Origin of the sequence: Bradyrhizobium australafricanum (assembly GCF_020329495.1) — a bacterium.
Lineage (GTDB): Bacteria > Pseudomonadota > Alphaproteobacteria > Rhizobiales > Xanthobacteraceae > Bradyrhizobium > Bradyrhizobium australafricanum.
Genome location: NZ_JAGKJL010000058.1, coordinates 1 through 54,911, shown reverse-complemented (window position 1 = coordinate 54,911; position 54,911 = coordinate 1). Strand labels below are relative to the sequence as shown.

At 64.4% G+C, this 54,911-nt stretch carries 56 protein-coding genes, 1 tRNA gene, 1 pseudogene and 2 riboswitches; of the genes and pseudogenes, 24 read left to right on the top strand and 34 right to left on the bottom strand.

All coding sequences use genetic code 11. The annotated features are described in order from the left end of the window. Window positions 1–76: 76 nt before the first annotated feature. Window positions 77–1,495: a circularly permuted type 2 ATP-grasp protein gene (locus tag J6525_RS35980; protein ID WP_092089677.1), complete on the bottom strand. Its 1,419-nt coding sequence runs from the start codon at window positions 1,493–1,495 to the stop codon at window positions 77–79. 225 nt (window positions 1,496–1,720) lie between these two features. On the opposite strand from J6525_RS35980, the gene J6525_RS35975 reads away from it, so the two are divergent. The 3 genes from J6525_RS35975 (at window position 1,721) to J6525_RS35965 (ending at window position 3,784) form a co-directional block, all read left to right on the top strand. Then, entirely contained in the window at window positions 1,721–2,473 is a 753-nt protein-coding gene (locus tag J6525_RS35975; RefSeq protein ID WP_092089676.1) for a competence/damage-inducible protein A, read from the top strand. Between the two features lie 6 nt (window positions 2,474–2,479). Further along, window positions 2,480–3,007 (top strand): xanthine phosphoribosyltransferase, encoded by a 528-nt coding sequence (gene gpt / locus J6525_RS35970; protein WP_092089675.1) that lies wholly within the window; start codon window positions 2,480–2,482, stop codon window positions 3,005–3,007. A 153-nt stretch (window positions 3,008–3,160) separates the two neighbouring features. After that, window positions 3,161–3,784: a hypothetical protein gene (locus tag J6525_RS35965; RefSeq protein ID WP_225648193.1), complete on the top strand. Its 624-nt coding sequence runs from the start codon at window positions 3,161–3,163 to the stop codon at window positions 3,782–3,784. Between the two features lie 16 nt (window positions 3,785–3,800). On the opposite strand, the gene J6525_RS35960 is transcribed toward J6525_RS35965, so the two are convergent. After that, a complete protein-coding gene (locus J6525_RS35960; protein WP_038383315.1) occupies window positions 3,801–4,823 on the bottom strand; it encodes a methionine synthase in 1,023 nt (340 codons plus the stop codon). 99 nt (window positions 4,824–4,922) lie between these two features. On the opposite strand from J6525_RS35960, the gene J6525_RS35955 reads away from it, so the two are divergent. From J6525_RS35955 to J6525_RS35940, 4 genes are all read left to right on the top strand, one after another. Further along, window positions 4,923–5,627 (top strand): glutathione binding-like protein, encoded by a 705-nt coding sequence (locus tag J6525_RS35955; protein ID WP_225648192.1) that lies wholly within the window; start codon window positions 4,923–4,925, stop codon window positions 5,625–5,627. A gap of 99 nt (window positions 5,628–5,726) precedes the next feature. Then, window positions 5,727–6,338, top strand: a complete 612-nt coding sequence (locus J6525_RS35950) for a 2-hydroxychromene-2-carboxylate isomerase (protein WP_168856778.1) — start codon at window positions 5,727–5,729, stop codon at window positions 6,336–6,338. After that, a complete protein-coding gene (locus J6525_RS35945) occupies window positions 6,338–7,315 on the top strand; it encodes an NADPH:quinone oxidoreductase family protein (RefSeq protein ID WP_225648191.1) in 978 nt (325 codons plus the stop codon). Before J6525_RS35950 ends, J6525_RS35945 begins: the two co-directional genes overlap by 1 nt. Window positions 7,316–7,489: 174 nt before the next feature. After that, on the top strand, window positions 7,490–8,419 hold the full coding sequence (locus J6525_RS35940; RefSeq protein ID WP_092089692.1) for a ketopantoate reductase family protein: 930 nt from the start codon (window positions 7,490–7,492) through the stop codon (window positions 8,417–8,419). Window positions 8,420–8,497: 78 nt separating this feature from the next. Here the strand turns inward: J6525_RS35940 and J6525_RS47325 are convergent, their stop codons facing one another. The 11 genes from J6525_RS47325 to J6525_RS35890 all read right to left on the bottom strand — a co-directional run bounded on the left by J6525_RS47325 (window position 8,498) and on the right by J6525_RS35890 (window position 21,265). Beyond that, window positions 8,498–8,620: a hypothetical protein gene (locus tag J6525_RS47325; RefSeq protein WP_312010024.1), complete on the bottom strand. Its 123-nt coding sequence runs from the start codon at window positions 8,618–8,620 to the stop codon at window positions 8,498–8,500. Further along, complete coding sequence (locus J6525_RS35935; protein ID WP_312010023.1) at window positions 8,602–9,180, bottom strand: esterase/lipase family protein; 579 nt, start codon at window positions 9,178–9,180, stop codon at window positions 8,602–8,604. Before J6525_RS35935 ends, J6525_RS47325 begins: the two co-directional genes overlap by 19 nt. Next, window positions 9,177–10,067, bottom strand: coding sequence for a crotonase/enoyl-CoA hydratase family protein (locus tag J6525_RS35930; protein ID WP_018272348.1), 891 nt, complete (start codon window positions 10,065–10,067; stop codon window positions 9,177–9,179). Before J6525_RS35930 ends, J6525_RS35935 begins: the two co-directional genes overlap by 4 nt. A gap of 122 nt (window positions 10,068–10,189) precedes the next feature. Further along, window positions 10,190–11,608, bottom strand: a complete 1,419-nt coding sequence (locus J6525_RS35925) for an amidase (protein ID WP_225648190.1) — start codon at window positions 11,606–11,608, stop codon at window positions 10,190–10,192. After that, window positions 11,601–12,773 carry a M20 aminoacylase family protein gene (locus tag J6525_RS35920; RefSeq protein ID WP_028336101.1) on the bottom strand — a complete coding sequence of 391 codons (1,173 nt, stop codon included), beginning with the start codon at window positions 12,771–12,773 and terminating at the stop codon, window positions 11,601–11,603. The genes J6525_RS35925 and J6525_RS35920 overlap by 8 nt, the downstream gene beginning before the upstream one ends. 6 nt (window positions 12,774–12,779) lie before the next feature. Then, the gene (locus J6525_RS35915) at window positions 12,780–14,300 is read right to left on the bottom strand and encodes a M81 family metallopeptidase (protein WP_225648189.1); all 1,521 of its coding nucleotides are present in this window, start codon (window positions 14,298–14,300) and stop codon (window positions 12,780–12,782) included. Window positions 14,301–14,610: 310 nt separating this feature from the next. Beyond that, window positions 14,611–16,260, bottom strand: a complete 1,650-nt coding sequence (locus tag J6525_RS35910; protein WP_225648188.1) for an ABC transporter ATP-binding protein — start codon at window positions 16,258–16,260, stop codon at window positions 14,611–14,613. 141 nt (window positions 16,261–16,401) lie between these two features. After that, on the bottom strand, window positions 16,402–17,289 hold the full coding sequence (locus J6525_RS35905; RefSeq protein ID WP_225648187.1) for an ABC transporter permease: 888 nt from the start codon (window positions 17,287–17,289) through the stop codon (window positions 16,402–16,404). Between the two features lie 3 nt (window positions 17,290–17,292). Then, complete coding sequence (locus J6525_RS35900; protein WP_028336105.1) at window positions 17,293–18,234, bottom strand: ABC transporter permease; 942 nt, start codon at window positions 18,232–18,234, stop codon at window positions 17,293–17,295. 160 nt (window positions 18,235–18,394) lie between these two features. Continuing rightward, complete coding sequence (locus tag J6525_RS35895) at window positions 18,395–19,753, bottom strand: D-amino acid dehydrogenase (RefSeq protein WP_225648186.1); 1,359 nt, start codon at window positions 19,751–19,753, stop codon at window positions 18,395–18,397. Window positions 19,754–19,818: 65 nt separating this feature from the next. Further along, window positions 19,819–19,933: riboswitch (glycine riboswitch) on the bottom strand. Between the two features lie 3 nt (window positions 19,934–19,936). Then, window positions 19,937–20,043: riboswitch (glycine riboswitch) on the bottom strand. A gap of 91 nt (window positions 20,044–20,134) precedes the next feature. Continuing rightward, window positions 20,135–21,265, bottom strand: a complete 1,131-nt coding sequence (locus J6525_RS35890) for a M20/M25/M40 family metallo-hydrolase (RefSeq protein ID WP_225648185.1) — start codon at window positions 21,263–21,265, stop codon at window positions 20,135–20,137. Window positions 21,266–21,530: 265 nt separating this feature from the next. Between J6525_RS35890 and J6525_RS35885 the strand changes: the two genes are divergently transcribed. After that, a complete protein-coding gene (locus J6525_RS35885; RefSeq protein WP_225648184.1) occupies window positions 21,531–23,150 on the top strand; it encodes an ABC transporter substrate-binding protein in 1,620 nt (539 codons plus the stop codon). A 69-nt stretch (window positions 23,151–23,219) separates the two neighbouring features. Here J6525_RS35885 and J6525_RS35880 read toward each other — a convergent pair whose 3' ends face one another. Continuing rightward, the gene (locus tag J6525_RS35880) at window positions 23,220–23,369 is read right to left on the bottom strand and encodes a hypothetical protein (RefSeq protein WP_225648183.1); all 150 of its coding nucleotides are present in this window, start codon (window positions 23,367–23,369) and stop codon (window positions 23,220–23,222) included. A 66-nt stretch (window positions 23,370–23,435) separates the two neighbouring features. Between J6525_RS35880 and J6525_RS35875 the strand changes: the two genes are divergently transcribed. Continuing rightward, the gene (locus tag J6525_RS35875) at window positions 23,436–23,873 is read left to right on the top strand and encodes a hypothetical protein (RefSeq protein ID WP_225648182.1); all 438 of its coding nucleotides are present in this window, start codon (window positions 23,436–23,438) and stop codon (window positions 23,871–23,873) included. Between the two features lie 61 nt (window positions 23,874–23,934). Here J6525_RS35875 and J6525_RS35870 read toward each other — a convergent pair. Continuing rightward, window positions 23,935–24,021 (bottom strand) — tRNA-Leu (locus tag J6525_RS35870). A 224-nt stretch (window positions 24,022–24,245) separates the two neighbouring features. Here J6525_RS35870 and J6525_RS35865 point away from each other — a divergent pair. After that, window positions 24,246–24,680 (top strand): twin-arginine translocation pathway signal, encoded by a 435-nt coding sequence (locus tag J6525_RS35865; RefSeq protein ID WP_225648181.1) that lies wholly within the window; start codon window positions 24,246–24,248, stop codon window positions 24,678–24,680. Window positions 24,681–24,719: 39 nt separating this feature from the next. Here the strand turns inward: J6525_RS35865 and J6525_RS35860 are convergent, their stop codons facing one another. Together J6525_RS35860 and J6525_RS35855 are read right to left on the bottom strand one after the other, a co-directional pair. Continuing rightward, window positions 24,720–25,922 carry an FAD-dependent monooxygenase gene (locus J6525_RS35860; protein WP_225648180.1) on the bottom strand — a complete coding sequence of 401 codons (1,203 nt, stop codon included), beginning with the start codon at window positions 25,920–25,922 and terminating at the stop codon, window positions 24,720–24,722. Between the two features lie 7 nt (window positions 25,923–25,929). Beyond that, window positions 25,930–26,175, bottom strand: a complete 246-nt coding sequence (locus J6525_RS35855) for a zinc-finger domain-containing protein (protein WP_018272338.1) — start codon at window positions 26,173–26,175, stop codon at window positions 25,930–25,932. Between the two features lie 234 nt (window positions 26,176–26,409). On the opposite strand from J6525_RS35855, the gene J6525_RS35850 reads away from it, so the two are divergent. After that, the gene (locus J6525_RS35850) at window positions 26,410–27,543 is read left to right on the top strand and encodes a hypothetical protein (protein WP_225648179.1); all 1,134 of its coding nucleotides are present in this window, start codon (window positions 26,410–26,412) and stop codon (window positions 27,541–27,543) included. 57 nt (window positions 27,544–27,600) lie between these two features. Further along, window positions 27,601–28,353, top strand: a complete 753-nt coding sequence (locus J6525_RS35845; RefSeq protein WP_141341163.1) for an alpha/beta fold hydrolase — start codon at window positions 27,601–27,603, stop codon at window positions 28,351–28,353. 3 nt (window positions 28,354–28,356) lie between these two features. Here J6525_RS35845 and J6525_RS35840 read toward each other — a convergent pair. After that, window positions 28,357–29,748: pseudogene (locus J6525_RS35840) on the bottom strand (hypothetical protein); the annotation flags it as partial. 182 nt (window positions 29,749–29,930) lie between these two features. Here J6525_RS35840 and cysE point away from each other — a divergent pair. After that, window positions 29,931–30,758, top strand: a complete 828-nt coding sequence (gene cysE / locus J6525_RS35835; RefSeq protein ID WP_092089661.1) for a serine O-acetyltransferase — start codon at window positions 29,931–29,933, stop codon at window positions 30,756–30,758. A 193-nt stretch (window positions 30,759–30,951) separates the two neighbouring features. Beyond that, the gene (locus J6525_RS35830; protein WP_021077729.1) at window positions 30,952–31,164 is read left to right on the top strand and encodes a DUF3126 family protein; all 213 of its coding nucleotides are present in this window, start codon (window positions 30,952–30,954) and stop codon (window positions 31,162–31,164) included. 118 nt (window positions 31,165–31,282) lie between these two features. On the opposite strand, the gene J6525_RS35825 is transcribed toward J6525_RS35830, so the two are convergent. Next, window positions 31,283–31,993: a hypothetical protein gene (locus J6525_RS35825; RefSeq protein WP_168856765.1), complete on the bottom strand. Its 711-nt coding sequence runs from the start codon at window positions 31,991–31,993 to the stop codon at window positions 31,283–31,285. A gap of 219 nt (window positions 31,994–32,212) precedes the next feature. Here J6525_RS35825 and J6525_RS35820 point away from each other — a divergent pair, with 219 nt between their 5' ends. Both J6525_RS35820 and J6525_RS35815 read left to right on the top strand, forming a co-directional pair. Then, the gene (locus J6525_RS35820) at window positions 32,213–32,542 is read left to right on the top strand and encodes a DUF6949 family protein (protein ID WP_028336117.1); all 330 of its coding nucleotides are present in this window, start codon (window positions 32,213–32,215) and stop codon (window positions 32,540–32,542) included. Between the two features lie 192 nt (window positions 32,543–32,734). Beyond that, window positions 32,735–33,265, top strand: a complete 531-nt coding sequence (locus J6525_RS35815) for a gamma carbonic anhydrase family protein (RefSeq protein ID WP_225648178.1) — start codon at window positions 32,735–32,737, stop codon at window positions 33,263–33,265. A 4-nt stretch (window positions 33,266–33,269) separates the two neighbouring features. On the opposite strand, the gene J6525_RS35810 is transcribed toward J6525_RS35815, so the two are convergent. Continuing rightward, window positions 33,270–33,539, bottom strand: coding sequence for a hypothetical protein (locus tag J6525_RS35810; protein ID WP_225648177.1), 270 nt, complete (start codon window positions 33,537–33,539; stop codon window positions 33,270–33,272). Window positions 33,540–33,626: 87 nt separating this feature from the next. On the opposite strand from J6525_RS35810, the gene J6525_RS35805 reads away from it, so the two are divergent. The 3 genes from J6525_RS35805 (at window position 33,627) to J6525_RS35795 (ending at window position 34,949) form a co-directional block, all read left to right on the top strand. Continuing rightward, a complete protein-coding gene (locus J6525_RS35805; protein WP_225648176.1) occupies window positions 33,627–33,941 on the top strand; it encodes a hypothetical protein in 315 nt (104 codons plus the stop codon). 155 nt (window positions 33,942–34,096) lie between these two features. Then, window positions 34,097–34,597: a hypothetical protein gene (locus J6525_RS35800; protein ID WP_225648175.1), complete on the top strand. Its 501-nt coding sequence runs from the start codon at window positions 34,097–34,099 to the stop codon at window positions 34,595–34,597. A gap of 208 nt (window positions 34,598–34,805) precedes the next feature. Continuing rightward, on the top strand, window positions 34,806–34,949 hold the full coding sequence (locus J6525_RS35795; protein WP_225648174.1) for a hypothetical protein: 144 nt from the start codon (window positions 34,806–34,808) through the stop codon (window positions 34,947–34,949). A 459-nt stretch (window positions 34,950–35,408) separates the two neighbouring features. On the opposite strand, the gene J6525_RS35790 is transcribed toward J6525_RS35795, so the two are convergent. The 3 genes from J6525_RS35790 to J6525_RS35780 all read right to left on the bottom strand — a co-directional run bounded on the left by J6525_RS35790 (window position 35,409) and on the right by J6525_RS35780 (window position 37,283). Then, a complete protein-coding gene (locus J6525_RS35790; protein WP_225648173.1) occupies window positions 35,409–35,900 on the bottom strand; it encodes a hypothetical protein in 492 nt (163 codons plus the stop codon). Between the two features lie 189 nt (window positions 35,901–36,089). Beyond that, window positions 36,090–36,620, bottom strand: a complete 531-nt coding sequence (fabA, locus tag J6525_RS35785) for a bifunctional 3-hydroxydecanoyl-ACP dehydratase/trans-2-decenoyl-ACP isomerase (protein WP_225648194.1) — start codon at window positions 36,618–36,620, stop codon at window positions 36,090–36,092. A 33-nt stretch (window positions 36,621–36,653) separates the two neighbouring features. Further along, a complete protein-coding gene (locus J6525_RS35780; protein ID WP_092089655.1) occupies window positions 36,654–37,283 on the bottom strand; it encodes a TetR/AcrR family transcriptional regulator in 630 nt (209 codons plus the stop codon). 95 nt (window positions 37,284–37,378) lie between these two features. Between J6525_RS35780 and J6525_RS35775 the strand changes: the two genes are divergently transcribed. Next, on the top strand, window positions 37,379–37,789 hold the full coding sequence (locus J6525_RS35775) for a hypothetical protein (RefSeq protein WP_092089654.1): 411 nt from the start codon (window positions 37,379–37,381) through the stop codon (window positions 37,787–37,789). Window positions 37,790–38,078: 289 nt separating this feature from the next. On the opposite strand, the gene J6525_RS35770 is transcribed toward J6525_RS35775, so the two are convergent. From J6525_RS35770 to J6525_RS35750, 5 genes are all read right to left on the bottom strand, one after another. After that, the gene (locus J6525_RS35770; RefSeq protein ID WP_026192955.1) at window positions 38,079–38,693 is read right to left on the bottom strand and encodes a transglutaminase-like cysteine peptidase; all 615 of its coding nucleotides are present in this window, start codon (window positions 38,691–38,693) and stop codon (window positions 38,079–38,081) included. 333 nt (window positions 38,694–39,026) lie between these two features. Next, window positions 39,027–39,644 (bottom strand): PilZ domain-containing protein, encoded by a 618-nt coding sequence (locus J6525_RS35765; RefSeq protein ID WP_028342942.1) that lies wholly within the window; start codon window positions 39,642–39,644, stop codon window positions 39,027–39,029. Window positions 39,645–39,794: 150 nt separating this feature from the next. After that, window positions 39,795–41,348 (bottom strand): FAD-dependent monooxygenase, encoded by a 1,554-nt coding sequence (locus J6525_RS35760; RefSeq protein ID WP_225648172.1) that lies wholly within the window; start codon window positions 41,346–41,348, stop codon window positions 39,795–39,797. Between the two features lie 239 nt (window positions 41,349–41,587). Next, window positions 41,588–42,541: an acyl-CoA desaturase gene (locus J6525_RS35755; RefSeq protein ID WP_225648171.1), complete on the bottom strand. Its 954-nt coding sequence runs from the start codon at window positions 42,539–42,541 to the stop codon at window positions 41,588–41,590. Between the two features lie 161 nt (window positions 42,542–42,702). After that, window positions 42,703–43,380 carry a hypothetical protein gene (locus tag J6525_RS35750; RefSeq protein ID WP_225648170.1) on the bottom strand — a complete coding sequence of 226 codons (678 nt, stop codon included), beginning with the start codon at window positions 43,378–43,380 and terminating at the stop codon, window positions 42,703–42,705. Window positions 43,381–43,468: 88 nt separating this feature from the next. Between J6525_RS35750 and J6525_RS35745 the strand changes: the two genes are divergently transcribed. From J6525_RS35745 to plsY, 4 genes are all read left to right on the top strand, one after another. Further along, entirely contained in the window at window positions 43,469–44,620 is a 1,152-nt protein-coding gene (locus J6525_RS35745) for a zinc-binding dehydrogenase (protein WP_225648169.1), read from the top strand. Between the two features lie 167 nt (window positions 44,621–44,787). After that, window positions 44,788–46,683: a patatin-like phospholipase family protein gene (locus J6525_RS35740; RefSeq protein ID WP_225648168.1), complete on the top strand. Its 1,896-nt coding sequence runs from the start codon at window positions 44,788–44,790 to the stop codon at window positions 46,681–46,683. Window positions 46,684–46,741: 58 nt separating this feature from the next. After that, window positions 46,742–47,881, top strand: coding sequence for an amidohydrolase/deacetylase family metallohydrolase (locus tag J6525_RS35735; protein ID WP_225648167.1), 1,140 nt, complete (start codon window positions 46,742–46,744; stop codon window positions 47,879–47,881). 40 nt (window positions 47,882–47,921) lie between these two features. Beyond that, the gene (gene plsY / locus J6525_RS35730; protein ID WP_225648166.1) at window positions 47,922–48,575 is read left to right on the top strand and encodes a glycerol-3-phosphate 1-O-acyltransferase PlsY; all 654 of its coding nucleotides are present in this window, start codon (window positions 47,922–47,924) and stop codon (window positions 48,573–48,575) included. 255 nt (window positions 48,576–48,830) lie between these two features. On the opposite strand, the gene J6525_RS35725 is transcribed toward plsY, so the two are convergent. The 6 genes from J6525_RS35725 to J6525_RS35700 all read right to left on the bottom strand — a co-directional run. Next, window positions 48,831–50,051 carry an ABC transporter substrate-binding protein gene (locus tag J6525_RS35725; RefSeq protein ID WP_225648165.1) on the bottom strand — a complete coding sequence of 407 codons (1,221 nt, stop codon included), beginning with the start codon at window positions 50,049–50,051 and terminating at the stop codon, window positions 48,831–48,833. A gap of 227 nt (window positions 50,052–50,278) precedes the next feature. Beyond that, the gene (locus tag J6525_RS35720) at window positions 50,279–51,472 is read right to left on the bottom strand and encodes an aspartate kinase (RefSeq protein WP_225648164.1); all 1,194 of its coding nucleotides are present in this window, start codon (window positions 51,470–51,472) and stop codon (window positions 50,279–50,281) included. A gap of 39 nt (window positions 51,473–51,511) precedes the next feature. After that, the gene (locus J6525_RS35715) at window positions 51,512–52,867 is read right to left on the bottom strand and encodes a peptidase M15 (RefSeq protein WP_225648163.1); all 1,356 of its coding nucleotides are present in this window, start codon (window positions 52,865–52,867) and stop codon (window positions 51,512–51,514) included. A gap of 280 nt (window positions 52,868–53,147) precedes the next feature. Further along, window positions 53,148–53,594 (bottom strand): YybH family protein, encoded by a 447-nt coding sequence (locus J6525_RS35710; protein ID WP_225648162.1) that lies wholly within the window; start codon window positions 53,592–53,594, stop codon window positions 53,148–53,150. A 105-nt stretch (window positions 53,595–53,699) separates the two neighbouring features. Further along, window positions 53,700–54,392 carry a winged helix-turn-helix transcriptional regulator gene (locus J6525_RS35705; RefSeq protein ID WP_225648161.1) on the bottom strand — a complete coding sequence of 231 codons (693 nt, stop codon included), beginning with the start codon at window positions 54,390–54,392 and terminating at the stop codon, window positions 53,700–53,702. A gap of 286 nt (window positions 54,393–54,678) precedes the next feature. Then, the coding region (locus tag J6525_RS35700; protein WP_225648160.1) for a transposase at window positions 54,679–54,911 on the bottom strand (233 nt) is incomplete at its 5' end.

The following is a 54,911-nucleotide window of genomic DNA, read 5'->3' as shown; positions in this document are numbered from 1 at the left end:
GTATGCGGCCGACCCCCACCCCGACCCTCCCCCTTGCAGGGGGAGGGAGAGCTCGCGCAGCGCGTTTGGCTTCAAATCACTCACTCAGTATCCAGGTGTCTTTGGTGCCGCCGCCCTGGCTCGAATTGACGACGAGCGAGCCTTCCTTCAGCGCGACGCGGGTCAGCCCGCCGGGCACGATGGTGGTGTGGCTGGAGCCGGTCAGCACGAACGGGCGGAGGTCGACATGACGCGGCGCCAGCCCCTTGTCGGTGCAGGTCGGGCAGGTCGACAGCGCCAGCGTCGGCTGGGCGATGAAGCCCTCCGGCTCGCGCTTGAGCTTGTCGCGGAACGCCTCGATCGTCGCCTTGGTGGCGGCGGGGCCGATCAGCATGCCGTAGCCGCCCGAGCCGTGCACCTCCTTGACGACGAGGTCGGCGAGGTTGTCGAGCACATAGGACAGATCCTGCGGTTCGCGGCAGCGCCAGGTCTGCACGTTCTTCAGGATCGGCTCCTCGCTGAGATAGAATTTTACGATGTCCGGCATGTAGGAATAGATCGCCTTGTCGTCGGCGATGCCGGTGCCGACTGCATTGGCGAGCGTGATGTTGCCGGCGGCGTAGGCCGACATCAGTCCGGGGACGCCGAGCGCGGAGTCCGGCCGGAAGGTGAGGGGATCGAGGAAATCGTCGTCGACGCGGCGGTAGATCACGTCGACCCGCTTCAGCCCCTCGGTGGTGCGCATAAACACCTCATCGTTCTTGACGATGAGGTCGCGCCCCTCGACCAGCTCGATGCCGAGCTTGTCGGCGAGGAAGGAGTGCTCGTAATAGGCCGAGTTGTAGACGCCGGGCGTCATCAGCGCGACTGTCGGCTCGGCGGAGGCGCTGTGCGGCGCCACCGACCGCAGCGCCGACAGCAGCTCGTCCGGATAACGGTCCACCGGCGCGACGCGGTGCCGCGCGAACAGGTCCGGAAACAACCGCATCATGATCTCGCGGTTTTCCAGCATGTAGGACACGCCGGACGGCGTGCGCGCATTGTCCTCCAGCACGATGAAGTTGTCGGGATCGGTACGGATGATGTCGATGCCGGCGATGTGGACGTAGATGTCGTGCGGCACGTCCTGGCCGTTCATCTCCGGACGGAACACCGGGTTCTGGAAGATCAGGTCCTCGGGGATGACGTTGGCGCGCAGGATGTCGCGGCCGTGATAGATGTCTTTCAAGAACATGTTGAGCGCGAGCACGCGCTGCTTGAGGCCCTTCTCCAGCAGCATCCACTCGGTCGCCGACATGATGCGGGGGATGACGTCGAAGGGGATCAGCCGCTCCTGGGCCTCGGCATCGCCATAGACCGCGAAGGTGATGCCGATCCGGCGGAACAGCAGCTCCGCTTCCTGGCGTCGATATTCGAGCGCATCCGGCGGCGTCTCTTTGAGCCAGCGGGAGAGCTCCTGGTAGGCCGGGCGGAGATCCTCGCCGAGGCCATTCATCTCATCGAACGCGACTGCCATATAGCCCGACTGCCCTCCCAAGCCATGTGACACAGTGCATGACTTGATGGGATGGTAGCAAGGGGCGGGCCAGCGCGATATGCATTGGCTTACGGCATTTGCTATGGGTGAGGTGGAAGGCCTGCCCGAAAAACCGGCTGAGGTCTGCTTAATTCGGCGGCAAAACCCCGTGACATCAAGGCATTGGATCGGCAATGTCAGGGGATCAAGTTAGGGAATGAGACCATGAGCGAGATCGTCACGGCGGGGATATTGGTGATCGGCGACGAGATCCTGTCCGGCCGGACCAAGGACAAGAACATCGGCTTCATCGCCGAATACCTGACCAACATCGGCATCGACCTGAAGGAGGTCCGCGTCGTCGCCGATGACGAGGCCGACATCGTCTCCGCCCTTGATGCGCTGCGGCATAGGTACACCTACGTGTTCACCACCGGCGGCATCGGGCCGACCCATGACGACATCACCGCCGACAGCGTGGCGAAGGCGTTCGGGGTCGATATCCATCATCACCCCGAGGTGGTGGCGCGGTTCAGGGAGCGCTGGAGCGAGCAGGACCTCAACGACGCGCGGCTGCGCATGGCCCGGGTGCCTGACGGCGCCGAGCTGATCCAGAGCGCGACCATCCTGGCGCCGGGCTTCAAGCTCGGTAATGTCATCGTGATGGCCGGCATCCCCACCATCATGCAGGCGATGATGGACATCGTGGCGCCGACCCTGAAATCCGGCGTGCGGATGCTATCGGACTCGGTCAGGGCCGACGCGCGGGAAGGCGACATCGGCGGCCCGCTGCGGGCGATCGCGGAAGCCAATCCCGACACCATCATCGGCAGCTATCCGTTCCAGGACGAGAACCAGAAGCCGAACACCAATCTCGTGGTCCGCTCGCGCGACCCGGAAAAGCTCGCCGCGGCGATGATCGCGGTGAAGGAGATGCTGAAGCAAGTGCAGGCCGCGCAGAAGAAGCCGGCGGGTTGAGACGATATGGCTGAACGAAATTCCGAACCGAGCCCACAGGAGCGAGCCGGCAGGCCATTTCCGGTCTCGTGGGATCAATTCCATAGAGATTGCCGGGCGCTGACCTGGCGGCTCAATGAGGTCGGCCCGTTCCAAGCGGTGATCGCGATCACCCGCGGCGGGCTGGTGCCCGCGGCGATCGTGGCGCGCGAGCTCGGCTTGCGGGTGATCGACACCGTCTGCGTCGCCAGCTACGACCACGACAAGCAGGGCGATCTGAAAGTGCTCAAGGGCATTTCGGAGCAGACTGCCAAGCTCGGCGGCGGCACCGGCAAGGGGCTGTTGATCGTCGACGACCTCGTCGATACCGGCAAGACTGGCAGGCTGGTGCGCCAATTGCTGCCCGATGCGCATTTCGCGACCGTGTACGCCAAGCCGAAGGGCCGGCCGCTGGTCGACACCTACATCACCGAGGTGTCGCAGGACACCTGGATCTACTTTCCCTGGGATACCGCGCTGTCGTTCCAGCCGCCGATCCGCGACGGGGCGGCGTGAGGAGTCACCTCGCCCCGCTTGCGGGGAGAGGTCGATCGCGGAGCGATCGGGTGAGGGGGAGTCACCGCGAGTTCATCTCTCACTATCTTTGCGGACAAGCCCCTCACCCCAACCCTCTCCCCGCAAGAGCGGGGCGAGGGGGAAGTAAGAAACATGCCCCTGCAAAACCGCGTCACGCCCACCGGCGACATCGTCGCGACCGACCATCGCGGCACCTTCACCGGCAATCGCGGCATCATCCACGATCCGGCGACGCGCACGCTTCTGAACAAGCGCTGGTCGAGCCCGGCCTGGCTCACCTGCGTCTGCGAGTTCAGGGGACGGCGGCGCAAGGTGATGAGCCGTCAGAGCTGGACCGAGCTGTTCTTCCTCGATGAGGCCACCGCGTTTGCGGCCGGACACCGGCCCTGCTTCTACTGCCGCCGTGACGATGCCAAGCGGTTTCGCGGCTGCTGGGAGCAGGGCAACGACGTGAGCGATCTCAGCGCCAAGGCGATGGATGCGGTGCTGCATGCCGAGCGGCTCGACCGCGGCAAGAAGCGGCTGCATCCGCTGCCGATGCGATTGCGGGACTTGCCCGACGGGACGATGGTGCAGGCGAGCGGGGAGAGCTACCTCGTCGCCGACGGCGCCACGTTGCGCTGGTCGTTCGCCGGTTACAGCCGGGCCGACGTACCCGAGCCGGCCATGCTGCTGACGCCGCCATCGACGGTGCGCGCCTTCCAGGCCGGCTACCGGCCGGTGTTGCATCCGAGCGCGATGGCCGTTCTGGGTTGATCTGCCGGCGTCATCCTTACGCCAGCCGCTGCCGAGCCAGCTTGGCACCGGCGCCCAGCGCGATCAACTTGGCTTCCGCGATGTCCCGCCGCATCGGCGCCATGCCGCAATTGGTGGTCGCGATGATGTTGCCCTTCGGCACGTGCTTCGCGACCGCCTCGATCACCTTGACGACGTCCTCAGCGGTCTCGATCTCGTCGCTGGCGACGTCGATCACGCCGGCCTGCACGATCTTGCCGGGAAGCGCCGCGAGCAGTTCGATCGGCACCTTCGAGTTGCGGCATTCGATCGCGACCTGCTGGATCGTGCTCTTGTCGATGACGGGGAACGTCTCCTCGTATTGCCGCCACTCGCCGCCGAGCGTCTGCTTCCAGTCGGTGTTGGCCTTGATGCCGTAGCCGTAGCAGATGTGCACGGCAGTGGCGCAAGTCAGGCCTTCGGCGGCGCGCTCCAGCGCCTTGATGCCCCAGTCGCGCACTTGGTCCATGTAGACGTTGAAGGCGGGCTCGTCGAACTGGATCATGTCGACGCCGTCGGCCTGCAACGCCTTCGCCTCCTGATTCAAAAGCTCGGCGAAAGCGAAGGCCATCTTCACGCGGTCGCCGTAATACTTGTCGGCGATGGTATCGATGATCGTCATCGGGCCGGGCATGGTGAATTTCAGCCGGTTCCTGGTGTGCGCGCGGGCCGCACGGGCCTCGCTCTCGTGGACGCGTCCCTTGAGCTGCAGCGGTGCGACCACCTGCGGCACCATCGCCTTATAGCGGTCCTTGCGGATGCCCATCTCGACCTTGTGCGCGAAATCGATGCCTTCGATCCGCTCCAGGAAGCCGTGCACGAAATGCTGGCGCGCCTGCTCGCCCTCGGTGACGATGTCGACGCCGGCATCTTCCTGCAGCTTGACCGCGAGCACCGTGGCATCGCGCTTGGCGCGGGCGAGCTCGGCGCCCTCCGACTTCCAGGGTGCCCACAGCATGTTCGGCTCCGCCAGCCATTCCGGCTTCGGCAGCGAGCCTGCGATCGTGGTTGGAAACAGCATGGGTGCCTCCTGTTGGGTTCTGATTGAGCGCTTGTGTGCCATGTCCTAAGGTGGAGGTACAGAACAACAAAAGTCTTTGTGACGGGGAATAGAACGCCGATGATCGATTTGCACTACGCTCCGACGCCGAACGGCTGGAAGATCTCGATCATGCTGGAGGAACTGGGGCTGCCCTACAAGGTGATCCCGGTGAACATCCGCGCCGGTGAGCAGTTTCGGCCCGAATTCCTGGCGATCAGCCCGAACAACCGGATCCCCGCCATCGTCGACCATGCGCCTGCCGACGGCGGCGGGCCGTTCTCGGTGTTCGAGACCGGCGCGATCCTGATCTATCTCGCCGACAAGGCCGGCCGTTTCCTGTCCAGGGAGCTACGTGCGCGGTCGAACGTCATCCAATGGGTGATGTGGCAGATGGGCGGCCTCGGGCCGATGCTCGGCCAGCACGGCCATTTCGCGCTCTATGCGGCCGAGAAGATTCCCTACGCGATCGAACGTTACCGCGACGAGACCGCGCGGCTCTACGGCGTGCTCGACCGCCAGCTCGGCAGGACCGGCGCCTATATCGCCGGCGACGACTATTCGATCGCCGACATCGCCTGCTTCCCCTGGACCATGACCCACAAGGCGCAGGGTTTTACCCTCGACGATTTCCCGAACATCAAGCGCTGGTACGCCACCGTGCGCGCCCGGCCGCAGGTGCAGGCGGGGCTTGCGATCGGAAAATTCGTCAAGGAGCCGTTTGACGAGGAATCACGCAAGAACATGTTCGGCCAGCGTGCGAAGGAATTGGTCGAGAAGAAATGATGCCCGTTATTCCGCGGCGCGACACAGTCGCGAGCCCTGCGCCTTGCAGTGCATCCCGGAATGACGAGAATGAATGTGGAAAAGACAAAGGGAAACGCCATGATCGAATTCTTCTTCGACTGCTCCAGCCCGTGGACCTATCTCGCCTGGCACAACATCCAGCCGCTCGCGAAGGAGTTCGACGCTCCGATCACCTGGCGGCCGATCCTGGTCGGCGGCATCTTCAACACCGTCAACCCGTCGGTCTACGCGCAGCGCGAGAAGCCGGTGCCGCTGAAGGCGCGCTACATGAAGAAGGATCTCACCGACTGGGCGCGCTCGGCCGGCCTTGCGATCAAGATGCCGCCGACCGTGTTCCCGGTGAACAGCGTCAAGGCGATGCGCGGCTGCATCCTTCTCGGCAACGAGAAGATGGTGCCGTTCGCCCGCGCGGTGTTCGAGGCCTATTGGGGTGACGACAAGGACATTTCGCAGGATGCGGTGCTGACCGAGATCTGCACTAAACTCGGGATCGATCCGGCGCAATTCCTTGCCGGCATCGGCGACCAGGCGATCAAGGATCAACTCAAGGCCAACACCGAGGAGGTGATGGCGCGCGGCGGCTTCGGCTCGCCGACGATCTATCTCGACAAGACCGACATGTATTTCGGCAACGACCGCTTGCCGCTGATCCGCGAGGCGCTGGCACGTCTCAAGGCGCGGGCCGCCTGATGCCGAAAGCCGTCGTTTGCCGCGAGCTCGGGCCGCCCGAGCGCCTGCATCTCGAGAACTTTGCCTCGGTGCCCTTGCAGCCGGGCCAGGTGCGGGTTGCGATCCGCGCCGCCGGGATCAACTTTCCCGACATCCTGATGGCCGCGGGCGAGTACCAGCTCAAGCCGCCGCTGCCGTTCACGCCGGGTTCGGAAGCCGCCGGCGATGTCGTCGAGGTCAATGGAGCATCCGGTGTCGCCGTCGGCGACAAGGTGATCGTCAAGATGCGCTTCGGCGCCTATTGCGACGAGACGGTTGCAACGCCGTCGCAGCTCGTGCCGGTGCCGTCGACTTTCGACTACGCGGAAGGCGCGACCTTCCTGGCCGCGCATGGCACCGCCTATCACGCGCTGATCGACCGCGGGCAGATCAAGCCGGGCGAGGTGCTGCTGGTGCATGGCGCCGGCGGCGGTGTCGGGCTTGCCGCGGTCGAGATCGGCAAGCTGCTTGGCGCCACCGTGATCGCTGCGGCTTCGAGCGAGGAGAAGCTTGCGATCGCCAGGGCGCGCGGCGCGGACCACCTCGTGCTCTATACACGCGAGCCGTTCCGCGATGCGGTCAAGCGTCTCACCGACGGTCGCGGCGCCGATGTGGTGTTCGATCCTGTCGGCGGCGAGGTGTTCGAGAACTCGATGCGCTGCATCAACTGGGGCGCGCGGATTCTCGTCGTCGGCTTCACCGGCGGCATCGGTCTGGCCCGCACCAATCTGTTGATGATCAAGGGCGCGAGCGTGCTCGGCGTTCGCGCCGGCGAGGCGGTGCGCAAGGATCCCGCGCTCGGCGAGATCAGGTTCAAGGCGCTGAGCGAATGGGCCGAGGCCGGCCGGGTGCGGCCGAATATCTCGCACCGGCTGCCGCTGGAAGATTATGCGAAGGCGATGCGGCTCTTGATCGAGCGCAAGGCGATCGGGCGTGTGGCGCTGCTGACGAGGCCGTGAAGCCATGGATCCGTCGGGCAGGCGGCTTGCCAGCGTCCGCCATGCACCGATAGCAGACCAAATTCTGCAGTGCAGCCAAATGACGCGATGGGCCCGGCGTTCAAGGAATCGAACCCAGGTCCGTCGCGTGATATCCTCTGCCGGCTGAGTGTCGTTGCAGGGGTGGAGGATGACATGCGTATCGCTGTGATGGCGGCCGGTGCCCTCGGCGGTTATTTCGGAGCACGTATGGCTGCAGCAGGGCACGACGTGTTCTTTATCGCGCGCGGCTCCAACCTCGAGGCGATCAGAAAGAACGGTCTCAAGGTCGAGAGTGTGCTTGGCAATCTTCATTTGCCCGAGCCCAACGTGACCGATGATCCTGCCACGGTCGGCCCGGTCGATATCGTTCTGTTCGCGGTCAAGCTTTGGGACAGCGAGACGGCAGCCAGGTCGTCTCTCCCCCTGGTCGGACCGCGCACCCGGGTGATCCCGTTGCAAAACGGGGTCGATAGCGCGGAGAGGATCGCCCCGATTCTCGGCGCCGACAACGTGGTCGCTGGAAGTGCCTACATTGCTACGGTGCTGTCCGCGCCTGGCGTCGTCACCCACACGAGCCAGTTCGCGCGCATGGTCTGCGGCAGAACCGACGGTAGGCCCGATGACGGCCTCAAGGCCTTTGCCGACGCCGCTCAAGCGGCCGGCATCGACATCTCGGTGTCCGACGGGATTGACCGCGAGCGCTGGCAGAAATTCGTATTCCTCGTCGGACTATCAGGCGCGACCGCAACGACTCGCCAGCCGCTGGGGCCGATCCTGGCCGACCCGGATACGCGAGCGTTCTTTTACAGCCTGATGAGCGAGGTGGTGGCGGTCGGCCGTGCCAGGGGCGTTCCCATTCCGGAGAATTTTGCCGAGGACCGAATGAAATTCGCGGAAGCCTCGCCGCCCACCTTCAAGGCTTCCATGCTGCACGATCTCGAACGCGGCAACCGGCTCGAACTCGACTGGCTCGCCGGAAAGGTGGTGGAGTTCGCCCGCCCGCTTGGCATTCCGACACCAGCCAACAATGCGGTCTATGCCATGCTCAAGCTGCACAGGGTGGGTAACGCCCACGCCAACTGAGCGAAGCAGAACACTTCGACATGCTCGCCGCGGGTCGTTCCCGACCGGGTTTGGCTGCGTGCCAATGAGTCCGCGCTCTTAGTCCACCCGACGATTTGTGCTGAATTTCCCCTCTTGCAAGAACGCGATGGTCTGCGCGATCGCTTCGGCGTTGCGCACCAGCCAAGGATGCGAGGTGCGGATCACGATGTGATCGGCCATACCCTCGAGCCTGGTGTTGGCGACCGACACCCGGCCGTCATGCGGCCGCGGCAGGGCCATGGAGGTGATCGGATAGACCGAACGGTTGCCGGCAATGATGCCGGCGGAATAATCGATCGGCGGCAGCAGCGCGCTGGTCGCGGCATCGCGGCGGGTGACGAGCTGCTGCCCGGACCGAAATAGGCGCGATAAGCCGCGAGGTTCTTCAGGCGGTCGGCGATCTCGCTGCCGCCGTTCGGCGTGCCCAGCATCACGACGCGGCCGAGCCGCGCCGGGCGATGCCTTGCCAGATAGACGCGCGCCAGAAGCCCGCCCATGGAATGGCAGACGAAGTTCACGGAGCCGTCGAGGCTCTCTGCGAACCGATCGAGCGAGGGGCGGATGTCCTCGGTCAACACGTCGAGTGGCTTGCGCCGGCTATCATAGTCGAGATTGAGGGTGGCAAAGCCGGCAGCCTTCAGTGCCAGCTCCATCCTGCGAAACGAGCGCGCCGTCCTGCTGATGCCGTGCAACAGGACGACGCCGTCAAGTGTGGACGCCGCTTGACGCCGTTCGCTCACTTATAGTCGCGCTCTTGCCACCACGGGAAATAGTCGGGCATGTCCGACGACACCTTGTTCTTGAACTGCGCGGGGCGCTTTTCCAGGAACGACACCACGCCTTCCTTGACGTCGTCGGAGCGGCCGCGGGCATAGATGCCGCGGCTGTCGACCTTGTGCGCCTCCATCGGATCGTCGGCGCCCATCATGCGCCACATCATCTGGCGGATCAGCGCCACCGACACCGGCGCGGTCTTGGCCGCGAACTCCTTGGCGAGCGCACGCGCGGTGGGCAACAGATCGTCCGGCGGCACCACCTTGCTGACGAGCCGCCCCGCAAGCGCTTCCTGCGCCGGGAAGACACGGCCGGAATAGCACCATTCCAGCGCCTGCGAGATTCCGACGATGCGCGGCAGGAACCAGCTCGATGCGGCTTCCGGCACGATGCCGCGCTGGGAGAACACGAAGCCGAAGCGCGCGGCGTCGGAGGCGATGCGGATATCCATCGCAAGCTGCATGGTGACGCCGATGCCGACCGCCGGGCCGTTCACTGCAGCGATCACCGGCTTCAGGCACTTGAAGATGCGCAGCGTCACTTGCCCGCCGCCGTCGCGCACCTGCGGATCGCTGTAGTCGACGCTGCCGTCGGCATTGCGCTTGACCGGACCGCGCCGCGCATCGCGGTCGAAGGTGTTGGCGCCGGATGAAAGATCGGCGCCGGCGCAGAAGCCGCGGCCCGCACCGGTCACGATAATGGCCCTGACGTCGTCGTCCTTGTCGGCTTTGTCGAACGCGTCGATCAGCTCCTGCTGCATCGTGGCGTTGAAGGCGTTGAGCTTGTCGGGCCGGTTCAGCGTGATGGTCAGGATCTGCTCGGCGACCTCGTACTTGATCGTCTCATACGCCATGGGGATGATTTCCTTCCTTTTATTTGTCATTGCCGGGCTCGACCCGGCAATCCATCTCTTCTTTATGAAGAAGATGGATGCGCGGGTCGAGCCCGCGCATGACAATTTGGAAGGCCGAGGCGCTACTTCTTCGGCGGCGTGGGCCACGGCTTCTGCGGGCCGCGCAGGCCTTCGAACGCCTTGCCCATGCCGAGCACGCCGATGTCGTCGAAGCGGCGGCCGATGATCTGGACGCCGATCGGAAAGCCCTTCTTGTCGTAGCCGCCGTTGATCGACAGCGCGGGGTTCTCCGACATATTCCACGGCACGGTAAAGCAGATGTGCTCGAACGGCTTTGCGGGGTCGTTGAGCGGCGCTGCGAACTCGGCCGGGAAGTTCACCACCGGCGACACCGGCGAGATCACGTAGTCGACCTCGCAGAACAATTTCGCGGCGGCGGCGCGGATCGCCATCGTCATGTTGAAGCCGCGCACCACATCGACTCCGGAGAGCTTTGCACCGGCCTCGGCCCAGTTGAGGATGTAGGGCAGGGTCTTGCCGCGGTCGGCCTGCGACAGTTTCGACAGCTCATCCCAGGTCCTAGCGCGCCAGAAATTGTCGAGCCCTTCGAGCATCTCGGGCGTCAGGATGCCGTCGATCTCGGTGATAACGGCGCCGGCGGATTCGAACGCCTTCGCAGCCTTCACGACGACCTCGCGAACCTCCTTCTCGACCTTCTGGCCGGATCCGGCGTCGAGCATCAGCCCGATGCGCAGCTTGCGCGGCGACTTTTCCAGCGCCTTCCAGTTCACCTCGAGCGCCGGCAGGCTCATGCCGTCGCGGCGATCGGGACGCGACAATACGCTCATCATCAGCGCGGCGTCGTCGACGGTGCGGGTCATCGGACCGGCGACGCGGCCGACATAGGGCGGGTCGATCGGCACGCGGCCGAGGCTCGGCTTCAATGCGACGAGGCCGCACCAGTTGGCCGGCAGCCGCACCGAGCCGCCGATATCGGTGCCGAGATGCAAGGGACCATAGCCGGCAGCACCTGCCGCGCCCGCGCCGGCGCTCGAGCCGCCGGGGTTCTTGCTGACATCCCAGGGATTGCGGGTCAGGGGATGGAACGAGGACAGGCCCGACGACAGCATGCCGTAGTCCGGCATCGTGGTCTTGGAGAAGATCACGCAGCCGGCCTCGCGCAGCCGCGCCGCGGGCGGTGCATCCTTCTCCGCGGGCGCCAGCTTGACGCTCGCCGCGCCCAGCGGCACCGGCTGCCCCTTGGTCGCGACATTGTCCTTGATGGTGGCGGGAACGCCATCGAGCGTGCCGGCCGGCTCGGCTTGCTGCCAGCGCTCGGTCGAGGTCTTGGCGACCTTCCGCGCCCCTTCCGGGTCGTACAAATACAGCGCCTTGATGTGCGGCTCCCAGGTCGCGACCTGGGAGATGATTTCCTCCAGCACCTCGGACGGCGAGAACTGCTTGGCACGATAGCCGGCGAGCAGGTCGACGGCGGAGAGATCGTGCAGCGACGTGATGGCGTCCCCTTTGGGCTTATGCATGCGCACCTGCCGGCATGCGTTTCTCGATGATGCGGGCGAACATGCTGGCGCCGATCGGCAGGATCTTGTCGTCGAGAACGTAACCGGGATTGTGAACGGGCACGGAGCCGTCATGGCCGACCCAGAAATACGCGCCGGGAATGGCCTGCATCATGTCGGCGAAATCCTCGCTGCCCATCTTGGGCGTCGAGCGGGTGATCACCTTGGCGGGGTCGACGACGGTGCGCGCGACTTCCTCGACGACGCGGGACTGCTCTTCCTGATTCACCAGCACGCTGAAGCCGTCGCGGATCTCGACCGAGATTTCGGCATCATATGCCGCCGCAAAGCCGGCGGAGATTTCGCGCATGCGCTTGCGGATCAGCTCACGGATCTCGTCGGAGAAGCAGCGCACCGTGCCGCACATCCAGGCTTCGCCGGGAATGACGTTGTACGCCGACCCGGAATGGATCTGCGTGATCGACAGCACCGCAGCCTGCAGCGGATCGACGTTACGGCTGACGATCGACTGCAACGCTTGTCCGAGCGTCATTGCGATCACGACCGCGTCCTTGGAACGCTCCGGCATCGCGCCATGGGCGCCGTAGCCCTGGATCCTGATGTCGAAGAAGTCGGCTGCGGCCATTGCCGGGCCCGGCAGGATCGCGATCTCGCCATGGTTGAGGTCGGGCGCGTTGTGCAGGCCATAGACCTCGTCGCAGGGGAACTGCTTGAACAGGCCGTCCTTGATCATGGCGCGCGCGCCGCCGAGACCTTCCTCGGCCGGCTGGAAGATGAAATGCACGGTGCCGTCGAAATTGCGGGTCTCGGCGAGATAGCGCGCCGAGCCGAGCAGCATCGTGGTGTGGCCGTCATGGCCGCAGCCGTGGAAGCGGCCGGGAATGGTCGAACGCCACTTCAGATTGGTGTTCTCCTCCATCGGCAGCGCGTCCATGTCGGCGCGCAGGCCGATCTTCTTGGTGCCGTTACCCTTGCCCTTGAGCACACCGACCACGCCGGTGCCGCCGAGGCCGCGATGCACCTCGATGCCCCAGCTCGTCAGCTTGTCGGCGACGATGCCCGAGGTGCGGACCTCCTCGAAGCCGATCTCGGGATGCGCATGCAGATCCCGTCTGATGGCGGTGAGTTCGTCGGCAAAACTGTCGATGCGCTCAATGGTCGGCATGGCTCTCTATCCGTTTGTGCGTGATGGGGAGGTGGGTGTGAAAGTAGGGCCGTTCGGCTTGATCCGAATGCCGGGACGCAAATGTTTCCACGGCAGCGTGGCGGTATCGGCGGGCATCGCGCCGGGGGCGGCGCAGATCAAGAGCTTCTCGGCGATCGGCTCGAAATCGGCGCGGAAGTGCACCGAGCTCTTGTTGACCAAAATCTTCTGTGCCGTCGGCTCGATGCCGACATAGCGGTACATCGCCTGGTCGGCAAGCTGGGCCTTGTAGGAGCCGACCACGACGCGGACGTCGCCGACCCGCAGGCAGGCCGAGGGGCCCATGTCCATGTCGCGGCCGCCGAAATAGGGACCGGGAGCCACGAATTTTCCATCCGAGAGCTGCTCGACGACAAAAGTCTCCCGGTATGGCGCGTCGCCGGGAATGCCGGACTTGCCGCCGAGCTCGAGCGTGACTGATGCCCCGACACCGGCGGTGTGCGCGGCCTTCGCGGATTGCGGGTCGTAGATCACGCCGGTTGCGGCACTCGCCTTGTTGCGCACCAGCGCGCGCAGCATGCCGGTGGTGTCGGAATCGCCGCCGGCGCCGGGATTGTCCTGGGTGTCGGCGATGATGATCGGCCGGCTGGCCGATTTCGCCAGTTCCATCGCCAGCCGCACGCCTTCGTCGGGCGAATAGATCCGGCCGTCGAAATCGTCCTCATGGCTCTCGACCAGGGCGACGACCTTGTCGGCGGCGGCATCCGCATCGGCCTGGGTCCGGCCGTAAGCGAATACGCTCGGCCCGCAATCCCTGAAATCGGCGGCCGGGAAGCCCGGCGCAAACGACAGCGTCGGCACCGCGTCGCTCTCGAGCGCGGCGAGCTTCTGATAGATGCCCTTGGTCGGCTGGTCGTTGGTGCATTGCCAGCTGATCGGGATCAGGAACGGCAGTTGCCGGAATGCCTTTGCGAAGCGCTGCCTCGACTTGAGCATCAGCGCCAGATGCCGGGCGCAGGCGCGGCCGGTTTCGGCCATGTCGACATGCGGATAGGTGCGGTAGGCAATCAGCGCATCGGCATGCTCGATCATCTTTGGCGAGACGTTCGCATGCAGATCGAGGCTCGCCAGCAGCGGCAGGTCGTTGCCGATCGCCTTGCGTACGCGGGCCAGGGTTTCGCCTTCACCGTCGTCATAATGCTCGGTGACCATGGCGCCGTGCAGGTCGAGATAGACGGCATCGATCGGTCCGGCCGCGGCGATGCCGTCGACCATTTCCGTCACGATCCGCTCGAACGCATCCTTGCTGACATGCGCCGACGGGCTCGCCGCGGCGAAGATCGTCGGCACCAGCTCCCAGCCATTGGCTTCCGCCGCCTCGACAAAGCCGGCGAGGCCGACATTGATCTTGCGCATGACCTTGAGCACGTCGGCGCCATGCGTCATCGACGGCCAGCCGCCGCCATGCACGAAATCGTCATAGGTTGCCTTCGTCGGTGCGAAGGTATTGGTCTCGTGCAGGAAGCCGCCAACGGCAATGCGGGTCATCAAGTCGGTCTCGATACGTTTCTTCGATCATGATGCGATCATAACGACGCGCGTCATGATCTCATCTCGTTGGTTGGAGCGTGATCTCCGGGGGAAGACCGGTGTCCGCCTTCAGGGCCACGCTCTAGCGCGCGACGTTAAGCGTGTCGTCGCGCCCAGCGCAAGCCGGGGAGCACCAGCGGATTTGCATGCCCTCAGCGCAGTCCGCGGAGGGCCCATGTAGCCCGGATGGAGCGAAGCGCAATCCGGGGTGTTTCGGGCGGCTGAGATTCCCCCGGATTTGGCTTCGCTGCATCCGGGCTACGGATTGCTAGGCCGTCGCCACAATGGCTTCCGAAACGGGGCGGAAGTTGGCGAAGTCCCAGCCGCGACCGGGCGCCGCATCGAGCAGCGCGCGGGTATAGGCCTGCTGCGGATTGGTCAGCACCTCGGCGGCCGGTCCCTGTTCCACGACGCGGCCATGCTGCATCACGGCGACGTCGTCGCAGATCTGTGCGGCGACGCGCAAATCATGCGTGATGAACAGCAGCGCGATGCCCAGCCGCCGCTGGATTTCGTCGAGCAGATCCAGCACCTGCGCCTGCACCGAGACGTCGAGCGCGGACACCGCCTCATCCGCGACGAGCACGTCGGGATCGAGCGCCAGCGCGCGCGCGATCGCGATGCGCTGGCGCTGGCCGCCGGAGAACTGGTGCGGATAGCGCGAGATCGCGTCGGGCGGCAGATGGACGAGCTCGAGCAGCTCGCGCGCCCGCGCCAGCGCGTCCTTGCGCGGCATGCCGTAATTGATCGGGCCTTCCGCGATGCTCTCGCCGACGGTGACGCGCGGATTGAGCGAGCGGTAGGGATCCTGGAAGATGATCTGGATCTTCTGGCGATGCGGCTGCAACAGCCGGCGCGACAGGTCGGAGATCTCGCGGCCGGCGAGGCGCACCCCGCCCGAGGTCGGATCGATCAGGCGGACGATGCAGCGCGCGACCGTCGACTTGCCGGAACCGCTTTCGCCGACGATGCCGAGCGTGCGGCCCTTGCGCAGAGTGAGCGTGACGTTGCTGGCGGCGGCGACCTCGCGGGCTTTGCCGTACAGCGACCGCTCCCGGTAGACCTTGCTGAGCTCGTTGGCTTCCAGCACCACCGGCTCGGTGGTCTCCGGGCGCGGCGCGCGCGGCACCAGGCTCGGCACCGAGGACAAGAGGTTGCGGGTGTACTCCATCTTCGGATTGCGCAGCACGTCCTGCAGCGGGCCGGTTTCGACCAGGCGGCCGTGTCGCATCACCGCGACGCGGTCGGCGATCTCGGCCACCACGCCCATGTCGTGGGTGATGAACAGAACCGCGGTGCCGTGATCGCGTTGCAGGTCGCGGATCAAGGTGAGGATCTGCTTCTGGGTGGTGACGTCGAGCGCGGTGGTCGGCTCGTCGGCGATCAGGAGCTTCGGCTCCAGCACCAGCGCCATCGCGATCATGATGCGCTGGCGCTGGCCGCCCGACAGGCGGTGCGGGTAGGAGGAGAAGATGCGCTCCACGTCCGGCAGCCGCACATGCTCCATCATCGCCAAAATCTTCTGGCGCCGTGCGCGGGCATCGAGATCGGTGTGGGCGCGCAGCACCTCGTCGATCTGGCGGCCGACCGGCACGACGGGATTGAGCGCGGTCATCGGCTCCTGGAAGATCATCGCCATCCGCGTGGCGCGGAGCTGGCGCAGCCGCCGGTCGCTGGCGGTGAGCAGTTCCTCGCCGACCAGTTTGACGCTGCCGCCGGACGGCACCAGCGTGCCCTTCTGCTGCAGGCCCATCACGGTGAGCGATGTCACCGACTTGCCCGAGCCGCTTTCGCCGACCAGGCACAGCGTCTCGCCTTCACGTACCTGCAGCGAGAGGTCGTCGATGATGCGATGCGCATCCGCCTTGCGGCCGAGGCCGACGACGAGATTGCTGATGTCGAGGACGACGTTGGTCATGTCAGGGTCTCTTGGAGCTGCGAAGGAATTTACCCACTGTCATTCCGAGATGGTGCGCCAGCACCAGACCCGGAATCTCGAGATTCCGGGTTCGATGCTTCGCATCGCCCCGGAATGACGGCTTCAGAAGGGCTGAAGCCGTCACTTGCCCTCACGCTGCTTCATGCGTGGATCGAGCGCGTCGCGCGCGGCGTCGCCGATCAGGTTGACGCTGAGAATGGCGATCGAGAGCAACAGCCCCGGCCAGAAGATCAGCGACGGCTTGACCTGGAAGTAGGCGCGGCCCTCGGCCATGATGTTGCCCCAGGTCGGCGTTTCCGGCGAGATGCCGGCGCCGAGGAACGACAGGATCGCCTCGGTCAGGATCGCGGACGCGCAGACATAGGTGCCTTGCACGATCAGCGGCGCGATCGTGTTCGGCATCAAATGCCGCCACATGATCTTCGGCAGGCTGGTGCCGAGCGAGATCGCGGCCTCGACATAGGGTTCCTCGCGTGCGGTCAGCACCACCGAGCGCACCAGTCGCGCCACGCGCGGGATCTCGGGGATGGTGATCGCGACCATCACGGTCCAGATGCTGGCACCCGACAGCGACACCACGGCGATCGCGAGCAGGATGGCGGGGATCGCCATCAAGCCGTCCATCACGCGCATCAGCACCGCATCGACCCAGCGGAAGAAGCCGGCGACGAGGCCGATCAGAAGGCCGATGGCGATCGAGCAGACGGCGGCGCCGAGCCCGATCACCAGCGAGATCCGTGCGCCAAAGATGATGCGCGACAACAGGTCGCGGCCATAGGCGTCGGTGCCGAGCAGATATTGCGCGCTCGACGGCTTCAGCCGCTGCGACGGCGTCAGCAGCAGAGGATCGTGCGGCGCAAGCAGCGGCGCGAAGATCGCCATCAGGATGATGAGGGCGAGGCTGATCGTCGCAACCGCGATGATCGGCGTCGACGTCAGGAAGCCGAACTTGACGCGGAACGGCCGGGTGACGGGAAGCGTGGATTCGGGAAGGGTTTCGATCGCCATTGCTCAGTACCGGATACGAGGATCGAGCAGGGTGTAGGCGAGGTCGATCAACAGATTGACCGCGACGTAGATACCCGACGTCAACAGGATCATCGCCTGGATCACCGGATAGTCGCGCGCCAGCACCGCATCGACGGTGAGGCGGCCGATGCCGGGCAGGTTGAACACGCTTTCGGTGACGACGACGCCGGAGATCAGCAGCGCGAAGCCGGAGCCGATCACCGTGATGACCGGCACGGCCGCGTTGCGCAGCGCATGGCGCAGCAGCACGCCGGTCTCGCCGATGCCCTTGGCCCGCGCCGTGCGCACGTAATCCTCGCCGAGCACATCGAGCATCGAGGCCCGCGTCATGCGTGCGATCAGCGCGACATAGATGAAGGAGAGCGTGCAGGTCGGCAGGATGAGGCGCTGGAAGAACGGACCGAAGCCGGCCGAGATGCTCTTGAAGCCCTGTACCGGAACCCAGCGCAGATCAATCGCAAAGATCTGGATCAGCACGTAGCCGATCACGAACACCGGCACCGAGAAGCCGAGCACCGAGAGCCCCATCACGAAGCGGTCGATCCAGGTGCCGTGCTTCCACGCCGCGATCACGCCGAGCGGCACCGCCACCAGGATCGAGAGGATGATGGTAGCTAGCGCGACCGAGATCGAGGGCTCGAGGCGCGGGACGATCATTTCGAGGATCGGCTTGTTCGAGATCAGGGAAACGCCGAGGTCGCCGTGCAGCAGCTTGGCGATCCAGGTGTAGAACTGGATGTAGATCGGCTCGTTCAGACCAAGCGAGGTCCGAATGCGTTCGAGCTGTTCGGGCGTCGCGTTGTCGCCGGCGAGGATGGCGGCCGGGTCGCCCGGCGTCAGCCGCAGCAACAGGAACACGAACAGAGCCACCACGCCCATCACGGGAATGGCGGCGAGGATGCGGCGAAGCAGATATCCGAGCAAATTTGATCCGTTGGGTTGTGGTCGATGAAGTCCCCAGCGGGACCGTTGCACACCAGACCGTAGCACAGATGGTAGCAGACTCACGGTAGAACTTGAGCAAGTCCCATGCCATCGGTGCTGCGGATTTTGCGGTGCAGCTAATCAGTCCTGTTGGCCGCGATTATTCCTCCGGTGAAGTTCGAAGCAGTCCACTGGAAGGTGGATTGATTTCAGCTTTGCGCGCGTTGGCAGGCACGTCGAGCCCGGCACCGAACGACGGCGCCATCGGCGGCGTATCGAGGTCGCGCCAATCGTCGATCGCCTGGGCCACCATCTGCGCCGTCGCCGCCGACAGCGTCCAGCCGAGATGACCGTGGCCCGTGTTGTAGAACACGCCCGGAATCCGTCCGGCGCGAACCACCGGCATCATGTTCGGCATCATCGGGCGCAAGCCCGCCCATGGCACGACTTTCGACGTATCGATCTCCGGGAAATGATGCCGCACCCAGTCCACCAGCGGTTGAATGCGATCGGCGCGAATGTCGCGGTTGAAGCCGTTGAACTCGGCAGTGCCGGCGACGCGGAAGCGGTCGGCGCCAAGCCGGCTGGTGACGATCTTCGCAGCTTCATCGAGCAGGCTGACGGTTGGGGCGGCATTCCGGCTTTGCGGCGCATCGAGCTGCACCGTGATCGAATAGCCCTTCACCGGATAGACATTGACGCGATCGTTGAGCAGGCTGGCGAAGTGGCGGCTCGCCACGCCGGCGCAAATCACGATCCCGTCCGCCTGCAGCTGCTGGCGTGTCGGGACCGCAGCATCATGTGAAGCAGCTTCGTTCCAGCCGATGCGGAAGCCGTCATCGCCGCGTGCGATGGTGTCGACGTCGGCTTCATGGACGAAGCTCGCGCCACGGCGGATGCAGGCGTCGGCAAGCCCACGCGTGAATTTGTGGATATCGCCGGTCGCGTCCGACGGCGTGAAGAAGCCGCCATAGCAGGTTGTCTGCAGCGCGGGTTCGATGACGCGGATTTCGTCCGGGGTCACCGGCCGGCGGTCGAGCCCGCCTTGCTGCAGCAGCGTGTTGACCTTGAGGCCGGCTTCGAAGCCGGCCCTGTCGTGATAGACGTGCAGGATGCCGCGGCGTTCGAGATCGAAGGCGATGTTCTCGCGCTCTGCGATCGAGAACAGATGCTTGCGCGCTTCGATGGCGAGCTTCGTGGTCTCGATGGTGTTGCCGCGATAGCGCGTGATGTGGCCTACGAACTCGCCGATCCAGGAATATTTGTGCCAGCTCGGCTTCGGGTTCATCAGCAGCGGCGCGTCGCTTCTCAGCATCCAGCGCAGCCCCTTGAGGATGGTCGCGGCGCTGTTCCACACCTCGGCATTGCTGGCGGAGAGTTGTCCGCCATTGGCGAACGAGGTTTCCATCGCGGCGTAGCGATGCCTGTCGAGGACAGTCACCTTGTAGCCGCGTTCAAGCAGGGCATAGGCCGTCGTTACGCCGGTGATGCCGGCGCCGATGATCGCGATGTGTGGCATGATAGTTGTCAGGCTCCCGTGGGTTAGAGTCGCCGAACCACCGGTGAAACCGGCATCGGCGCCCCATCTGTCACGGTACCTGAGAGCTTGATCCGCATCGGGCCGGGGCCTGAAGCGAACTATCCCCTTCGGTGGACGTCATGGCCCTCGATGTGCGGCCATGTTCGTCTCTCTCCAGATCGTCCTGACGATACAGTCCTTTTGCCTGAGAGTTTCCGGGGCGGTTGCTCCGTCGGCGCCGAAGGCAACAACACGATTGTTGTCGCTTCGATCTCTCCCGCATCGTCGCGTTGGACGGCCGGACCGTAGGCGAAGCCTCAAAAATGGACAAGGCTAAATTTCGATCCGGCAGTGCCAACGTGTTGTGCAGTGCAATCGATGTCAGTCCAGCGTCGCCAGCAGTGCCGCCATCAGGCGGCCGCGCTCGGCGAGGCTGTCGACCTCGATGTGCTCGTTGAGCGTATGTGCATCGGCGCCGCGAACGCCGAGGCCGTCGAGCGTGGGGATGCCCATCGCGCCGGTGAAGTTGCCGTCCGAGCCGCCGCCGGCGCTGCCGTGCGGCAGATCGAGACCCATCGCTGCCGCAAGGCCTTTTGCCTTTTCATACAGCGCCATGGTGCCCGCATCCGGCTCCCACACCGGGCGCGTAACGCCGCGCGTCACCTTGAAGGTCACGTCGTTGGTGGTGCCCGACAATGCCAGCATGCGCTCGACGCCACGGTCGAGATCGGCCTGGCGCTTGGCCATGCTGAGCGCTTCGCCGGTGCAGGTCGTCGCGACGCAATTGACCCACTGGCCGCCATGCACGATGCCGACCGAGAAGGTGCAGTCCTCGGTGGTCATGCCGTCGATGGCGATGATCTGCCGCGCCATCTCGCGGATCGCGGAGCGGCCGGAAGACAGCGTTGCGCCGGCGTGGCTGGGCTTGCCGGTGGCTTCCAGATTGAAGCGCGCGATCGCGTAGCGGCCGGTGACGACGCCGTTGTTCGGACGGCCGGGCTCCGGCACCAGCACATATTTGTTGCGCGCGGCTTCCGCCTCGATGATGTCGCGCGTCGACGGCGTGCCGACCTCTTCGTCGGGGGTGAACAGCACGGTGATCGGCAGCGGAGTCGTAAAGGAGGCGCGCGCCAATTGCCTGATCGCCTCGATCGACAAATAGTTGCCGCCCTTCATGTCGAAGATGCCCGGCCCGAAGCACTTGTTGCCTTCGCGCCGCCACTTCAGCTTCTCGATGGTGCCGACGGGGTGAACGGTGTCCAGATGGCCGGCGATCAGGATGCCGGGCTGGCCTTGTTTCGGATGGGGAAAACGGGCGCGGACGCAGCCCGCGAAGCCCTGGCGTCCGGCGATGCGCTCGATCGTCGCACCCATGATCGCCATCTCGCGGGCGGCGAGATCGAGCATGCGTTCGACCGCGGCGGCGTCCCAGGTCGGGCTTTCGCATTCCACCCAGCTGCGCAGGCCCTGCAGCATCGTTTCGGAATCAAAGGGGAGATTGGCGGGGTTCATCGTTGTTCTCTCTTGTTGTTCTGACGGCGCCGGCATCGCGCGCGCGTTACGAAAATCTCAGCCGACGATTTTGTAAAGCCAAAATCTGGCGCGCGGCCTCATTCGTTTGTGTACGTCCGATGCGACCTGAAACCGATTGACGCGCTTGGCGCTTGGTGCAAGTCTCGATTTCACAAGCCATACAGCATGTTAGTTCGCCTAAATAACGAACCGCATGCATAACGAATAAGCCGGCTTTGACCAGTTACACGTCAGGAGAGATTGCATGTTCCCTATCTCGCGTTGGAAGCGCCGCACGCTAGCGGCTGCGTTGACGGCGCTCGCGCTGTCGTTCGCACCGCAGGAATTGTCTTTCGCACCGCAGGCGATGGCCGCGGGCAAGACCATCACCGCGGTGATGCACTCGGATCTGCGCGTCATCGATCCGATCATGACCACGGCCTACATCACCCGCGATCATGGCTACATGATCTATGACACGCTGCTGGCGACGGATTCCAATTTCAAGATCCAGCCGCAGATGGCGGACTGGAAGGTTTCCGACGACAAGCTGACCTACACGTTCACGCTGCGCGACGGTCTGAAGTGGCACGACGGCGCGCCGGTCACCGCGGAAGACTGCGTCGCCTCGCTGCAGCGTTGGGGCAAGGTCGACGGCATGGGCCAGAAGCTGATGGACTTCGTCGCGAGCCTGGAGGCGACCGACGCCAAGACCATCACGCTGAAGCTGAAGGAACCCTACGGCCTCGTGCTGGAATCGATCGGCAAGCCGTCGTCGCGCGTGCCGTTCATGATGCCGAAGCGTCTTGCCGAGACGCCGCCGGACAAACCGATCCCGGAACAGATCGGCTCCGGACCGTTCAAATTCGTGCAGGCGGAATTCCAGCCGGGCGTGAAGGCGGTCTATGAGAAGAACAAGGACTACGTGCCGCGCAAGGAGCCGGCGAGCTGGACCGCGGGCGGCAAGGTCGTCAAGGTCGACCGCGTCGAGTGGGTCACGATGGCCGATGCGCAGACCGCGGTGAACGCGTTGCAATCCGGCGACATCGATTTCATGGAGAACCTTCCGTTCGACATGCTGCCGGTGCTCGAAGCCAATCCGGATCTCAAGATCGACGTCCTGAACAAGTTCGGCTTCCAGACCCTCGGACGCATGAACTTCCTCTATCCGCCGTTCGACAATCCGAAGGTGCGCCGGGCTGCGTTCCTGGCGATGAACCAGAAGGACGTGCTCGACGCGCTGGTCGGCAACGCCAAGTACCAGAGGATCTGCGGCGCCTTCTTCGTCTGCGGCACGCCGCTCGAGACCGACGTCGGGGCCGAAACGCTGGTGAAGGGCAACGGCCTGGCGGAAGCCAAGAAGGCGCTTGCCGCATCCGGCTATGACGGCACCCCCGTGGTGATCATGGCGCCGGGCGACGTCACGACGTTGAAGGCCCAGCCGGTCGTGGCTGCGCAGCAGTTGCGCGAGGCCGGCTTCAAGGTCGACCTGCAGGCCACCGACTGGCAGACCGTCGTGACCCGCCGCGCCAGCCAGAAGCCGCCCAAGGAAGGCGGCTGGAACATGTTCTTCACCAACTGGGTCGCGGCCGACGTCTCCGATCCGATCGTCAACGCGTCGATCACCGGTCGCGGCAAGAATGGCGGCTGGTTCGGCTGGGCCGAAGACCCGAAGATCGAGGAGCTGCGTGACAAGTTCGCACGCGCCGGCTCGGCTGAGGAAAAGAAGAAGATCGCCACGGAAATCCAGACCGAGGCCTACGATCAGGTGATCTACGTTCCGCTCGGCCAGTACACCATCCCGAGCGCGTGGCGGAAGTCGCTGACCGGCGTGCTCGACGGCCCGGCAACGCCGATCTTCTGGAACATCGACAAGTCCGAGTAAGCTTGCGGCTTGACGCAAAACAAATGGCCGGGACTTGTCCCGGCCATTTTCTTTTCGCGCTGTCGCTTGTCAGGTGTGGCTGTCGCGGAGCTGCTCCAGTCCGTCGCTGAGCGGTGGCCCGCCTTGTGGTGCGTCCTGCGGCGGGGAGGGGCGCTCCTTGCGCTGATCGGGTTGGTCGGTTGCGCGCTGCGCGGATGGATCGTCGTTCGGCATCGTCATGCTCCAATTGCGGCATGACAACGAATACGCAGTGCACGGGTTCCGAACCGGCGACCGCTAATCGCCGTGGCCTGGTCTCATGCTGCTCGGGTTCGACAGGCTCGTGAGCTGTGTCGGTCCGATGCCGGTTCTGTTGATCCAGACCACCGCTCCGGCGGCAAACGCGAGCAGTCCGTACATCATGATCGCGCCGCGGATCCATCGCCGGTAGATCGCGCGGTCGTCGGGCGCAGCGTTGCGGAAATTCTGTGCATTGAGCCCGTTGCTGCAATGAGCCGCATCGTCGCCATGCTCGAGAGTAAAGGCACCATGATCGCGCGCCGTTTCGCTAGCAATCCGATTGCTCTTCGCAATCCGATTGCAGTTTGCAATCCGATTGCGCTTCGCAATCTCCATCGCCGATCTCCGACCAAAATTGATTTCGAAATGCAACAGCCGCGAAAATGCGCGGCCGGAATTTCCAATGCGGGCAAGACTACGACAGTCAGCGATCGCGGCGTGTGAACCACGCCACAGCCGGAAAACACGACGCTGGGCCGCTCGGGTGCGCGTGGCATGCGAAGGTTGGTGCGGGCGGTGGGACTCGAACCCACACGACGTTGCCATCGAGGGATTTTAAGTCCCTTGCGTCTACCAGTTCCGCCACGTCCGCGTTGCGCCAGGCGCGCCGATTTCTAGCGCGTTTGGGCGCGGAGTGGAATTGTCATTATCCGGTGCTAACAGGTGAGCTTTCAAAGGCTTAAGCGGCGGCCCGCAATTCCATTTGCCTCGGCGGCCGGGCATTGGGATAAGCAGCGCGCCGCCGCGATTGAGCCTCAATCCGGACACCGGTGGCTGCTTTAGGCAATCTCAACACTGTCCGGTTAAGAAAGCTGAATGTCCGTTCGTTTCCCACGCCGCCTGAAGCTGTCGCGCGCGGCGGCCGTCATCGCGCTGCTCGCCTCGGCCGCGGGCGTTTCCGGCTGCGCGCAGATCGGCGACACCGTACCGTCGGCATTCGCCGATCCCGCCAAGTACGAGCTTTATGATTGCAAGCAGCTCGAGAACGAGCGCAGCAATCTCAAGACCCGCGCGGCGGATCAGGAAAAATTGATGGCCAAGGCGGAGACCGGCTTCGGCGGTACTGTCGTCTCCGAGATGGTCTATCGCAACGAGCTGATCTCGATCCACTCCCAGCAGAAGCTGGCGGATGAGGCCTGGCGCAAAGGCAGGTGCCATGAAAGCACGCCGGACACGCCTGCGGCCGCGGCCCCCGCGGCTCCCACGCCGGCGGCGAAGGGCCCGCGCGCACCGCGAGGCCTCGTCCACTAAGCTTGCGTTTCCGGACGAGCCGGTCGTGATCGGCCGAGCTCAGGCGCGCCAGTCGTAAATCCAGTCCTGCCGCGCCAGCATGCGCTCCGGACCGATGGCGCGGATCGCCAGATCGCGCGCGATCGCCGCCGGCCCGCGCAAATGATAGATACGGCCCTGCTGCCGCGCCAGGCGCTGCACTTTCAGCACGCGCCCGCGCCGCACCCGTGCGTAGCGCGTCAACGCGGCGGGAATGCCCGCGGTGTTTTCCCCGGTGCTGTCGCTCAAGGCCTTGGCGAGCACGGCCGCATCCTCGATCGCCATGCCGGCGCCTTGTGCGGCGAACGGCAGCATCGCATGCGCGGCATCGCCGAGCAGCGTCACCGCGCCTTCGCTCCAGCGGCCGATGTCGGGCAGGGTGAACAGCGCCCATTTGCGCCAGCCGTCGACCGCGCCGATCAGCATCCGCGCTGTAGTGGGCCAGCGCGCGGTGGCGAATGCAGCCTTGATCTCGTCGATGTCGCCGGGCTCGCTCCAGCCCGGCCGGTTCCAGGTGCCCGATACGATCGCGACCACGTTGATCTGGCGTCCGGCCGAGATGGGATAGGCGACGAGATGCGCGTCCGGTCCCATCCAGAGCTGCACGCGCGGTGCGGTGTATTCACGCGGCAGGGCGGTGGCGTCCAGCGTGCCGCGCCAGGCGATCAGGCCGGAGAATTGCGGCTGCACATCCGGAAACAAATGCCCGCGCACCGACGACCAGATGCCGTCGGCGCCGATCAGCGCGACGGCCAATTCCTCCTGCCGTGAATTGCCGCGGCGTTGGACGACGGTGAGGCCTCGCGCATGCTTGGTCACATCCTCGAACTGGCAGCCGAGCCGCAGATCGATATCGGGATGGTCGCTCGCGGCGGCCTGCAGCGCGGCCTGCAAGTCGGCGCGGTGGATTACCCAATAGGGTGCGCCGGCGCGGAACTCGGCGGCCTGGCCAAGCGGCATCCGTGCGATCTCGCCACCGGCTCGCGCGCTCAGGATGTTGACGGATTCAGGCGTGACCGCGCGCCGCGCAAGCGGTTCCTTGAGCCCGAGCTCGACCAGGATGCGGCTGGCATTGGGAGAGAGCTGGATGCCGGCGCCGGCTTCCTCGAGCCGTTCGGCCTTCTCCAGCACGACGACGCGAAAGCCCTGTGCCGCCAGTGTCAGCGACGCCGTCAGTCCTCCGATCCCGGCGCCTGCAACGATGACGGTTCGCGTCAGCGCCACGGAGCGGTCAGGCGACCTTGTCTTTCAGCACGCATTCCGGCGGCCGCGCTTCGCCGGCCGCGAGGTCGGATGCGAAGCGATAAAGCGTCGAGCAGTACGGGCAGATAATCTCGTTGTCATTGCCGAGGTCGAGGAACACGTGCGGATGGTCGAACGGCGGGTTGGCGCCGACGCACATGAACTCCTGCGATCCGATTTCGATCACCGAGACACCGGCATCGTTATGGAAGTGCGGGACGACGTGGTCGGACATATTCTCACCTTGATGGCAACGATGGGCAGACGCAATCAACAGCATGCGGCATCGCGAAATGCCGCGCACCATACTGGCGGGAACAGTTGATTCCTAGAGCCCCGATGGCTCATTTGCTCATGCAAATTCGACACAATCTTGTCGTCCCAGAGAAGCCCTCCTTTGGTCGGAGCCGTTGTGTCGCAAAAACGGCACACTATCTCCAAGGCGAATAAAACTAGAGGTTTTATCGGGATGAATCGGGTGCGCGTCAGCTTGGCGGTGGTCGGCGTGGCAGCAAGTGCTGCCGTGGGCGCGGCTATTTGGCCGCACGCCCGTGATGCCGGCACCGTGCTGGCGGCGCGGGACGATCCCGCTGCGCTCGCCGACATCAGGCTCAATTCCGTGCTGCGCAACAACCCGGCGTTGATCGCGGACAATATCGAGGCGGCACTGGCTTCCGGCGATGCCGACCTTGCGGCCAGCTTTGTCGAACTCGCCGGCGAGAAGAGCATCGCACTTAGTGACGATCTCACCAAGCGCGTCGATGACGCGCGCGCCGAGCAATCATCCAGCATGCATTACGCCAAGGGGTTCGCCACCGGCCTGGTGACCGGCAATGCCGACGATGTCGCAAGCCTGTCCGGCACGGTCGCCGGCGACCTGTTCGTATTCGGTGATGTCCGGGACGTCGTGCGCGAGGGCAAGCACCTCGTGATGGGCGAGGACACCGACCAGCTGGTGCTCGGCCTCGCGGCCGCCGGGCTCGCGGTGACCGCGGCCACCTATGTGTCGGTCGGCGGCGCCGGGCCGCTGCGCGCCGGGCTGACGCTGGTCAAGGATACGCGCAAGGCCGGACGGCTGAGCGAGGGGATGATCGAATGGGCCGGACGCTCGACCCGCGAGGTCGTCAATCAGCCGGCGCTGCGCGAGGCGGTCGTATCCGGCTCGGTGCTGCGGCCGGTGGAAACCGCAACCGCGATCCGCGCGGCCTTCCGCGCCGAGAAGGCCGGCGCGCTGGTGCGCGTCGCCAAGGACGTCGGGCGCATCGGCGAGGCGGCCGGGGTTCGCGCTGCGCGGGATACGCTGAAGGTCGCCGAGAATCCGAAGGAGATCGCGCGGGCGGCGCGGATCGCCGAGGTGAAGGGCGGCCAGACCCGCGCGATCCTGAAGCTGCTCGGCCGCGGCGCGCTGCTGCTGGCGGCCGGCGCATTCAATCTCACCATGTGGCTGTTCGGAGCGCTGCTGGCGCTGTTCGGCTTCCTGTCGTCGATCAAGGCCACCACCGAACGGGCCACCGCCTGGTGGCTCAGACGAAGCAAGGCGCTGCGCCTGAAGCGGCAGATGGCCGCTCAGGCTACCTTGGCGAGTATGCCCGCCCAGGGTTAGGCTTGCGGTCGCCTGTCGATCGCCAATCGCAAATCCCAAGAACAAACGGAATGGATGATGCCGAGTTTCCATCACGGCGATGTTGAAATTGCCTTTATCGACGAAGGCGCGGGCGAACCGATCGTGCTGGTGCACGGCTTTGCCTCGAGCAAGAACGTCAACTGGATCTACCCGACCTGGGTGTCCGATCTCGTCAAGGCCGGCCGTCGGGTGATCGCGCTCGACAATCGTGGCCACGGCGAATCCGCCAAGCTCTACGATGCCGCGCAGTACGAGATCGCGACCATGGCCGGCGACGTGATCGCGCTGATGGACCATCTCGGAATCGCGCGCGCCGACATCATGGGCTATTCGCTGGGCTCGCGGATGACCGCGATCCTGGCGCGAGAGAATTCCGATCGGGTGCGCTCGGCGATCCTTGGCGGGATCGGCATCGGGCTGATCGAGGGCGGCGGCCCCGGCGAGGCGGTCGCGCTGGCGCTGGAGGCGCCGTCGCTCGACGATGTCACCGACCCGGTCGGCCGTACCTTCCGCGCCTTTGCCGATCAGACCCGCTCCGACCGCCGCGCGCTCGCCGCCTGCCTGCGCGGCTCGCGCCGCCTGATGACGCGCGAGGAGGCGGCCGGCATCCGCGTGCCGGTTCTGATTGCGGTCGGCAGCAAGGACGAGATCGCGGGCTCGGCGTCAGCGCTCGGCCGGATCATTCCGGGTTCGGAGGTGCTCGACATTCCGAACCGCGATCACATGCGGGCGGTCGGCGACAAGGTCTACAAGACCGGGGTCATCGACTTCCTGTCGCGGCGAAAATAGATCGTCGGCTTCATCCCTGGCGAAGGCGCGCGCGGCCGCGATCAGCACCACGAAGGTCGCGACCCACACCATGCGCGCGCCGTAGCGGTCGTGCGGTCCCGAGATCACGCCGCAGACAAAGGCATTGCCGAGCAAGGCGAGCGTGACCGTGCCCGCCAGCAACGTCAGATCGTCGAGCCGCCGCTGCCACAGTCCGCGGCCGAACAGGATGACGACCAAGAGCATCGAGCCCAGCGCGACCGGCACGTGGATGCGGTTGATCGCGGTGAAGTCGAGGTGCCAGCGTTGCTGCCGCGCCGCGCGCATCGGCCGGACCTGTTTGGGAATGTAGCGCTCGATGATCCCGTAGGTATGCGGGATCCAGCCATTAGCGCCTTCGCCTGTCGCGACATGCATGAGCTGGTCGGCGGTTGCCGTTAGCGCCGCCTTTGCCTGCCATTCCGGATATTCGGCCAGCGAGCGCAGCACGATGTAGCCCATCTCGTCATTCAGTCCCTTGAAGCGGCCGAGCGTGTTGAACATGCTGTGGCCCCACAGGAAGTCGTCGGCGGTCGGCGGCAACTCGTTGCGATAGGGGCACAGCTTCAGCTTCTCCGTCGCGCAATGATCGTGCAGATATTGCGCGACGATGCCATCCTGGAGCATGCGGCCGAAGGCGACGCCATAGCCGCCGGGCGTCCAGGCCAGCTGTCCGGACAGCGCAAAGTTCGCCGCCAGCAGCATCGCCGCGCCGGCGACGGTGGTCAGGCTGCCTTGCACGAGGCCCGCGACCGGAATGTGGCGGCCGAGCCCCGGACGCAGCATCCAGCCGACGCAGCACAGGCCGAGCAGCACCGCCAGCGTCGCGCTGTGCGTGGCGGCCGAGAACGCGATGAACCCGAACAGCACCGCCTTCTCCAGCGTCGAGATCCGTTCGCCGTGCAGGACGAGGATGAAGAGCGCGAGCACCGAAAGGCCGGCGAAGATGTCGGTCAGCAGCATGCTGTCCAGCCAGGGCAGGGCGGTGGTTGCGATCAGCGCGAGGCTGATCGCGATCAGCCGGACCGGCCGGGCGAGGCCGAGCACGCGCAGCGTCAGCTGCAGGATCCAAAGCGTCGCCAGGGTCTGGATGCCGAGGTTGAGCCAGAAATCCGATGTCTCGCCGACATGGAGGTAGATGCCGAATACCGTGGACCGGCTCGGCACCAGATAGCCCTCATACCAGCGCGCCAGATAGCCGCCGGTATCCCATTGGAGCAGCGGATAGCCGTTCCAGAAGGCAGGGGCGAGCAGCAGGAGGGGGATGGCAATGGTCGCGATCCAGACCGACCGCGCGTCGGTCAGGCGGGCACCTAAACTCCGGGTATTGATGATGTTTCCCCCTTTTATTGGGGCCGACCATGCCCAAAACCACACGGCGGACGAAATCCGCCAATAGTTGCAGAAGCACGGCTTGATTTCGGCAAAATCCCGACCAATTCCCCTAGACGCCGGCCCGGGGGTGTTCGGCTGGGGTTTACCGTACTGAGCCATCCCGGGACGCGCTGGGTCCATCGTGCTATAACGCACATCAGAACAACCGAATTGCGAGAGCAGCTATGGCAGTTCATCAGGTCAATCCGCAGGGAGGCAAGCTTGCGGCGCTCGATCCGATCTGGGATCGAATCCGCGGCGAGGCGGAGGACATCCTGCGGCGCGAGCCGGAACTCGCATCCTTCATCTATGCGACCGTGCTGCATCATGAGCGGCTGGAAGATTCGGTAGTCCATCGCATTGCCGAGCGGCTCGATCACGCCGCGCTGTCGGGCGATTTGATCCGCCAGACCTATGGCGAGGCACTGCGCGACGAGCCCGATATCGGCAACGCGTTCCGCGCCGACCTCGTCGCCGTCTATGACCGCGATCCGGCGACCTCGCGCTTCATCGATCCCTTGCTCTACTTCAAGGGCTTTCACGCGCTGCAGACCCATCGTCTCGCGCACTGGCTCTATCAGAAGGGCCGCAAGGATTTTGCCTTCTACCTGCAGAGCCGCTCGTCGGCCGTGTTCCAGACCGACATCAACCCGGCCGCCAGGATCGGCCGCGGCATCTTCCTAGATCATGCCACCGGTTTCGTCTGCGGCGAGACGGCGGTCATCGAGGACGATGTCTCGATCCTGCATGGCGTCACGCTCGGCGGCACCGGCAAGGAGAACGAGGATCGCCATCCGAAGATCCGCCACGGCGTGCTGATTGGCGCCGGCGCCAAGATCCTCGGCAATATCGAGATCGGTCATTGCGCGCGCATCGCGGCCGGCTCGGTCGTGGTCAAGCCGGTGCCGCACAACGTCACGGTCGCGGGCGTGCCGGCGAAAATCGTCGGCGAGGCCGGCTGTGCCGAGCCGTCGCGCACCATGGACCAGATGCTCAGCGCGATCGGGCTTTGATTTCACTCGCTTTCTGATCGCCGCGCGTTCCTGAGCGAAGTGGGCGCCGGTTCGCGTGAAGAAAACGCCACAAAGCACAAAACAAGAGTCGTGTGCGCAACATCACGTCGCCAAAGCCTGAAAAGGCTCTAGCGATCTTTGCCGTCTCGTCCTAAAACTCCCCGGAAAATCATCGACCCGATTGGAGACGGCCGTGGACGTTCAGGAAGTCAGGAAGCTCGACGCGTATCTCAAACGCGTGTTCAGCAATCCCAAGATCCGCGTGGTGCCGCGGCCCAAGAAGGACGACTCGGCCGAGGTCTATATCGGCGAGGAGTTCATCGGCGTGCTGTTCGTCGACGACGAGGACGATGATCGCTCGTTCCAGTTCCAGATGGCGATCCTGGAAGAGGATCTGGCCGAGTAAGGCGGAACAGCCTCGCCTTCACACGTCGTTACGACGAACTCGCGACAAAATTGCAGAGCGATTTTGCGCTGGAGCGACTGTCCTTCGCGGACACGTCGCTCCGCTTGCAATGACAGTGTCATCCCTTCGCGCTGTGCATCTGCGCGGAGAGACGGTTCATCGCGGTGGCGATGTCGCGCCACTGCGCGAGCCAGCTGCGCGGAAAGCGAAAGATCAGGTCGGCGCCGTCGATGCGCCGCTCACTCAGGCACATGCCGGGCGTCGAGGTGTCGCGCGTGCAGCGCGCGGTCAGCTGCGGCTCGCTCGCGGTGAACAGGTCCTCGCCGCCATAGGGCGTGCCGTCGCGGAACGCGCGCGCCGTCAGGCCGTCATCAATGTTTGCGCGCTCGTCGAGATAGCGCGGATAGATCGTGCGCAGGCGCATGTCCGGCGCGAGTGAATCGTGGTGCGCCGCGATCGATACGAAGATCCTGTCGATCGGCTGCACCTTGTCATCGACCGTATCGGCGCTGTAGTGCTTCGGCGCGGCGGGCGCGTCCAGCGACGGATAGAGGAAGCTCAAATCGACGCGCTCCTGCGGCCCGGAGTGGCGCTGGATCTTCATGCGCACCGCCATCGTCGGCACGTTGAACAGCGTGCCGCCGACGCTCACCGGCAGCCGCGACGGATCGCTCGGCGGGATGGTCGTGTAGGTCGGCCACAGCAGATAGGCGACAAGCGCGACCGCGCCCGCCGCGATCACCGCCGAGGCGATGATCGGAACGAGATGCGCGCGCGGGTTGCGGCGGGTGTCGCGGGCGAGATGCTGGGCGGTCGAGAGAAGCGTCATGAGCGAGGCTGAGATCAGGTCGGGAGTGGCCGAATCATCTGCCGAATATGCCACGTGGCGGGGAATTTCCGTACGATTCCAATGGAATCCGGGACCGAACGGCCATGCGCAAATGCCGCGCCTGACGTATCCGGTTAACCCTTCCTTAAGGATGATGTGGCGGCAGGCTGCCAATTCTGCGAAGCAGGGCCGGTGGCCTGTTGCGTAGCGGAAGTTCCGATGTCGCCCGATACCTTGAATTCCCTGTTCTCGCTCTTGATCGGTTTCGCGCTCGCGGGCGCGCTGGCCAACGGTTACCAGGCGATGGCGGAGCGCCCGGCCGGTTTCGGCCTGCTGCAGGAGGGCGCGGCGCCGAAGACCTTCGCCGCGGTCCCGTTCCTCGTCTTCGCCGCACCGTTCATCATCATGCGCAACACGCTGCGCGGGGCACGCATCGAGCGCCGCCGCTTCGAATTCGTGATGATGGCAACCGTCATCTCCGGCTTCTGGAGCCTGATGTCGGGCACCTTCTTCGTGATGACGCTGCGCGCTGCGGGCGTGCTGGCCTGATCCGATCATGATCCGCGGCCGATCACGGTTGCGCTTGCTTGAAACCATGTCGGCCGTCGTGCCAAGGTCTCCTGCGATCAGAGCTTCGGTTCTGATTGAATCAGAAACCGAAGCTCTGGATTTTCGTTTCGACGCGTTTTCTTCACGCGAACCGGTGTCCACTTCGCTCGAAAACGCTCCAGGGAGACCTCAATGGCGATCTACGAACTCGACGGGCAGGCGCCCGATCTTCCCGCCGACGGCAGCTACTTCATCGCCGACAATGCCGTTGTGATCGGCAAGGTCCGTCTCAAGTCCGCCGCGAGCGTCTGGTTCGGAGCCGTGCTGCGCGGCGACAATGAGTGGATCGAGATCGGCGAGGGCTCCAACGTCCAGGACAATTCCACCCTGCACGTCGATCCCGGCTTTCCCCTCAGCATCGGCAACAACGTCACCATCGGCCACAATGCGATCGTGCACGGCTGCACGCTGGAAGACGGCGTGCTGATCGGGATGGGATCGATCGTGATGAACGGCGCGCGGATCCGGCGCGGCAGCGTGGTCGGTGCCGGCTCCGTCATCACCGAGGGCAAGGAGTTTCCGGAAAATTCCCTGATCATCGGTGCGCCCGCCCGCGTGGTGCGTACGCTTGACGCTGCGCAGGCCGAGGCGTTGTCGCGGCCGGCGAAGTCGTACGCGATGAGGGGTCCGCAATACAAAGCGGGACTGAAGAAGATCGGCTGAGGCCTCAGCGCTTGCGGCCGCGCTTGCGCGCGGCGTTCGCTGCCGTGGTGCGAGGCTTCGCTGCGTCTTGCGGTCTCGTTGCCTGTAGTCTTGTTGCCTCCTGAAGTCTTGCGCTCTTGCGCAGCGCATCCTTCAGGTCGATCGGAATGCCGTGCTTCTTGAGCAGGTCGGCGAAAGCCTCGTCGGCGAGCTCCTGCAAGGTCGCCATCCGGTCGCGCCCGAGCTGCTTCAGCTTGTCGAAAGTGTCGTCGTCAAACTCGATCAGCTTGCGCAAATTGCATTGCTCCCAAACTGTATTGCTCCAACGCCTGTCGGAACCGGCGTTTTGCGGACTCGTTGACGCCCGCAAGGGAGAATTGCCATGCGTAAATTATCTGTCACCACCGCGCTCGCGACAATCGCGATTGTGCTGACGCCCGCGGTTACCGTCGCCCAAGGTACCGGGAGTGGCGCCGGGACCGGCAGCCCTTCGTCAGCCAGCCCGACATCGCCGCAAGCCGCTTCACCGCCGGCCGGGACCAACAGCGCCGGGACCGCGCAATCCTCCGGCGGCCCCAATACCGGCAGAGGCGTTACCACCGGATCGGCAACGACGACCGAGAGCGTCGACAAGGCCATCGCCGACGAGAACGAAAAAGTCGAGCGCCGTACGCGAGGCATCTGCCGCGGCTGTTAAGCTCTGACGGCCGCGCTTCGATGAACGCGGGTCGCGCAGATGTGAGCGCGACATAGGCGCGCGGTAGAAGCCGCGGTCCTAGATTGAGCTAGCATGCGCAGGACGCGGCGGAGGAGGCTTGAAAACAAAGCCTTTGAAAAAAGGAGTAACGGGTGATGTTGCGTAAAACGATGATTGCCTTGCTGGCGACGGCCTCGGTCGGTCTGTTCACCGTCGATGCTGCGTCGGCACGCGGTGGCTTCGGTGGCGGCGGCTTTCATGGTGGTGGCGGCTTCCGCGGCGGCGGCGGATTTGGCGGCTTCCACGGCGGCGGCGCTGCATTCCGGGCCATGGGCGGCGGCGGTGGCTTCCGGTCGGCTGCGATCGGCGGCGGTTGGGCCGGCCGCGGCTGGCACGGCGGAGGCTGGCGTGGTGGCGGCTGGAACGGTGGTTACTATCGGCGCGGCTGGGGCGGCGGCTGGGGCTATCCGCTCGCGGCGGCTGCGGTCGGCTTCGGGCTGGGCTATGGCGCCTACGATTACTATGACGGCTATTACGGCAATCCATACTACGCCGGCTACGGCTATGACGATGGTTACGGCGGCTGTTACGTCGTGCGCCGCGGCGTGATGACACCGTATGGCTGGCGCGTTCGGCCGGTGCAGGTTTGCAATTGAGCCATTCGCTCACGCATGGCCGGTCCATTCGCTCGCCATGCTGATGGTCTTGCAATGATCGGCGCGGCCGGCGTTTCGATGCCCGGCCGCCGCGCTGGGTCGGACACTGGTATGCAGCTTGCACCGCCTTGCAGCAGTCCGTGCGTGAGCGCGCCGCGAAAACAAATGGCCCGGCCGCGATTGAAGCCGGGCCCAGAGGACATCAAAGATGCTGACCATTCCTGACCTGACATTGCTGCTCATGGTGGTTGTTGCGAGCCTTGCCGTTGCGCTGATCTACATGCTGCGCGAGCTCGAGCCGAAGCTTGCGCGGCTGCGAGGTGGTCGCGTCTTGCGCGATCGCACCGAATAAGTCGGCAATTCCGTTCGCCGCGGCTTTGGCCGCGGTGATGCTGCGCATCCAGAGTCGTCAGCCGAGCACGCCGTATTTCTTCAGGCGGTCTGCGTCTTTCGCGCGGCGAGGGCCGCCTTCGGGATCTCGAGCCGGAGCTTTCCTGGTGGGCGGTCCCGAGCGGGATTCAAGGACCCCAAAAAACAAGGCCGTCGACGTAGTATACCGTCAACGACCTTGCCAGCCCCGGATATTGAAATCGGCTCACGCCATCCGGTCATTCGAAGATGACTCGGATTCGAAGGCCGATATGTGAACCAGTTCACAAAGTCAGGATTAATTCACGGTAACGGGCACTCATGATCGGCCGCCGCCGGCAGCCCTCGAGCGCGAAAGTTCCCCGTTAGATGATGATCTTGCTCGGGATTTGGCGCATTTTTATGGCTGGTCACCTGAGTGGGGCGGGGGTCTCCGTAGGCGTCAACCGCGCGACCTGTGGCGCTTCCGGTTGGCGCTACGGGTGGCCTTCGAGCGCTTGCGCGGCGCGGGCTCGGCGGCCGGCTCGTTGGCCTGCGCGCTCGCCAGCGACTGGCGCAAACCCTCGACCTGTTCGGTCAGCGCGGCGACCTGGTCGGAGAGCCTCTTGGCATCGGCCGCCTGCAAGGCGAACTGCTTGCGCATGGTCTGCAGCTGGTCCTGCACCTCCTGCAGCTGGTCGATGGATTCCTGCTGGGTCATCTCCATGCTCTTGGTCTTTTCCACCAGGGCCTCGGAGACCTGCGCGGTCCGCGCCTGCAACTGCCGCGCGGCCACCATGCGGTCGGTCTCCGGCACGTTGCCGGTGTAGGCGCGCCACAGTGCGATCGAGCCGATCCCGAACAGCACGAGCACCAGCGCCACGGCGCCGATCGCGATCGGCTGCACGCCAATCAGGCTGCTGGCTTGTGAATTCCGGGGGGCAAGTTCGACCATGCGACCAACAACCGGACGTCAATTGAAAGGTTCGAAATAGCACAAACCCCGGCGCGGGCAAAACCGGGGGGTGTGTAGACCACTGCGGCAGCAGCGAAATTTGTATCATATGTTAGTTTTCGGCCGTGCTGCCCGGCCCGCTCGAGGCACGATCGGCCTCTGGCCGACCCGGACTCTACCTCCCCGAATTCAGCCTCTGGGCGCGATCAGGCCGACCCGCATGTCCTTTGCCAGATAGACGCAAGCGCCGTCTGCGAGCACCCGGCCGTCGGCGATGCCCAGCACCAGCCGGCCGCGCCTGGCCCGGCGTATGTCGACCTCATAGCGCACCAGCCTGACATCCGGCGTGATGTGCCCCCTGAACTTGACCTCGCCGGCCCCGAGCGCGCGGCCCTTGCCGGGCGAGCCCGACCAGCCGAGCCAGAAGCCGATGATCTGCCACATGGCATCGAGGCCGAGGCATCCGGGCATCACGGGGTCGGCGGCAAAGTGACAGGCGAAGAACCAGTGGTCCGGCGCAATCTCGAGTTCGCCGACGACGTGGCCCTTGCCGAACGCGCCGCCGTCCAGGCTGATCTCGGTGATGCGGTCCATCATCAGCATCGGCGGTGCCGGCAGCTGCGCATTGCCCGGGCCGAAATAGCCGCCTTCGCTCGAGCGCAGCAGATCCGGCTTGCTGTAGGACGATTGCGGTGCGTGAAAATCGTGCGGATTGAACAAGATGGCCATCGATGTTTGGATTCTGGCTGAAGTTTAGCTGCGGCTGCGCCGCGTGGCTCTTGGCCGCGCGGACAGGGGTTTGGCAGGCAAGCCCAGCGCGGCGGCCATGAAGGCCCAGATGTCGCCGGTCAGCCTTGCTGGATCAGGCCGTCTTTCGCTCATGAGCGCGCCGATCAGCGCCTGGCGGATGCCGCCGATCATCAGCGCAATGGTGAGGTGAGGGTCGATGCCGCCGGGCACGATCCCGTCGCGCTGGGCCGCTTCGATCATGCGGGCGCCGGCGTCAAGCTGCCGGCCGGTGAAGGCGGTCTCGACATCGAGCACCTCGGGCGCGCGGCTGAGCGGTCCGATCACGAGGGGCGCAAACGGGTGGTCATAGTGAAAGGCGACATAGGCGCCGATCCGCGCCTTCTCCCGGTCCGCCCAGTCCGCGGCCGACAGCTTGGCACCGCCGAATGCCGCCGCATCAAGTTGTTCATAGAAGCCTTCGACCACGGCGGCGATCAGGCCCGCCTTCGATCCGAAGTGGTGGTAGGCGAGCCCGACCGAGACCTGGGCCCGCCTTGCGACGGCCTGCATCTCGAGGTGCCCATGGCCCTCGATGAGCTCGGCCTGCGCTGCCGAGAGCAGTCGTTCCCGTGTCCCCAGGCTCGTCGCGTCCATCGTGGATTCGCTGAATTGAATTCAATTCAATATCGCCGATGCTAGGATGTCAAGCCGCCGACGCGGATGGCAAAGCGAGCCGGTGAAGGGATGCGATGGCGTTTGCGATCAAGACCGAGATCCGAAATCCGCGGGCGAAGGTGTTCACCTTCACCGCGCAGAAGACCATGTATGGCGGCAAGCACATCGCGGCCGACGATGTCGTGTTCGTATTCGCGAGCGAGAACGAGGGCGGCAGCGGCCTGATCGCCCGCGCGATCGTCGCGTCGGCGGACGCGACACCGCGCAAGGTCGGCGTCATCAGGCAGACGCCGCGCGTCAGCATCACGGTCAGACGCACCGCATCCGCGGCGCGGCTGCTCGGGCGCGACCAACTCAAGCGCTTCAAGGATTGGGGCGACGGCCGGCCCGAGACCGAGCTGAATTTCAAATTCTATCGCCAGGCCACCAACAAGATCGTCGGCATCTCAGACGAGACCGCGGCGTTTCTCGAGCGGTTCTTCTAGTGTCCCGAATCCGAAGTTCGCATCATTTGCCGCACCTTCGGAGCGAACTTCGGATTCGATAAGGACACTAGCAAACTTATGATTCTAGTGTGCTTTATGAATGCGAAGTTCGTGAAAGTGGCTGCCGCGAAATCGCACGAACTTCGCATTCAGCACACTAGGCGTCGATCGACGCCGCTCAAAAAGGTGCGGCCACCCTTTGGGGGAAGGGTGGCCGCGCGCGAACCGGTCTGGGACGGGGAGGGGTGGGGATGTGACCGGGTCGCGAACTCGAAATTTCCTGTTCTGCTCAGCGCGAGCTTGCCGTTGCAACTGCAGGGCGGTTGTCACCGAGCGAGACCCACACATTGGGATCGCCCTGCGACTGCCGCTTGACGAAGCGGTAGCCAGTGTCCGTCCAGGCGACGATGCTCTCGTTCTGGTTATCGAGCACGAACTCGCCCTTGTCGGTCTTCACCGTCAGCACCGCGTGGCCTTCGCCCTTCTTGTCCCGGACCACCGTGATCAACAGCGCCTCGCGGGGCCAGCCGGCGTCCATCAGCATCTTGCGCTTCAGGAGCACGTAGTCCTCGCAATCGCCGTAACCGTCTGATGGCAACGACCATTTCTCGATCACGCCCCAATGATCCATGTCGGTCATCGGCTTGATGGATTCGTTGACCCACTTGTTGACCCGTACGAGGTCCCGCCAAGCGGTCTGCGACAACACGATGTCGCGTGGTTGCGTCGCGCCGCCGCGGCATTCGCCCGGATTGTCGGCACAGAATTCGACCCAGCCGATCGGCGAACGCGCAACGTCACCCAGGCTGGCGTAGACCACGTCGCCGGCCTTGGCCGACACGCACGTCGCAAACAGAATGGCGGCAACCGCCAAACCTTTCCCCTGTCCCCTGAACCCAAACATCGTGGCCCCCGTTCTTCTTGTTGGGACCACGTTTCGCACAAAGCTTTTGCGCCGCCGCTAAGTACGCAAAGTAGATTTGACGCGAATACTGGTAAAACCTGCGGCGAATTCGAACTGTACTTGAATCGAATTCGCGTAAAATTTGAGACAACTGCAATTGATTCAAATTTTATGCATTAACGCGGCAAGCGCTGCGCCAGCGCGGTTTGTTGCGTCAAGCGCTGCGGCCGTTAACCGCTGATTTTCACCGGGCCAAACGCGCCGAAGGCGGCCACCGGTGCACCGGTGGCCGCCTTCGCGGGCAAAAACAGGGGTCTTGAGCGGTTTTTCGCTTTACCTCGCGGTAACGCTCTCTTCGAGCGTTTCCGCCGATTGCTCGTGGACGAACTCGAGCGCGAAGCCTTCCTCGAGATTTCGCACCACGCGGGACTGTACCCGCCCGAGCATCACCAGCGATTTCAGCGGCGGGCGGTTCTCGGCGGCAATCGCAGCACCGGACAAAGAAAGGTCGATGATGCGGCAGGTCATCCGCGTGCCGTCTTCCTGGGTCAGCAGGGCGATCGGGTTGCGCGGCACGATACGGTCGTGGCGGCGATCCTCGGGCAGATTGAGGATGTCGCGGTTGGCGAGCCAGGTCAGCTGCGCGGCGAGCTTGTCGCGCTTGCGCGCGGTGGCGCCGATCGTCATCGCAAAGCCGTTGTCGATGATGCGGGTGATGCGTCCTTCGACCCGGCCGATATGGTCGAGATAGGCGATCACACGGTCGCCGACATTGCCGATGCCCGGCGCCAGCAAAGCGAGGCCGCCCGGCGACATGTTGATAATCTGGCAGGGAAACTCGCGCCGGTCGGGCAGCATGTAGCGGCCGAGCAGGTGCACCTTGACGCGCTGGAAGCGCCGCCGCTCCTCGGCTACGGGGACGACGGTAGTTTTCTTCTGTGCAAACGACATCACGACAAACCCGGCCACCGTCCATTCGGAGCCCCGACGACCCTAAGGCTGATAGGGTTAACGGGGCGTTACGGTTGTGAAAGGGAACTCGGACACGGAGCGAGAGAGACGGGGCGACGAACACGTGCACCGTACCCGAGGACGTCAGGCTCATTCATGTGCCGCGTCAGGTTCTCCGAACCATCGCGACGCGGCGTGAGCAGTCTCCCTTAGATCCGGCTCAATGTCTGTGGCCCAAGCCACAAACCCGTCGGGTCGTACCAGCACCGCGCTCAAGCCCATCCGATCGCCGGCCTCGCTTGCGACATAGCCGATCCGCCCATGCCAGCGATCGGCAAGCGCTTGCAGGGGCGCGCGCCGATCAAAGTCCAGCAGCAGGCCGCGACCATCCCTGAGCAGCTCGGCGAGCTTAGCCCCGCAGGCGAGCTCGAAGTCGGGCGCGCTGCGGCCCGCCAGCGGATGGTTGCCGCCAGGATCGTAGCGCAGCGAAACGCCCCACACGCGCTCGGCAAAGTAGGTCGCGCCGTCTGATGTCGCGATCAGGTCACGGATGATGGCTTCGAGCGCGCGCGAACTGCGGCTTGGCCGCATCAGCGCGACCTGGGCGCGCGACCAGTCCAGCACCTGCGCGCCCACCGGATGCCGCTCACGCGAATAGCTGTCGAGCAGATCCGCCGGTGCATCGCCGCGGATCGTGGCCGCGAGCTTCCAGCCGAGGTTCATCGCATCGCCCAGCCCGAGATTGAGCCCCTGGCCGCCGAGCGGAGAATGAAGATGCGCGGCATCGCCCGCGAGCAGCACGCGGCCCTTGCGGTAATCCGTCGCCTGACAGGCGCGATCGGTCCAGGTGGTGGCGAGCCGGAGCGCCGCCAACGTGACGTCTGTGCCGGAGACGCGGCGCAGTACCGCGTGCACATGCTCGCGCGTGATCGGCCGTGTTCGGTGGAAGGCGCCGCCGTCGAACTCCACCATCGCGATCGTGCCGGGCCGTGCGTAGGTATACATGCCCGTCGGCGTGTAGTGACGGCCGGTGCGGAGCTTGTCCGGATCTGATATCTCGACCTCGACCGAATAGCCGGTGAACTCGGGATCGGTGCCGACGAATTCAAAGCCGCCGGCCTTGCGCACCATGCTGCGGCCGCCGTCACAGCCGACCAGCCAGGGCGCATGGAACGTCTCGGCACCGGCGCGAACGGTGACGCCGTCGTCCGACTGATCGAACGCATCGACACTCAGGCCGCGCCTGATCTCAACCCCCATCGCGGTTGCGCGCGCGGCGAGGGCGGATTCGAGCGCCTCCATCTCGACCGCCATGCTGGTGCCTGCCGGGCTCGGCAGACGAAACGGCCATTTCGACGTGTCGAGATCATCGTGAAAGAACTGGATGCCGGCAAAATGGCCGGCCGGGCGGCGCGGCTGTCGCATCCAATGTGTGCCGTTCGGCGTACTGGCCGTGCCATCCTGCACACGCTGAGCCACCGCGATCTCATCCAGCATCCCGCGACGATAGAACGCCTCGATGCTCGGCGCCGAAAGGCCACGCATGCCGAAGGGCAGCCGCTTCAGCGGCGAATGCGGGTCGGCGGCCTGCTCCAGCACCAGGACCGAGCACCCTGCGAGCCGCAGCTCGCAGGCGAGCATCAAGCCGACCGGGCCGGCACCGGCAATCACGACATCATGGGGAAGGGGGTGGCGGTCGTGCATGGAGTGCTCCTTTGTCGGTGTTCGACCGGAGCGGTTCGTCGGGTTGAGAACCACACGGACGAACATTGGGCGCCTGGATGGCGCCCGGTGTTCGTCGTGGGGATCTCATGCACGAAGCAGGAGACCAGAGCTTTCGTTTTCGAAAGGACTTGGGCTTACCAAACCAAGTCTGCCTTTTCCGACGCGGCGTGTATAGCTGCGTGGCGTTCGATCCGCAACGGAAGATGCGCGGCTGCGGATTACTGGAACAATGCACTGCCGCGATGTCGCGGCGCGTTGGCGTTGCCTGGTTCGTCGACGCAGCGCGAGCCCGGGCGTGGCGCAAGATTGTCCGGCGTCTTGATGTTGCTCGCGAGTCCTGCGGCTTCGAATGCCTTGATCAACCACCAGCCGAGGTCGATCTGACCCGGCAGCAGCCCGAGCTTCGCGGAGCCGGGATAGGCGTGGTGATTGTTGTGCCAGCTTTCGCCCATGCTGATCAGGCCCGCGATGCCGACATTGTAGCCCTGGGCCGCGACGCCTTCGATGATCCAGGTCTGTCCGCCCTTGCGATGCGAGTAATGACCGATCAGCCAGTGACCGGTGACGCAGACGGCGACGCGGACGCAGATGCCCCAGACCAGCCAGCTCCACGAGCCGATCGCGAGGAACAGGATCGCCCAGGGCAATTGCTGCCACATCCAGGTTCGTTCGACGAAGGCGTAGAAGGGGTCATCGGCGAGCCGCCGTTCGAGCCGGAATTCGGGCGGGTGTTTCAGCACCAGCGTGCAGTGCAGTTGCCACCACGCGTCACGCCAGAAACCGGCGCGGTGGCAGGAGTAGTCGTGGCACGCCGTCTGGCGCTGCGCCCAGTCGCGGAAATCGTGCAGCCGCACCATGCCGTAGGGGCCAGCCATCCCGACCAGCGTGCCGAGATAGACGCAGAGCCGCTCCAGCGACAGCGGACAGTCGAAGCTCGCATGGATCAGGCGGCGGTGCATGCCGACCGAATGCCCGAAGCACAGCGTGACCCCGCTGGTGACGATGAATAATGCGAACGCGCTCCACGTGAACAGCAGCGGCCCGAGGACGATCGCGACCGCGGTCATGCTGCCAAGCCACAGCGATTTCGCCGGCGCCCATCGCACGCGCCCGTCCAGCGGATCGGTGCTGGCGTCCACGAAGATTCGCTCCGAGCCGGGTTGCGGCTTCATTCCGTCACCTGAGGTTGCATCGCAGGTTGCGGTGAAGCGATCGTCGCTGTCAATCGTCCGCGCACGTCCGTCATGTCGCAGCCCGTATTGGCGTCTGCGGCGGATTCACCTAGGTAACGGCGCCCGGCGGATACGGGGTGTGCGGAAGCGGCGCGGTGAGGTTATTTGGCCTCGGCGTCCATTTCCGGTTCGACAGCCGTTTCCGGTTCGACAGCCGCCACTGGTTGTTCAACAGTCACGGCTTTCAGCACCTTTCGCTTCGCCGCGCGGACCTCAATCTGCAGCGGCGGCTGATAGGATCCGCTTGGCGGCACGAAGACGAAGGCGTGGTGTCCATCGCCCTCGTTGAGCTTGAGAAGATCGTTGCGGAACTCATCGGCGACGACTTCGCCAACGAGGTTGCCGTTGAAGTAGATATCGATCGCGACCCTTTTGTCGGGGTGTTGGTTGTACAGCGCCCAGCCGGCAATCCTTTTTTTGTTGACGACGTCGACATGACCGGTGATCTCGCCATACAGACTCTCGATGCCGGCCTCGATCACCTCGAGGTCGCTCCTGTAGATCGATCTCGTCACATCGAAGCTGAAATTCGCCGTATCGACGCATTGGTCGAGCAAACCCTGTCGATGCTCCTTCATTCGTTGCAGCGTGTCCAGTTCGCCCAACTTGACGTACATGCCGACGATGCCTTCGATACCAGGATTCATGGTGTCGTTCCCCGCAATGCTACCAGCCAATTCGCCCTCGGCTGCTTTCACAATCGATGCTTCCTTGCGGACAATACTCCGCCAGGACGAAAAGCGCCTCGTTCCGCCAAGGTCTGTCATGAAGACCTTCATGACAGGCCTTCATGACATCCCAATCGTCCTGACCTAAAGTCGGCTCGGCCGAACCCGGCCCAACGACAAGGACAGGGAGAGCGAACCGATGGAGCAGATCCGCGTCTGCACGCATGATGGACCTGGAGCCAAGCCGGTAATACGGACAGTGCAATGGCCGGAAATCGGCAAAAAGGCGGCCTTGATCAAGGTGGGCGCCTGTGGCGTTTGCGGAACCGATCTGCACATCCTGAAGGGACATTGGCCGAAGCCGTTGCCGTGGCCGTTCACGCTCGGCCATGAGCTCGGCGGCGTGATCGTGGAATGCGGCGCGGAGTTCACCGAGGATTTCATGAGCAAGCCGCTGCAGGTGGGATCGAAGGTGATGATCCCGCCCTTGATGCCGTGCGGCCGCTGCTACTACTGCATCCATTATCCCGAGAGCGCCAACAAATGCCTGACGCCGGTCTATTACGGCCGCTATCTCGGCTTCGACAAGGCGCCGCACATGTGGGGCGGCTGGGCTGAATATGTCTATGTCGATCTCGACATGCTGCCCGGCACCAAGATCTACAAATTGCCTGACGACATGTCGCTGCGGCTCGGCGCGCTCTCCGAGCCTCTGACCTCCTGCATCCGCGCCTTCAACCGCGCCACCCGCGCCGGCGGCTTCAGCTGGGGCGACACGGTGGTGATCCAGGGCTCGGGGCCGATCGGTATCCTCGCGGTCGCCGCCGCGCAGGAAATGGGCGCGGGGCGCGTGATCTGCGTCGGCGCGCCGGAGGCGCCGCGCCTTGCGCTGGCGCGCAAGTTCGGCGCCGAGGCGACCGTCGATATCGAGCAGCTCAAGACGCCGGAGCAGCGCATCAAGGCGGTGCGTGACATCGTCGGCGGTTTCGGCGCCGACCTCGTCATGGACTGCTCGGGCCATCCGACCGCCGGCCCCGAGGGCATCGAGATGCTGCGCGACGGCGGCACCTATGTCGAGATGGGGCAGTTCACCGATGCCGGCTCGATCAACACCTCGTGGCACCGCATCTGCACCAAGGATCTCAACGTGCTCGGCTCCTGGGGCTTTACCGGCAACGACCTGCCGCTCGGCGTCGACATGCTCTACCGCACGCGCAACAAATATCCCTGGCTCGACATGCAGACGATCTATCCGTTCACCGAGGACGGCGTCGCCCGCGCGGTTGCCGACGCAATGGCGATGAAGACGGTGAAGTCGACCATCGTGCCGTGGCCAGAATTGGTCGGGTGAAGCAGATCGCGGATGCTGCAAATCCTACTGCAGTGCTCCCAAGGATTTGTGTCCAGGGTGCGGCCGATTGGGCCCTGATATCGCTCGCCGGGACGACGGCCCGGCGCTAACATCGGATCATGCATTCGAACCGTGTGCCGCCGAGCGCGACGTTTGCGTGGGGAAACGTGTCCGAGGACTTCGCGCTGTTCAGAACCCTCAGCGCGGAGCAGCGGCTGATCGCCTTTGGCGCAATGACCCGGCGCGACCTCGTGCGCGGCGAGCTGCTGGTCGAGCAGGGCGGCGCCTCCGACGCGCTGTTCCTGGTGCTGCATGGCGCGCTCGCGGTGTACCGGACCAGTCATCCCGAACCGATCGCGGAACTTCGCGCCGGCGAGCTGGTCGGCGAGATCGGGTTCTTTGCCAACATCCCGCGCACCGCCAATGTGATTGCGATCCGCGACACCAGCGTGCTGGTGTTGACGCGCGCCGCCTATACGACGCTGGCGCGGGAAACGCCCGAGATCGTCGAGGCGCTGCTGGCTGCGCTCGCGCGGCGGTTTGCCACCGAGACCGCGCGTCTGTTGCCGCTCCGGGCGTCGCCGAAGGCGCGCACTGTCGCGCTGATCCCGGGCGGACGGGAACCGGTGCCTGCCGCCTTTGAGCACAGGTTACGCGAAGGCCTTGCCGCTGCCGGTGCCGAGATCGTCGACCTCGCTCGGGTTCAGGCGATGTTTCCCGGCCGCGCGCTCGACGCATCCGAGGTCGCCGACTGGCTCAACAGGATCGAGTACGACGCGCCGCTGGTGGCCTATTTCGGTGGTCCTGACGCATCGGAGTGGGCGCGGAAAACCATCCGTCAGGCCGACCTTGTCGTGTTCGCCTGCCGCGGCCATGCGCCGACGCCCGATCTGACCGAGATCGAACGCTTCGCCTGCGGAGTGCATCCGGCGTCGACGCGACGCCTCGTCCGGGTTCATGACGTCAGGCGCCACGAGGTCAGCGGCACCGCGGCGTGGCTGGCGCGGCTGCCCTGCTTCATGCATCATCACGTCGCGCTCGAGGACCAGCTCGACATCGACAGCCTGGTTCGCTTCCTGTGCGGTCGCGCCGTCGGATTTGTCGCCGGCGGCGGCGGCAGCCTCGGTACCGCGCATGTCGGCGTCTACAAGGCGTTTCGTGAGCGCGGCGCGATGTTCGACATCTTTGTCGGCACCAGCGTCGGCTCGGCGATGGCGGCGGGCTTTGCCAAGAACTACGACGCCGAGCATCTCGAGCGCGGCACGCATGAGATCTTCGTCTCCAGTCGCAGCTTCCGCCGCCCGACCTGGCCGCGCTACGCCTTGCTGGACCACAAGGCGTTCGATGCCGCGCTCGCCGAGCAGTACGGCCACAATTGCCGGATCGAGGACTGCTGGCGGCCGTTCGCGGCGGTCGCGACCAATCTGTCGACGCACAGTCTCGAATTGATCCGCACCGGTCTGCTGTGGCACGCGGTGCGGGCGTCGAGCGCCATCCCCGGTCTGCTGCCGCCGTTCTATACGAGGGACGGCTCGATGCTGGTCGACGGATGCCTCGTCGACAACGTTCCGCTGGCGCAGATGCACCAGATGAAGAGCGGACCGAATCTGGTGGTCCATTTCGGAGACCCGGCAACCGAGATGTTCGACGTCGACTATGCCGCGCTGCCGGGGCGGCTTGAGCTGCTTGCATCGCTGCTGACGCCGTTCCGCAAGAAATTGCTTCCGGCCGCGCCAAGTGCCGTCAACGTGCTGTGGCGAAGCCTCGTCGCGCATCAGCGCTATGATACGCTGCCGACCACGCCGCTCGACATGGTGATGCGTCCGCCGACGCCCGACGGCATCGACGTCACCGATTTCGACCGCCATCAGGAAATCTTCGAATCCTCGTACCGCTGGGCCCGCGAGACCATTGCTGCCTCGGAGGCGGCGCATAATCCCGCCATTGCGGCCATCGTCGCGTCGGCCAACGGAGCGGACAAGGGAACGGACATGGTCGCCGACGAGGGCGCGGATGACGCGACAGCGACCGCGCCGGTTTCCCAACAGGCCCGCGTCGGTTGAGCGGCTTGCAGGCGGCGGCGAAGTCGACCATCGTGCCGGACCGTATCCGGAGAACACGATGCCTTTCGATTTGATCCTGCGCGGCGGACGGGTGATCGACCCGTCGCAAAAACTCGATGCCGTGACCGATGTCGGCTTTGCCGCGGGCAAGGTCGCTGCGCTCGGCCGCGAATTGCAAGCCGATCCCGCCACCGAGGTCCGCGACGTCTCGGGGCTGATCGTCTCACCGGGCATCATCGACCTGCACACCCATGTCTATTGGGGCGGCACCTCGCTCGGCATCGACGCGGAGGAGTTTTGCCGCAACTCCGGCGTCACCACGTCGGTCGACACCGGCAGCGCCGGCCCGGGCAACTTTGCCGGCTTCCGCAAGCATGTGATCGAGCCGAGCCAGGTCCGCATCCTCGCCTATCTGCACGTCTCGCACGCCGGCATCTTCGGCTTCTCGGATCGCGTGATGGTCGGCGAGAGCGAGGAGCTGCGGCTGATGAATCCGATCGACGCGGCGCGCGTCGCCGACGAGAACCGCGACCTGATCGTCGGCATCAAGGTGCGGGTCGGCCTGTTGGCCTCGGGCACCTCGGGGCTGGTGCCGCTCGAGATCGCGCTCGAGGTTGCCGAGCAGGTCGGCATGCCCCTGATGGCGCATATCGACCATCCGCCGCCGAGCTATGAGGAGGTGCTCGCGCGCCTGCGTCCGGGCGACGTGCTGACCCATGCGTTCCGTCCGTTCCCCAACACGCCCGCGACCGCGCAGGGCACGGTGAAGAAGGTCGTGCTGGACGCGCGCGAGCGCGGCGTGCTGTTCGACATCGGCCATGGCAAGGGTTCGTTCGCCTTCAAGACGGCGCGCGCGATGCTCGCCAACGGCTTCTATCCCGACACCATCTCCTCCGACATCCATCAGCTCTGCATCGACGGCCCGGCATTCGACCAGGTGACGACGATGTCGAAATTCCTCTGCATGGGGATGCCGCTGCCGGACGTGATCGCGGCGTCCACCGTCACTGCCGCGATGGCGTTGCGGCGGCCGGAGCTCGGCAGCCTCAAGCCGGGCAGCGTCGGCGACTCCACGCTGCTCTCGGTTAAGGACGGACAGTTCGACTATGTCGATGTGGTCGGCGAGCATCTGACGGGCGATCGCAAGATCGCATCCGAAGGCGTCGTGATCGGGGGACGCTGGTGGCATCCGCGTTAGGATTCGTGGACGCGCCGCCGAGGGCATCGAGGTGACTGAGATGGTCTTCTGGATCGCGGGTGTGGCTGGATTGGCGATCGCCTATCTCCTCGGTTCGACGCCGACAGGTTATCTGGCGGGGAAGCTGCTGAGGGGCATCGATATCCGCCAGCATGGCTCCAAATCCACCGGGGCAACGAATGTGTTGCGAACCCTGGGGAAGTGGCCCGCATTGGCGGTGCTCGTGGTCGACGTGCTGAAAGGCGTAGCGGCAATCCTGTTCGCCCGCTGGTTTTATCGCTGGTTGTACACCTTGCCATCCGTCACGCCGCCGGCAGCGCTTGATCCGCAAACGTGCGTGTCCTGGGCTGTCTGCCTGGCCGGGCTTGCTGTGTTGCTGGGGCACGGCCGTTCGATCTGGCTGAATTTCACCGGCGGCAAATCCGCCGCGACCGGGCTCGGCGTGTTGCTGGCGATGTCCTGGCCGGTAGGCCTCGGCGCTGCGGCGGCCTTTGGCGCTGTGGTGGCTGTCTTTCGGATTGTCTCCCTCGGCTCGATGCTGGCGGCATTGACGGCGATCGTCCTCGTCTGCGGCCTGGAGCAACCGCTGCCCTATCGCTTGCTGGTGATCGCAGGCGGCATCTACGTGATCGTGCGCCATCGTGCCAACGTCCAGCGGCTGCTGGCCGGCACGGAGGCGCGGCTCGGGCGTTGATAAAAGGTTCGGATTTCCTCAGGGAAGGCTGGTCGATCAATCCGATGATCCGGCCTTGAGCGCTCCTGAGCGAAGTCGGTACCGGTGGGCGTGAAGAACACGCGTTTGAACCATGGATATGGAATCCTGTTCCGATTCCATCGGAACGGCGCTCCAGAGCGTTTTCGAGCGAAGTGGATACCGGTTCGCGTGAAGAAAACGCGTCAAAACAAGGGTCTGGAGCCCCGTTCCGATTCAATCGGAACGGGGAGGGCTCTAGTCAGCGACGACCGGCCCGAAGGGCTGCCATCGCTCACCGGTGAAGCGCATCATCCGGAACTCCTTCACCACGCGATAGTCGGCGCGGCTGGTATTGATGGCGAGGCCGGGCAACAGCAGATCGAGTCTGACATCCTTCAGGCTGGCGGCCTGGCGCATGATGTTGTCGCGCGAGAGATCGTCGCCGCATTGTTGCAGCACGCGCACCAGCAGCTCGGCGGCGCTGTAGCCGTAGGTCGTGAAGAGGCTGTTTCGGTCGCCTTCCGGGTAATAGGAGGCCATGAAGGCGCTCCATCGTTTCATGCCGGCATCGTCGGCCCAGGTCGGGTCGCTGGCTTCCTTGAACGAACTCGCCGAAATCAGCTCGCGAGCGTGCTCGATCCCCGCCGGCACAAGCACCGCGTCGATCGAGGACGAGCCGACACCCAGCAAATGCAGCGGCTTCCAGCCGAGCTCGGCGGTCTTGCGGATGGCCTGCGCGGCGAATTTCGGCGCGGCCATGTCGATCAGCACGTCGACCGCCGCAGCCTTGAGCCGGACCACCTGCGAGTCGATGGTCGGGTCCGTCATGTCATAGGGGGCTTCGGACGCGAGCATAGCCGGCGCCCGCGCGCCGAGCGCGTCCTTCAGCCCCGCGAGATATTCCTTTCCGCTCTCGTCATTCTGATAGAGCAGGCCGATCCTGGCGTTCGGGTAATTGTCGAGAATGAAACGCGCATAGACGCGGATCTCGGTCCGCAGGTTCGGCGCGAATCCCATGGTCCAGGGAAAGTTGACGGGATCCTCGAACCGCATCGACCGCCCGCCCGCGAAGAGCTGGGGAACGTGGCGGTCGTTGAGATATTTCTGGATCGCGATGTTGGGGGCGTTGCCCACCGACTGGAACATGAACAGGACTTCGTCACTTTCGACGAGCTTGCGGACCTGCTCGACCGTCTTCGCCGGCGTCGCGGCATCGTCGTAGGAGATCAGGTTGATCCGGCGGCCGTTGATGCCGCCCCGCTCGTTGATCATCCGGAAGTAGGCGGCCTGCACCTTGCCGATGACGGAGAATACCGACACCGGGCCGCTATAGGGCATCGTCTGTCCTATCCTGATCTCGGTATCGCTGGCACCGGGATCGTATTTGCGGCCTTCGGCAAACAGATCGGCCGCAGCAAGCAGACCGAGGCTGATGATCGCAACTCCGATTGTCGGCCTGAACCAGCCCTTGCGCATCGCGTGGCTCCACGGTCGGCAGTCATGATGGCGAGTCATCCGCGCAGCGGGTTGTGGCAGGCGTGGTACGACCGTCGAGGAGGCGCCGGCGCTTGGCTGCCGGCTGCCGCGCAAGCATTCCCTCGTAACAGACTCCTAGCATTCGCGCGTGCAGGCGGTCTCGCAATGTCATCTGGCGTTTTGCCCGAAGCGGCGTGGAAATACTCCCGTCCCTTGCCAAATTTCAACTAGATCAGCGAATGCAAAGCCATGACCGCGGCCTCACGGCTCTCCACCGGAACAAAGAAGCTTACCGAATGCGATGACAAAACATACTTGTCGGCGATGATTCCGTGACGTTGCAGAATCTGAACCGCCTTGTACGGCAGGTCCGAGGAAATGCCGCCGAAGCAAGTGAGGCTCACCGAACTCAGCGTCTCGCGCTGTTTGCGCAGGTCTTTGCTCCGTTCCAATGTGCGCAGCAACGCGTCGAGTGTCTCAGAATCGCAAGTCATCATGATGCGGGTTTTGTCGGCGGTGAAAGCCGAGGCGAGGAGTTGCGGCCAAGGCAAGCCATTTTGCTGGAGATGCTGCGCGAACTTCTCAAAGCCTTGATTGAGGTCCGCCGAATCGATCTCCACATGCTCGATGCGAGCCATCGAGTTGACGGCCAGGACTCTTCCGTTCTCCATGTCTGCGACCTCCTTCATCACTTGCGTGCTGTGTCGAGCGCCGCCCCACTTTCTCAGGACCAAAGGCACGTTTTGGCTGTGGGCCAGCTCCACGCTGCGAAAGTGCAGGACTTTGGCGCCCCAGAAGCACATTTCGGATAGGGATGCGAAATCCAGCTGACGCAAGGGTTTTGCGTCCGCGACGATGCGCGGGTCAGCCGAGCAAACTCCGTCGACCTCCTTGATGATCTCGCAGCACTCTGCCTTGAGCGCCGCAGCCATGGCGACCGCGGTGGTATCGCTGCCGCCCCGGCCAAGCGTCGTGATTTCCTTGGTCAGCGGGTTCACGCCCTGAAAGCCCGCCAAAACCACGATGCGTCCACGATCGAGTTCTTCGCGCACGCGAATGGGCCGCACGTCCAGAATGCGTGCGGAGGAATGGGACCCGTCGGTCATGACACCGGCCTGACTGCCGGTAAAGCTGATCGCCGGCACACCGAGATCAGACAGCGCCATGCTCATCAAGGACATGCTGATGCGCTCGCCGGTGGTCAAGAGCATATCGAGTTCGCGGCGATTGGGGTGCGGGCTGACCTGATAGGCCATCCTGACGAGTTCATCGGTGGTCTTGCCCATCGCTGAAACGATCGCCACGACACGATGACCACGGCCATGCAGATCGGCGATACTGCTCGCGGCCGCGCGGATTTTTGCCGGTGTTTCGAGACAGACGCCGCCGTATTTTTGCACGATGATGGGATTGCTAGGCATTGTTGTCCGCGTCGTGTTGGAAGGCGCCGCCGAACCCGATCAGATCGTTCTCCCCTTCGACGCTTTTGCGGTCTTTGATCGTTTTGCCACGACCCGCACAGCGCCCCGGTCGCGCTTCTTGCGATCCGCTTCCGCGTGCTGAGCTTTCGTCCCGCCGCGGTGAGCGGCGTATTCCTTGCCGTCTATCGGCGCGACATGCGGTGGATCTCGATCGAGATACGGTCGCCCGATTCCAAAATCCGGTCCACGCGCATCGATCCATTTCCAAAGGACCTCGGTGGAGACCCAACGCTCCGCCCGCGTCGCGCCTTTGACGCTCACGACATCGACGGCAAGCCCGTGGCCATAGCCGCCGCGGAAGCTCCCTCCATGGTATGACTTGTCGGACGCCGCCTTCAGGCCGCTCGCGATCGATTGACGGTAGTCATCGCGGAACGCGCTGGTGATGCCGGGCGCCAACCCGGCCTGCTCCGCCGCGTAAAGCGCGTGAAACAGCTTGAGTTTGAAGCTCCGATCCACCCCTCCAATCACGTAGTCGATCATCGGCATGCCCATTCGCTCCGCTGCCTTCGGATCCTTCCACGTGAAATCGTTATCGACGCGCCTGGTGAACGTCCTGGTGACAGTCACCGTCTTGCGCTTCTTCTTGACGGTCACTTTCCGCTGCTCTTGCACGCTGATCGTGTCTTGCTTCGGTGTCCGCTGGTAGAGCGCCCACAGGTACCGGTCGATGCAGATATCGACGACGAGGCACTCCTCGAAAATATCCAGGGGTTTCGCGGCCGCCTCGGTGTCACCAGACACGGGAGGCGGGCTCGCTATCGCCGCTTGCACCGGCGATGTTTCGACCGGCAGCGTCTGCGACGAATCCGGCAACGCAGCCACGACGATTGCCTTCGGCTCGCTCGAACTCGCTGTCGCATCAGGGGCCGCCGGCACCGATTCAAGCGCCATCGCCGCATCGGCGTTGGCGACAGCGTTAACCATGACGCCTGCCTGCGGCGTGGCCATCGTGTCGGACGCCGGCCCCGTTACGGGTTCTGCAGCCATCGCTGCTTCAGCATTCACTTTGCTGACGTTGTCGACTGCCGTGGCCTGTCGGCTATCGGCCGGTTCGGCGTTGGCGGCGAGAGATGGTGCGAGGTCCCCGATGGACACTGCGCCGCTGTTCCCGATGCCGGCAGAGCCGGCAAGCCAGGCAAAAAGCCAACCTGCGAGAACGATCGTCCCGCACAACTCCGGAGTCGCAATTCGCCGCGGGTTCATCACCCCGTAGCCTCCAAAGGCTCGATCCGAGCCCTGTTGCACCGCCCAGCACGCGACGGCATCGATCATTCGGATCAAAATGAAAATGCGCAATGGGCGGAAGCAGTTGGCGCCACGCTTTTCCAGCAAGTGTTGCTCGACCGCAACGCGCGGCGGCGAGCAGCCCGGCACGGCGCGTGCTGCTGCGTTCGGTAATTTTCACCAGCGATCGAGCTCTGATTTCCGCTCTCGGTCAAAAGCCGCCCATAGCGACCGGACCGGGTGACTTCCGGTTCACCTCGAAGAGCCGACGTTCGCGATCGTCATGCAGACCGTCAGCTATGGGCCAATAGGGTGCATGGCCATCTATCACTTGCGATCCGTGTCAGGTCTGTGGGTGTCTGACCGGTTGGCTGTGGCACTCGCGAATTTATTCTTTAACGAAGATATGAGACTTTATCTTCCACTGTCCGTCGGGTTGGCGTTCAAGGAGTCTCACGGTGCTGCCAGAAGTTGGCGCCGCCTTCTCATTCATCACTAACGTGGCCGTGAAATGGGAGGTGGTATAGGCGTAGCTCCCGATGGGCAACACATCGACCAGCTCAACCTTGTGATCTCTGACGCTTCTTCCTCGCCCGGCAAAGAAATTACGGATTGCCAAAGGGCCGGTGACGGGCTGCGCACCAGGCGGCATCAATCTGGCGTCAGCGGTATACAATGGTAATAGGGCATCGAAGTCTGCGTTGTTGATGGCGGCATCCCATTTGGCAGCCGCCGAGGAAAGTTCGTCGGCAAGTGGGTCTGCCCCCGCGGGACTGACGCACGTACAAGTAAAAATCAATAGTAGGGCGTATGAAGGAAGGGAATGGCGGCTCATGTTTGCCTCCTTTAGCTGGGATGCTTAGCGCAAGAGCGCATTCGCAAACGCTACCGCTCAGGGAAGCAGAGCCACTAGTCCAAAAAGTGGACTAAGAGAGTGTCGTCAACTGGTTGAGACCCGATCTGCGGTCGCAGGCGCCTCATTGGCATATTTGCTGCGTGGGAACCAAGCCCGCATGCTCTTCACAAGATGCTTTGGACCGTCGATCTCGATTTTGCCGAACTCACGCGCCCGTAGCAGCGGCAGCTCGCCTATGAAAATCTGCACAAGCGTCAGCAGGCTCGCATGGAGGCTGATATCGACCTCGAAGCCGGGATCTTCCCAGCAGAGATCCGCTTCCTCCTTCTTCACAACAAACCACCAGCGCCTCGGTCGAGCGTCCGCAATCTCGATGTACAGCACAAAGTCGCATGGAATGTGCTTTAGATCGAACGAACGGCGCATATTCCACATGAGTCGGCCCGCGTGGAGTTCGTTGGGCGTAAGCTGGCTGCGCGCCCACCTATGGCCCCAATAGCCCAATGCATCGATAATTGGCCGGGCCTCCCTAGCCGCTTGGGTTGGATGGTACTCCCAATGCCCATTATCGCCTGACTGGCGTGAGATTAGCCCGGCTTCCTCCAGCGTTTGCAGGCGCTTGGAGAGGAGGGTCGGCGACATCTGGGGGATGCCGCGGCGAAGCTGGTTGAAGTGGCGGGACCCTAGCAACAGTTCGCGGAGCACGAGCGGGGTCCACCGCTCCGTGAGAATTTCCGCAGCTTTGGCTACAGGGCAAAATGATCCATAGCCTTTCATGGCGAGAACTTTAGCATCACAAGGGCCACCAAAGTAGTCCAGTTTCTGGACTAAAGTCCGGGGCGCACGCCAGGATCGAGGCTCTCCTGCTGCGCGTGAGACGGGTACCAGTTTGAGGGCCAGGCCACCTACCCGCAGCGCTGATCGCCTGCGGTTCATTGGCATGTGCAAAAGCAGCCATGCCACGTTAAAGCTAACCGTTCCTGCAATTGGTCGGGTTTGGGTCTTGGCCGTGTAAAAACGGCTTCAAAGGGCGCTGGTCCGGAAGACAGGAACCGCGCCTGTCTCAGGCCGCGATCGCAACGATCAGTGGCTTGGTCCCGACGATGTTCATGACCCGTGTCAGATTATAGGCCAAGACCGAGAGTGCCATCTCAGCCGCTACTTTTGGGACCGTTTTGGTGAGGAAGTGTGTCGCCCCCATGCGGGCCTTCATCGTGCCGAACGGATGCTCAACTGTTTCTCGACGTTGACGCATGGCTTGTGGGTTCGCATCAAGGCGCTGCTGCACAGCTTCGA

Coding starts and splice junctions, on each gene's coding strand:
- J6525_RS35725 (WP_225648165.1), bottom strand. CDS start 50,051: ATGCGCAAGGGCTGGTTCAGGCCGACAATCGGAGTTGCGATCATCAGC.
- J6525_RS35905 (WP_225648187.1), bottom strand. CDS start 17,289: ATGGCGATCGAAACCCTTCCCGAATCCACGCTTCCCGTCACCCGGCCG.
- J6525_RS35945 (WP_225648191.1), top strand. CDS start 6,338: ATGCCGAAAGCCGTCGTTTGCCGCGAGCTCGGGCCGCCCGAGCGCCTG.
- J6525_RS35850 (WP_225648179.1), top strand. CDS start 26,410: ATGAATCGGGTGCGCGTCAGCTTGGCGGTGGTCGGCGTGGCAGCAAGT.
- J6525_RS35855 (WP_018272338.1), bottom strand. CDS start 26,175: ATGTCCGACCACGTCGTCCCGCACTTCCATAACGATGCCGGTGTCTCG.
- J6525_RS35710 (WP_225648162.1), bottom strand. CDS start 53,594: ATGAGCCGCCATTCCCTTCCTTCATACGCCCTACTATTGATTTTTACT.
- J6525_RS35735 (WP_225648167.1), top strand. CDS start 46,742: ATGCCTTTCGATTTGATCCTGCGCGGCGGACGGGTGATCGACCCGTCG.
- J6525_RS35720 (WP_225648164.1), bottom strand. CDS start 51,472: ATGCCTAGCAATCCCATCATCGTGCAAAAATACGGCGGCGTCTGTCTC.
- J6525_RS35910 (WP_225648188.1), bottom strand. CDS start 16,260: ATGACCAACGTCGTCCTCGACATCAGCAATCTCGTCGTCGGCCTCGGC.
- J6525_RS35975 (WP_092089676.1), top strand. CDS start 1,721: ATGAGCGAGATCGTCACGGCGGGGATATTGGTGATCGGCGACGAGATC.
- J6525_RS35950 (WP_168856778.1), top strand. CDS start 5,727: ATGATCGAATTCTTCTTCGACTGCTCCAGCCCGTGGACCTATCTCGCC.
- J6525_RS35980 (WP_092089677.1), bottom strand. CDS start 1,495: ATGGCAGTCGCGTTCGATGAGATGAATGGCCTCGGCGAGGATCTCCGC.
- cysE (WP_092089661.1), top strand. CDS start 29,931: ATGGCAGTTCATCAGGTCAATCCGCAGGGAGGCAAGCTTGCGGCGCTC.
- J6525_RS35825 (WP_168856765.1), bottom strand. CDS start 31,993: ATGACGCTTCTCTCGACCGCCCAGCATCTCGCCCGCGACACCCGCCGC.
- J6525_RS35960 (WP_038383315.1), bottom strand. CDS start 4,823: ATGCTGTTTCCAACCACGATCGCAGGCTCGCTGCCGAAGCCGGAATGG.
- J6525_RS35930 (WP_018272348.1), bottom strand. CDS start 10,067: ATGGCGTATGAGACGATCAAGTACGAGGTCGCCGAGCAGATCCTGACC.
- J6525_RS35955 (WP_225648192.1), top strand. CDS start 4,923: ATGATCGATTTGCACTACGCTCCGACGCCGAACGGCTGGAAGATCTCG.
- J6525_RS35795 (WP_225648174.1), top strand. CDS start 34,806: ATGCTGACCATTCCTGACCTGACATTGCTGCTCATGGTGGTTGTTGCG.
- J6525_RS35965 (WP_225648193.1), top strand. CDS start 3,161: ATGCCCCTGCAAAACCGCGTCACGCCCACCGGCGACATCGTCGCGACC.
- J6525_RS35750 (WP_225648170.1), bottom strand. CDS start 43,380: ATGAAGGTCTTCATGACAGACCTTGGCGGAACGAGGCGCTTTTCGTCC.
- J6525_RS35805 (WP_225648176.1), top strand. CDS start 33,627: ATGCGTAAATTATCTGTCACCACCGCGCTCGCGACAATCGCGATTGTG.
- J6525_RS35760 (WP_225648172.1), bottom strand. CDS start 41,348: ATGCACGACCGCCACCCCCTTCCCCATGATGTCGTGATTGCCGGTGCC.
- J6525_RS35890 (WP_225648185.1), bottom strand. CDS start 21,265: ATGAACCCCGCCAATCTCCCCTTTGATTCCGAAACGATGCTGCAGGGC.
- J6525_RS47325 (WP_312010024.1), bottom strand. CDS start 8,620: ATGGCCGATCACATCGTGATCCGCACCTCGCATCCTTGGCTGGTGCGC.
- J6525_RS35790 (WP_225648173.1), bottom strand. CDS start 35,900: ATGGTCGAACTTGCCCCCCGGAATTCACAAGCCAGCAGCCTGATTGGC.
- J6525_RS35925 (WP_225648190.1), bottom strand. CDS start 11,608: ATGCATAAGCCCAAAGGGGACGCCATCACGTCGCTGCACGATCTCTCC.
- J6525_RS35920 (WP_028336101.1), bottom strand. CDS start 12,773: ATGCCGACCATTGAGCGCATCGACAGTTTTGCCGACGAACTCACCGCC.
- J6525_RS35915 (WP_225648189.1), bottom strand. CDS start 14,300: ATGACCCGCATTGCCGTTGGCGGCTTCCTGCACGAGACCAATACCTTC.
- J6525_RS35800 (WP_225648175.1), top strand. CDS start 34,097: ATGTTGCGTAAAACGATGATTGCCTTGCTGGCGACGGCCTCGGTCGGT.
- J6525_RS35880 (WP_225648183.1), bottom strand. CDS start 23,369: ATGACGATGCCGAACGACGATCCATCCGCGCAGCGCGCAACCGACCAA.
- J6525_RS35895 (WP_225648186.1), bottom strand. CDS start 19,753: ATGCCACACATCGCGATCATCGGCGCCGGCATCACCGGCGTAACGACG.
- gpt (WP_092089675.1), top strand. CDS start 2,480: ATGGCTGAACGAAATTCCGAACCGAGCCCACAGGAGCGAGCCGGCAGG.
- J6525_RS35940 (WP_092089692.1), top strand. CDS start 7,490: ATGCGTATCGCTGTGATGGCGGCCGGTGCCCTCGGCGGTTATTTCGGA.
- J6525_RS35885 (WP_225648184.1), top strand. CDS start 21,531: ATGTTCCCTATCTCGCGTTGGAAGCGCCGCACGCTAGCGGCTGCGTTG.
- J6525_RS35780 (WP_092089655.1), bottom strand. CDS start 37,283: ATGGACGCGACGAGCCTGGGGACACGGGAACGACTGCTCTCGGCAGCG.
- J6525_RS35815 (WP_225648178.1), top strand. CDS start 32,735: ATGGCGATCTACGAACTCGACGGGCAGGCGCCCGATCTTCCCGCCGAC.
- J6525_RS35765 (WP_028342942.1), bottom strand. CDS start 39,644: ATGTCGTTTGCACAGAAGAAAACTACCGTCGTCCCCGTAGCCGAGGAG.
- J6525_RS35820 (WP_028336117.1), top strand. CDS start 32,213: ATGTCGCCCGATACCTTGAATTCCCTGTTCTCGCTCTTGATCGGTTTC.
- J6525_RS35745 (WP_225648169.1), top strand. CDS start 43,469: ATGGAGCAGATCCGCGTCTGCACGCATGATGGACCTGGAGCCAAGCCG.
- J6525_RS35865 (WP_225648181.1), top strand. CDS start 24,246: ATGTCCGTTCGTTTCCCACGCCGCCTGAAGCTGTCGCGCGCGGCGGCC.
- J6525_RS35775 (WP_092089654.1), top strand. CDS start 37,379: ATGGCGTTTGCGATCAAGACCGAGATCCGAAATCCGCGGGCGAAGGTG.
- J6525_RS35770 (WP_026192955.1), bottom strand. CDS start 38,693: ATGTTTGGGTTCAGGGGACAGGGGAAAGGTTTGGCGGTTGCCGCCATT.
- J6525_RS35845 (WP_141341163.1), top strand. CDS start 27,601: ATGCCGAGTTTCCATCACGGCGATGTTGAAATTGCCTTTATCGACGAA.
- J6525_RS35705 (WP_225648161.1), bottom strand. CDS start 54,392: ATGAAAGGCTATGGATCATTTTGCCCTGTAGCCAAAGCTGCGGAAATT.
- J6525_RS35755 (WP_225648171.1), bottom strand. CDS start 42,541: ATGAAGCCGCAACCCGGCTCGGAGCGAATCTTCGTGGACGCCAGCACC.
- plsY (WP_225648166.1), top strand. CDS start 47,922: ATGGTCTTCTGGATCGCGGGTGTGGCTGGATTGGCGATCGCCTATCTC.